Below are 40,572 nucleotides of genomic sequence, written 5' to 3' on the forward strand. Positions count from 1 at the left end.
AACAACCCAATTACTGTTCAGGTATTAGGTATTTGTTCGGCATTAGCAATTACTGTACAGTTAAGGCCTGCTTTGGTAATGGCTTTAGCGGTAATCGTAGTAGTAGCTTTTTCTAACGTGATCGTTTCTTTAATTAGAAATTTAATTCCTAATCGTATTAGGATCATCGTGCAACTTGTAGTAGTTGCATCTTTGGTAATTTTAGTAGATCAGGTGCTTAAAGCATACTCTTATGATGTAAGTAAGCAGCTTTCGGTTTTCGTAGGTCTAATTATTACCAACTGTATTGTGATGGGACGTTTAGAAGCTTTTGCATTAGGGAATGGTGTTTATAAATCATTTCTTGATGGGATAGGAAATGGTGCCGGTTATGGTTTTATACTTATCGTGGTTGCTTTCTTTAGAGAGCTATTAGGCTCAGGTAAATTATTTGGATACGAAGTTTTAGGACATAAAGCACCAACATTAGCAGATTCTACCGGTCTTTATGCTTTAGGATATGAAAATAACGGTTTAATGTTATTATCCCCAATGGCCCTTATTATCGTAGGGATCATTATTTGGGTACAACGTTCAAGAAACCGTAAACTAATCGAAGAATAATTATCAACAGCGAATTATCTTATTATGGAATATTTAAATTTATTTGTTAGAAGTATTTTCATAGAAAATATGATTTTTGCCTACTTCTTAGGAATGTGTTCCTACTTAGCAGTGTCAAAAACAGTGAATACCGCTGTTGGTCTTGGTGCGGCAGTAATTTTTGTACTTACCGTAACGGTACCAATCAACTTTCTATTAGATCAATATTTATTAAGCCCTGGTGCTTTAGCCTGGTTGAGTCCTGAATATGCCGATGTAGACCTTAGTTTCTTAAGTTTTATCATGTTTATCGCAGTAATCGCGTCTATGGTACAGCTTGTAGAAATGATTGTTGAAAAATTTGCTCCGGCTCTTTACGGTGCGTTAGGTATTTTCCTTCCGCTTATTGCGGTAAACTGTGCCATCTTAGGTGGATCTTTATTTATGCAACAAAAGAACTTTGGCGGTATAGGTGAAGCAGTAACCTATGGTTTAGGTAGTGGTATTGGATGGTTCTTAGCGATCATAGCTATTGCGGCAATTAGAGAAAAAATTACCTATTCTAATGTTCCTGCTCCATTAAAAGGTCTTGGGATTACATTTATCATCACGGGATTAATGGCGATAGGATTTATGAGTTTTATGGGTATTAAATTATAAAAGAAAAACAACAACAATGACAGTTATAATTGCAAGTATAGTTGTATTCTTAATTTTGATCCTTCTTTTGGTTTCTATTCTTTTAGGAGCTAAAGCGAAGTTAATCCCTTCGGGACCGGTTAAAATTAATGTAAACGGAGAAAAAGACCTTGAAGTTAGTTCTGGTGGAACACTACTTGGTACTTTAGGTTCAGAAAAACTTTTCCTTCCTTCTGCTTGTGGTGGAGGTGGTACCTGCATCCAGTGTAAATGTATCGTTAAAGAAGGAGGAGGAACACTTTTACCGACTGAAGAACCACACTTTACCCGTAAGGAAATTGCTGATGGATGGAGACTTGGTTGCCAGGTGAAGGTAAAACAGGATATGAAAATTCAGATTCCTGAAGAAGTTTTTGGAATTAAGAAATGGGAAGCAACTGTAGTTAGAAACTATAATGTTGCTTCTTTTATTAAGGAATTTGTAGTTGAAATTCCTGAAGATATGGATTACAAAGCTGGTGGTTATATCCAAATTGAAATTCCTAAGTGTGAAGTTCCTTATAAGGATATCGATATTACAGCTCACCCAGAAGAGCACGAAACACCAGATAAATTTAAGGCTGAGTGGGATAAGTTTAACTTGTGGCCACTTGTGATGAAGAATAATGAAACGGTAGAACGTGCGTATTCTATGGCTTCTTATCCAGCAGAAGGTCGTGAGATCATGCTTAATGTTCGTATTGCTACTCCGCCATGGGATAGAGGTAAGAATGGTTGGATGGATGTGAATCCTGGTATTGCTTCTTCTTACATCTTCTCTAGAAAGAAGGGTGATAAAGTAACCATATCAGGACCTTATGGAGAATTCTTTATTAATGAAAGTGATGCGGAAATGCTTTATGTTGGTGGTGGTGCAGGTATGGCGCCAATGCGTTCACATTTATACCATCTTTTCCGTACAGTAAAAACAGGAAGAAAAGTAACGTATTGGTATGGTGGTCGTTCTAAACGAGAGCTTTTCTATACAGAGCATTTTAGAGCTTTAGAAAGAGATTTCCCTAACTTCAAATTCTATCTAGCACTTTCTGAACCTTTAGAAGAAGACAACTGGAAAGTAAAAGACGGAATTGATGGAGAAGGAGATGGTTTCGTAGGCTTTATTCACCAGGTGGTAATTGATAATTACTTAAGTCATCATGACGAACCTGAAGATATAGAATTCTATTTCTGTGGGCCACCGTTGATGAACAAAGCGGTAGAGAAAATGACTGAAGATTTTGGAGTACCTCGTGAGAATGTAAGATTCGATGATTTTGGAGGATAATTCAAAATATAGCGTATAGTTTAAAAAGCCGACTTGAAAAAGTCGGCTTTTTTATATTCTTTTTTTCAAGCTTTACTGTTCTATTTGTAATTTTGCAGCATGGCAAACGAATTATCAAAACAAGAGCTTCATAACCTTGCAATGAACGTAGTTGGGAAAGATTTGGAGAAGAATGGATATGAGTTTTTAGGAGTAAATAGTAGCATTAAGGCAAATCCACAATTTGTAGCCTTAAAAAATAAGAGACTTCATTTTGTAGTGGTACGTGCGATTAATTATCCCATGGATCCACGAGTGATGGATAGAATTTATATGGAAACCATGAAGCAGCATGCTTCTAAGTTTAATGCAAGAACCTTTTATGCCGGTGTGGGAATTGCAAATGCTAAGGATTACGAATTACCGGTGACTCACGAAGAAAATTATATTATTAATTATGATGGCTGGCAGGAAATTTAATCTATCAATAGCTGTAGTAGTGGTTTTTTTCGCTTTTATTTTAGGAGCGTGTGAAGGGAATGAGTTTGAAGAACAAAATTATTCAGGTAGTGCATTAGGAACTTCCTACCACATTAAGATCTTTACTGGAAAAGAAGATTTACAGATTGAAAAAGGTTTGGATAGCATTTTTCAGGTGATCAATCAATCCATGAGTACCTATTGGGAAGAATCTGATATTTCCTTAATTAATCACGGTGTAGATTCTATAAAAGTGGACGAAAACTTTAAAAAGGTTTTCAAAGGTTCAGAGAAAATTTATAAGGAAACCGATGGCTACTTTGATCCAACTGTTGGTAATCTTGTAAATGCCTACGGCTTTGGCCCAGATAAAAGCCCTGAGGCATTAAATGCTGCAACTATAGATTCTTTACTCCAATATGTGGGATTGGATAAACTGAAACTTACTGCCGAAGGAAGGATCAAGAAAGAAAATCCACAAATTTATCTGGATTTTAATGCTATCGCTAAAGGTTACACCATCGATGTTATTGCAGGATATTTTGAAAATAAAGGGATATATAATTATCTAATTGAGCTGGGTGGAGAATTGGTGAGTAAAGGAGAGCATATCACTAAGCAGAAGCCATTTATTGTGGCTATAGACGACCCTTTGCAAGAAGAAGGGGAAAGAACTTACCAGGCAACTTTAAAATTGAAAAACAGGGCTATGGCGACTTCTGGTAATTATCGTAAATTCAGGATAGATTCGATTACAGGAGAACGTTTTGTACACACTATAAATCCGCTTACCGGAAAACCGGAGAGAAGCAATTTGCTTAGTGCTTCGGTCTTGGCAGATAATTGTATGCTAGCGGACGGTTATGCCACCGCTTTTATGGCGTTAGGACTGGAAAAAGCAAAAGAATTATCTTCTAAATTGGATAATATCGACGTGTATTTTATTTATTCTGAAAATGATTCAACTAAAGTATATGTTTCTGAAGGTTTTCAGGAAACCCTAATTACAGATTGATTCTACTAAAAATGTTTACTCGATAGGATTAAATATTTCAATCCTGCTTAAATGTATAGTTAGGAATAACTGAAACTAAAAAGGGATTTTGTAATAGATAGGAACCTTCGTTAAGAAGATAGTTTAATTTGGGTTTTATAACTTTTGAAAATAATCCTTTTTCTAACTAAATACATTTTTAAACTTCAGGTTTGTGGCAAACGGGAATGATTTCTCCTTTGGCAAGGCGGAATTTGTCAACTTCATCAGGAGATAATTCTTCAGTGAAATTTACTTCTTCAACTTCAAAACCAATCTTTCTTAATTTATCAAAATAGTCTCTTCCGTAGACACGTACATGGTCATATTGGCCAAAAATACGAGCTCTTTCTTTTGGATCAGTGATGCTATCATCTTCAAAAGTAGTAGCGCGATCTAGTTCCTGCGGAATTTGTAGAATGGCCGTGCCGCCGGGTTTAAGCACGCGCAGAATTTCCTGCATGGCTTTAGTGTCATCTGGAATATGTTCTAACACATGATTGCACAAAATGAAATCATATTGATTAGTTTTAAATGGTAGGTTGCAGATGTCTGCCTTTACATCGGCTAAAGGAGAATTAAGATCTGTTGTGGTATAATCAAGATTGCTTAAATTCCTAAATCGTTTATAAAAGGCCTGCTCTGGGGCAAAGTGCAGAACCTTCATATTAGCTTTAAAAAAGTTTGTTTTTTGCCTTAAATAAAGCCATAAAAGCCGGTGACGCTCTAAAGAGAGTGTTGACGGCGATAATACATTGTCCCGCTGATTCTCGTACCCATAGGGCAAAAATCTTTTAAAACTTTTGCCATCTATAGGATCTGTATAGACATTACCTTTTAGTGTTAAAACCAAAAATGGCTTAACAAAATAACTAAGACGTATTAATAACGGTCTTGGTACTGTATTGAGAATCTTTTTAAAAAGCCTTTTCATTTAAATATATCTTTCCGGAGCCAAAGATATTCAAATAAAATGCTTTCAGCAGGATTTTATATCGAATGTCTATACTTCGATATCTCCCCAGTTCTCACCAGATTTAATACGGTAAAGTTGCATTTCTGAAACTCCAAATTGTTTTGCAAGAACGCGTATTCTTGTTTTTCTATTTGGATCAAGCAATTTCTTTTTAAGGATAACCGCCTGTGCATAGGTTAATTTAGAATAAGAGGTCACTTTTCTAAGTTTCCGTTTTTTCTTATTTTCTTTAACGCTGGGACTGTTGTATTGATGCGCAACCCATTCGTCTTTGGTCGCCCATGCAATATTTTCTACGCGGTTATCGTCTTTTTGAAAATTCTTATGAATTACATATTTATCACCTTCTTTTTTATCCAGAAAAAGTTCTGCTACAATGCGGTGTATGTAATATGTCTTGGACTTTCCAGACTTTAGTCTCACGGCAAAATTAAGGTAGCCTCCAACACGGCCGCCACGCATTAATTCGCCTTCTTCTTTGTTTTTTAGGAAGCTTACCAGTCTACCGTAATTGGATACTTTGTAGACAAAACGGTCTTCCCATTCTTCTTTGTGTAGGGTTTTCCAAACCTCTCCTCTGAAATTTTTAATCATAGGTTTTTGCTCTAAATTCATCTTCTTCGTTACTTTCTATGCCTAAAGCTTCATAGATATAACTGAAGGTTGACAACAGCTCCGGTTTGCCGTCAATTAAGGCTACGTCATGTTCAAAATGAGCACTTGCTTTGTTATCTGCAGTTAAAATAGTCCAGCCATCGGGAAGCTGTTTTATGCGACGTGTTCCCAAATTCGTCATGGGTTCTATCGCAACAACCATTCCTTCTACAAATTTCTTTCCTCGACCTTTTCTGCCATAATTAGGCATTTCAGGGTCTTCGTGCATTTTAGCGCCAAGGCCGTGGCCAACAAGCTCACGAACAACTCCGTAACCATGGTCTTCAGTAAATTTCTGAATAGCATAGCCAACATCACCGACACGATTGCCGGCTTTGAACTCTCTTATTCCTACGTAAAGTGACTCTTTGGTAACCTCCAGGAGTTTTTGAATTTCTGGGGCAATTTCTCCTACGGGGAAGGTATACGCATGGTCTCCGTAAAAACCATTTTTTAAAGCGCCACAATCAATAGAAATAATATCACCTTCTACAAGGGGTTTGTCGTTAGGAATCCCATGCACAACCTGTGCATTAGGACTCATACATAGGGAATTTGGAAAATCGTACATTCCAAGAAATCCTGGATGAGCGCCATGGTCTTTAATAAACTCTTCAGCTAGTTTGTCTAACTGAAGCGTAGTCACACCAGGTTTAACTTCTTTAGCCAGCATTCCAAGGGTTTTAGACACGATTTGCGCACTTTCCCTAATTAATTCAATTTGTTCCCTTGTTTTAGGTATAATCATTAGTGTTACTCTTTAATACTTTTATAGTCTGCCGAAAAATCGGCTTTTCTTTTTTTTAAACTGTCTAGGATTTTTGCTGCCTGTTTTGTCGGAAATAATTTGATAAATTTCTCCCCAACCTAACATACCGCCTATATTACGGTCGTCAATAAAAATATCGGCCATAATCTTACGACTTAGGCTTTCGTCAAAATTTTCTTCAGGGTAGCTTTTATTTACAGCATAGAAATTTATGCCATTTTTTTCACAAAATGTTACGGCCTCTTCTAAACGAGAGCCTTTTCGGTAAGTCCATAGAATAAGGTTATGACCATCATTTTGTAGCTTTTTTAAAGTTTCAAAAGCAAACAAAAGTGGTTTACCTATTTTTGGGTACTTATTTTCTACAATAGTACCATCAAAATCTATCGCTATTGTTAGTGTAGGGGACATAACGTTCAGCAAAAATAAATGAATAGCAATTAACTATCCGTTTTCAAACACTTATTTATTTACTCGGCATACGAGTTTTTATAATCCTTACCGCTTACGATTTTAGCGATATCTTCTTCCAGGCTTTCTTGTGCAAATTCTACAAATCTGTTTACTTCCTGCCCGTTTTTGTAAAAGATTATTGTTGGTACACGGTTCAAATTTACTTTTTCCTCATATTTTTCAGGAGTAGATTTGCTGTAATCTACGGCAACTGCCGTAAGCTTATCTAAATTATAACCGGTTGCATCTAATATTTTGAAAAAGCGAGGTGTTTCTCTTTTACTATCGCCACACCAGGTTCCCATAAAGATTGTTATATCATAATCATTAATATGATCTTTAATGGTTTCCATAGCCTCAGCCTTTGGTTCATATTTTTCATATCTGGGCTCAAACCAGGCTGCATAAGGCTGTTGCAATAAATCGGCTTTTTCAAATTTTCCAAGTAGCATGCTCTGTTGTGTACTTACTTCTTGGTTATTTTCATTTTGTTTTGGTGTATTTATGGTGCCGCACCCTAAAAGTACGGCAACCATAAAAGGGATTAATTTTGTCATTTTATTAGCTGTTGCTTCTTATTTATTCAATAAGGGAATCTTGTGTCATTAATTCTGGCTTCTCGATTCCCATTAATTTTAAAATTGTTGGCGCAATATCTCCTAATTTACCACTTTTTATTTCTTTTACGTCTTTATCTAAAAGAATTAAAGGAACAGGGTTGGTGGTATGTGCGGTATTTGGTGAACCATCTTCATTAATCATAGTTTCACTATTACCGTGATCTGCAATGACTATTACAGAATAATCGTTATCCATTGCTGCCGTACAAACATCTTTTGCACACTCATCTACGGTTTCGCAAGCTTTAACGGCTGCTTCAAAAACACCGGTATGTCCAACCATATCTGGGTTTGCAAAATTTAAACAGATAAAATCTGCCGATTTTTTATTCAATTCAGGAATAATTTTATCCCTAATTTCGTAGGCACTCATCTCTGGTTGTAAGTCGTAAGTAGCTACTTTTGGAGAGTTGCACATAATTCTTTTTTCTCCCTTAAAAGGTTCTTCACGACCACCAGAAAAGAAAAAGGTTACGTGTGGATATTTTTCGGTTTCCGCAATTCTTATTTGCTTTTTACCAACAAACTCTAACACTTCGCCTAAAGTACTTTTTATGTTTTCTTTTTTAAAGATCACATTTACGTTTTTAAAGCTATCGTCGTATTTGGTTAAGGTTACATAATATAAAGGCATTTTCTTCATATCATATTCTGGGAAATCGTCCTGGCTTAACGCTTGCGTTAATTGTCTACCACGATCTGTCCTGAAATTAAAGAATATGACCACATCTTTTTCCTGTAACTTAGCAACAGGCGTGCCATCTTCGTGAGTAATTACGATTGGTTTGATAAATTCATCGGTAACATCATCGTCGTAACTTTCCTGTACGGCCTTTACAGGATCCTGGGTTTCTTTTCCTTCACCCTTCACAATCAGGTCGTAAGCCTTTTCTACGCGTTCCCATCGGTTATCACGATCCATCGCATAATAACGACCAATTATAGAGGCTAATTTACCGTTTGTTTCTTTTAAATGTTCTTGTATTTCTTCCACAAAACCTTTACCAGAACGTGGATCCACGTCACGGCCATCTGTAAAAGCGTGTAAATATTTGTTTTCTATACCATAGTCTTCGGCAGCGCTTAAAAGACCTTTTAAATGTTTAATATGCGAGTGTACACCACCGTCACTTAAAAGCCCCATAAAATGAATGGGCTTTTCATTTTTCTTTGCATATTCAAAAGCCTCGCGCAAGGCAGGCTCTTCTATTAATGTTTTATTTTCTACAGCCTGATTAATTTTTACCAGATCTTGATATACTACACGACCTGCACCCAGGTTCATATGGCCAACTTCACTGTTTCCCATTTGTCCATCTGGCAAACCAACGTTCATCCCATCGGTTCTTAACTGGGCATGTGGATACTTTTCAGAAATTTCATCTATAAATGGTGTTTTGGCTTTTGCTACGGCAGAAACTTCTTCATTTTGAGTAATTCCCCAACCGTCCAATATCATTAATAATACCTTCTTGTTCATTTTAGTAGTGTAAATTTTGGATAAAGATAAAAACAAATTAAAAGTTTGCTAAATGCTGCAAGCTTAATGTTTTATTAAAGTTATTCACTTTTTGGGGAATATCTTTAATATTTTGAAATAATTCTTCACGAAAACGATGTATTGTTTAAAAAAATAATTTTGAAGATATTTTTAACAAACTTCGAATTTAAATTTTAACATTTTTTGGTTCGGTTTATGCAATATTGGTGGACAATGTACGTTTCCTAATAAATACGTTATTAGGCTGAAAATAGGTGTTTAATGCCTTAGATTTCAGATAAATGTCTTAAAAATTGTGCAAACGTGTTATTTTTTGTATGTTGGCAAAAATTTTAGATAAAATTAACAAAAGAAACCCCAGAATGACGAAGCGATTAATGACTGTAGCGGTAGTTTTAATGTTTTCAACTGCCTTTTCGGGATCAACTACCATCACAGAAATTCCTATTAAAAAAGATCAAAAATTATTAGCAGAATTAGACAATTTTGAAGTAAAAAGGACCGAGCTTACTTTTGAAGATAAGGTTGGTATGCTGTACGATACTTTTAATGAGAACAGTGAAAGTATGCCCAAGCTTGGAACTTTTGAGAATGCCATGAGAGGTTATTATAAGTTAGAAGATGAAGGTAAAGTAAAGAATAAGTTGCTTACCATTATCGATTTTGACCTTTCTTCTAAAAAGAAAAGATTTTGGGTTTTAGATATGGAAAATCAGGAAGTAGTATTTAATACATATACTTCTCACGGTAAAAATTCTGGATGGGAATTTGCTAAAACCTTCTCTAATGCAGTAAATAGCCATAAAAGTAGTTTAGGTTTTTATGTAACCGGTGAGACTTATTATGGTAAAAACGGATTATCTCTTTTTATCGATGGAATGGAGAAAAACTTTAATAGTAACGCAAGAAAGCGTTATGTGGTGATTCACGGTTCAGATTATGTAAGCGAAAAATTTATAAATAGTAGAGGTCGAGCAGGCCGTAGTTATGGTTGTCCTGCCATACCAAGGCTTATTTCTAAAAAGATTATCAATACGATAAAGGGAAATTCTGTTGTTTATATCAATAAGAGTTCCAAGGACTATCTTTCTAAGAGTACTTTCTTAAATCAGAACTTATAATAAGTTAGAGAGTAGTAGTCGAAAAAACAAAGGCCGAAATTGTACAATTTCGGCCTTTGTTTTTTGTTTATAGGATATTAAGCACGAACGTCTGAGTACTCTGTATACCTTTCAAACATGACTTCGGCAAAAGGGCATAATGGTTCAATTTTAAGATTGTTCTGTCTCGCAAAATGAACTGCTGCGGCTACTAATTTTGTAGCTTTTCCCTGGCCTTCGTACTGGCGTTTTACTTCAGTATGATCGATAACGATCACTCCGTCTGAATTTTTAGTATAGGTAAGTTCGGCAATAACACCTTTTTCGCCTTCTATATAGAACATGCCCATACGATCGTTTTCTCTATGTTTAATTGGGCCTTCCATAGTTTTTTATTTTAAAATAGCGTCAACAATGCCATAATCCAAAGATTCCTGTGCATCCATCCAGTAATCACGATTAAAATCCTTCATGACCTTTTCTACGGTTTGGCCACAATTTTCAGCAAGAATTTTAGCGCTAAGTTCTTTGGTTTTTAAAATTTCTGTGGCCTGAATTTCGATATTAGAAGCCTGACCTCGCGCTCCACCAGATGGTTGGTGAATCATTACCTTAGCATGTGGCTGAATAAAACGTCTTCCTTTTTTTCCTGCGGAAAGAAGTATAGAACCCATAGAAGCGGCAAGGCCGGTACAAATAGTTGAAACCGGCGCATCTATCGCCTGTATCGTGTCGTAAATGGCAAAACCATCGGTTACATATCCACCCGGACTATTAATGTAAAGTTGAATTTCTTCCTTTCCTTCCAAATCAAGATAAATTAAACGATCCATAACATGTTTGGCCGATTTTCCATCTACTGATCCCCACATAAATATTTTACGTTCTTCTAAGAATTTCGCGTCTATTTTATCCTGAATTTTTCCTGGCTTATCTTTCATTATGCTTTCTTTTCAAAAAAATTATTATCCTATAAAAATAGGATTAATTTTGAAGAAAAATAAAATTTGGAGCTTTCATTTAACAGGATTTTAAAGGGGGAAATAGATCTTATCATTCCGCTTGTCCAGCAACTCACCATAACGCCCATCCCGGCTGAGGTTTTAAAAGAACGATTTACTCAGATGTTTTCACAGCACTATACTTGTTATGGTATTTTTGATGATCATAAAATTATAGGGGTTTTTGGTTTATGGGAAATGACCAGGCATTATGCCGGTAAAATGTACGAAGCAGATCATATAGTGATTGCTGAAGAATATCGAGGAAAGGGAGTAGGGAAGCGGTTGTTTGCTTTTATCGATGAACTTGCCAGAAAAAACAATGCTGCTGCGGTTGAATTAAATACGTATGTTGAAAATTTTAAGTCTCATAAATTCTATATGAGCGAAGGGTATGTGATTAGAGGGTATCATTTTCAGAAAAAATATTAAAAAATATTTGGAGAAAAACCCCAATCTAATTTATATTTGCCATCGCTTTAGGCGGGAGTAGCTCAGTTGGTAGAGCGTCAGCCTTCCAAGCTGAATGTCGCCGGTTCGAACCCGGTCTCCCGCTCTTAAAAACCTGTTAGATTTACTAACAGGTTTTTTTATGCTGTAAAATTAATTTACATACAACTTTTTAGAAGGACCCATCATGCTTTTAAAGCATAAAGCCTCGCATTGCGAGGCTTTTTTAATTTTCTGAAATAGGATGTATTACGGTCATTACTTTAGGGAAATTTCCTATTAAAATTCCCGGCAAGGGGTAACCACGTGTTAAGGATATCAGAAGTGAACGCAAAAATATGATGAAAGAAGTAACAGCGATCACCCCAGCCGAAAATTAACCTATTAACTAACAACCAAAATTAAGTGTATAGGCACTAACTAATTAAACAATCTTTATTAAGAAACCAACAACGTGGCTAATGTACTATTAGCGACAACATGCATCGCCGTTGGATATTCTACATTTATAATTTCGATATCAGATTCTTTTAGAAAAGGGATGATGTTGAAAACATTTTTCCTTTTACATCTCATCGTCCTTCCGTCAGATGGTAGGTATGCATGCGTTATTTTTTGACCTTCTATAAAATTGTTGAACGCGTTTTTGGTACCTCCAAAAAAGATGTCGATGGTTAACGAATTTATGATATCTTCATATTTGCTTTCAATAACAGCCATCACTTTATTAAAAGCTTCCGTTTTTAATTCCTCCAGATAGTCTTCTTTTGAATAAAAAAGAAGCTCTGTGATCGATGATGAAAGTGAGGCTCCATATACCAAAACGATATTGGTCTTTTGCTCGCAATCATCTAGCGCACGCTTTAAAAGCGTTAGAGAATTCACAGATAAATCTGTTGGAATTAAAATCTTTCTCATAGCAATTTTGTTTCTAACAAACTTAGATCATGATTATTAGAAGACTATTAATAATAGATTAGAATACCATTAGAATTTAGGAGAGGATAGGGATTTTAATTTCCATAACCGTTCCTTCGGTTTTAGAAGAGTGAGCTATAATGCTGCCATTGTGCATTTTAATTACATTTCGGGTAAGCGGGAGTCCAATTCCGTAGCCATAAAAATTTTCGGTATTGCTGCCCCTAAAAAATGGATCGAAGATATAAGGCAGGTCATTTTCAGGAATACCAATGCCCTTATCTCTTACAACAATAATCACATTTTCTTCTGAAGCTGATAACGCAAAATTTACTTTCCTATTTTTAGAATATTTACAGGCATTCATAACCACATTAGAGATGGCAAGATGTAGTAATTGGGCATTCCCGTTTATAGAAAGCTTATCCGGGTTTTCTGGTAATAAGTCAAAATCCAGATGGATTAAAGCTTCAGGGTATATTTTTTCTACGGTTTCTTTTACATCGATTACCAGTTCGTCTATCCTTAAGCTGGTAAAGGTTTGTGCTTTACCATCATAACCGGTTTGCGCTAAAAATAACAGGGCTTTGGTTTTTTTATCTAATTTGCCGGCTTCTTCCAGAATATTTTTTAGGGATAAAATGTACTCTTCTTTAGAGCGTTCTTTGGCTAATGTAACATCGGCCTCACCGATAATCGAAGTAAGCGGGGTATTTAATTCATGCGATGCATTACTTATAAAGTTCTTCTGGGTTTCAAAAGAAGTCTCCAGCCTGTTAAGCATATTGTTAAAGGTAGCGGTAAGACTGCGGAGCTCTTCGTTATCTTCAGGTTCTTTTAGACGAAAATGGAGGTTTTCAGTACTAATTTTTTTCATATCCCCAATAATTATTTTAAGCGGCATAAGAACCCTTCTGGAAAAAAACCAGGCAATAAAAATGATGATTAAAATCGATATGAATGAGGCAATTAAAAGAAGATTACGTAAATAAACGATATGATGTGTATTGTAATAGTTTTCTGCAGAAACAACTACCAGATAATCTTTCCCGCGATTATGATATTTGATACCGGAATAAAAGGTGTTTTTTTCTTTATAATAAGCACGCTTCAGATTTTTGATATCTTCAAGAAAGGAAACAGGAATGGCCAAATTGGATTTTGAATGAATATCAAAACGTTGTAAATCGATAATCGTTATTTTCTCGTTAGGAAGTTCTTCCAGGAAATCTTGGCGTATTTCTTTAACGGCATTAATATCCTGATCGTCTTCGAGCTCGATTTTTGCCATTGTGATCGCTCTAATTTCTAATCTTTTATAGAAATCTGTATACGAATAATCGCTAATAGAAAAAAAGATGAAACCGCTAAACACAAGAATGTAAGCTAGGAATATAGAAGTAAGAAAAAGAATAATTTTATTCTGTGTCTTCATCGTCTTCTTTTAAAACATATCCCATCCCAATTACGGTGTGGATAAGCCTTGTGTTATTTTCTTTTTCCAGTTTTTTACGAAGATAATTTACATAAACATCTACCACGTTGGTACCAATATCGTAGTTTACTCCCCATACCTTTTCCAACAATTCGGTGCGGGAAATTACTCTGTCCGGTGCTTTTAAAAAGGCGAGTAAAAGCTTGTACTCTGTAGAGGTTAGGGCTATTTTTTTTCCGTTTCTGGTCACCGTTTTGGACGAGTCGTTCATTTTAATATCAGCGAATCTGTAACTGTTATCCGGGGTGGTTGAATTAAAATTTCGGGATCTGCGCAGTAAACTTTTAACTCTGGCAATAAGTTCGATAAACTTAAAAGGTTTAGCAAGGTAATCGTCTGCACCGCTATTAAGTCCCATCGCTATATTTTCTGAACTTCCCAGTGCTGTTAAAAATAAGATGGGCACCTGGCTGTTTTCTTCTCTAACCGCTTTGCAAATTTCCATACCATTCATTTCAGGTAACATGATGTCTAGTATAAGCAGGTCAAAATGATTGGCAGTAGCCATTTGGTAGCCTTCTTTTCCATTTAATACGATACTTACTTCAAATCCCTCTTCGGTAAGTCCTTTGTTGATGAAAGCGCAAACTTTTGCATCATCTTCAACAAGTAATATTTTAGCGTTTTTTGTATCCATAGTCATTCTAGATATGCCTAAAATAAAAAGAAATTTTGCAATTAGTGATGAAATCTGGCAATAAAAAAAGCGGCTATAAAGCCGCTTTCTATAATTCTAAAGGAATGCTTTTAATTAGCCGTTCATGCTAATAAGAAACTCCTCATTATTATTCGTTTGTTTAATTTTTTGCTGAATAAATTCCATCGCTTCTACAGGGTTCATATCGGCAAGGTATTTACGCATAATCCACATACGCTGTATTGTGGTTTCATCTAAAAGAAGATCGTCACGACGCGTACTTGAAGAAATAAGATCGATAGCCGGGAACACTCTTCGGTTAGAAATTCTACGATCTAACTGAAGTTCCATGTTACCTGTTCCTTTAAATTCTTCAAAGATCACCTCGTCCATCTTAGAGCCTGTATCGGTAAGGGCTGTAGCAATGATTGATAGTGAGCCACCCCCTTCAATATTACGAGCGGCACCAAAGAAACGTTTTGGTTTATGTAAAGCATTGGCATCTACACCACCACTTAAAACCTTACCACTGGCAGGTTGTACGGTGTTGTATGCTCTGGCAAGACGGGTAATAGAATCCAGTAAGATAACTACATCATGGCCACACTCTACAAGACGTTTTGCTTTCTCTAATACGATGTTAGCAACCTTAACATGTTCGTGCGCTTCTTTATCGAATGTAGAGGCAACAACTTCGCCCTGTACATTTCGCTGCATATCTGTAACTTCCTCAGGACGCTCGTCGATTAGAAGGATAATTTGATATACTTCAGGATGGTTTGCAGCAATGGCATTGGCAATGTCTTTTAATAACATTGTTTTACCGGTTTTAGGCTGCGAAACGATCATACCACGCTGTCCTTTTCCTATAGGAGAAAATAGATCCATCACTCTGGTAGAGATAGAACTTTCTTTATCTGCGATATTAAATTTTTCTTTTGGGAAAAGTGGTGTAAGGTGCTCAAAAGAAACACGATCTCTTACTACCTGTGGATCAAGTCCGTTAATTTTATTGATCTTAATTAATGGGAAATATTTTTCGCCCTCTTTTGGAGGTCTTATTTGTCCTAATACAGTATCTCCTGTTTTTAAACCAAAAAGTCGAATTTGGGATTGTGATACATAAATATCATCAGGAGAAGTAAGGTAATTATAATCTGAAGATCTTAGGAAACCATAATTGTCCTGCATGATGTCTAATACACCTTCACTTTCGATAATCGCATCAAACTCATAATCTGGCTCACGGTATCTGTTACGATTGTCACGGTTGCCATTATTTTTATGGTTATTATTGTTGTTGTTATCGTTGCGGTTATCCTTTTTATTATTTCTAGAATCTTTACGATTATTATTACTTCTATTGTTGTTTCTAGAAGTATTATCCTCGTTTTTAGGTGATTCTTTCTCTTTTTTAGGAGTTTTATTTTCTGGTTTAGAAGTGTTATCCTGGCTGTTTTTTGCCGGGCTTTCCTCTTTCACTTCTACTTTTGCTTCTGGAGCGGTTTCTTCAGCCTTCTTAGGTCTGCCGGGTTTTTTATCACTACCGATTTTCTTTCTTGGTCTTTTTGGCTTATCCTCGGTTTTTTTCTCTTCGGCCTTTTCTTCTTGTAGAGCTTCTTTCGTCTTTGTAGGGTTAGCAGCCTGGTAGTCTAAAATTTGATATACAAGATCTAGTTTTTTAAGACTTCTAAACTTTGGGACGTTTAGGGATTTAGCAATCTCCTGAAGCTCAGGCAGCTTTTTAGCTTTTAATTCAGAAATTTCAAACATGAATGGTCAAGAATAAATTTGTTTGGATTGATTGTAATAAACTTCTTTTGGAAGAATAGAAAAATATTTTTTTGGAGTCATAAGTAACCTGTAAAGAACCGGTTACGAAACGTGTATGCAATTATACAACTTTATTTAGAAAAATTGCTATTTTTTCTAAAAAGTTTATTTTATTTTTGTCGCCAGATTTTAGATAATATGCTTCAACGTATACAAACAGTTTATTTACTTATTGCGGCAATAGTAAGTCTTGGGCTTATATTTGTTTTCGCTTTGTGGCAAACTGAAGAAGGTAGTGCAGTTTACGCTCAGGATCAATTAACGATATTTATCATGTTTATTGCTTCTGGATTATTATCTTTGATCAGTATTTTTATGTTTAAGAATAGAAAGCTTCAATTTGTATTGGGGCGTATCAATATCATATTAAACTTTTTTTTACTAGGAGTGTTTGTTTATTGGTCACTAAGCTTACCCGGAGAGATGAATATTTCAGAGAAGGGTATTGGGATGTTTCTTCCGATCATTTCTATCGTTTTTCTAGTTCTGGCGAATAAAGCCATTAAAAAGGACGAAGATCTTGTAAAATCTGTAGACCGATTACGATAAGCCTATCATCTTAGTAGTATTAGTGCGTTAAGAAACCCGAAGTGAAGACTTCGGGTTTTTTTATTCTAGGAGGGTTTAATACCCCGTCCCGATAGCAATCGGGACGCCTTAGAATTATAATTTTGTCTCTATGGAATGCTTCGTGGGCTTGCCCCCGAGGTAGTTTACGAAGGAGTTTTAAAGTTAGAAAGTGAAAAAGTTGAAAGCTTTTAAGCTGAATTTTACTGCCAACTGAGACTGCTCACTGCTACTGCCAACTGTGACTGCCAACTGAAATCTATTTCCCCGCCAGTTCTATAACTTCAAGATCTTTAATATCTTCGCCATCAATCACAAATCGTAACATTGTTCGTTGTTTATGCCAGCCGTGTTTTCCGGCAGCACCGGGATTCATGTGAAGCACCCCCAAATCTTTATCCATCATCACTTTTAAAATATGCGAATGTCCACAGATAAATAATTTGGGCGGATTTTGCCGAATCTCTTCCCTTACCGCGGGATTATATTTTTTTGGGTACCCCCCAATATGGGTCATCCAAACATCTACGCCCTCGCACATCCAGCGTTGGTTTAAAGGGAATTCTTTTCTTATTTCAGCATTATCAATATTTCCAAAAACGGCAATTAGTGGTTTTCCGGTGTTTTTTAATTTATCGGTTACCTCTATGGCGCCAATATCACCGGCATGCCAAATTTCATCGGCCTGTTTAGCATAATGGATAATCCGGTCATCAATATAAGAATGGGTGTCGCTTAATAATAGAATCTTTTTCAAAGTAGATTTTTTTCAGGGGTTAAAGCTTTTGCTTAAATACAATTTAGCAGAATAAATGCCTTATCTTTGTACGCTGCAAAATTAGAAAATTCAGTTAAGCTTTGAGGTATTTTATAGATTTAGCCTATTTGGGGACTGTTTATCATGGTTGGCAAATTCAGCCAGACGCCGTGAGTGTACAGCAGGTACTTCAGGAGGCGCTTTCAAAAATCCTTCAGCAAGATATAGAAGTAGTGGGAGCGGGGCGCACTGATGCCGGTGTGCACGCTAAACAGTTGTATGCACATTTTGATGCTGAGGTGAAATTCGATGAAAAAACACTTCAATTTAAACTGAATTCACTTTTACCAAAGGATATTTCGATTCAGCAAATATTCAAGGTTAAACCTAAAGCACATGCACGTTTTGATGCCTCTAGCCGAAGTTATGAGTATCATATTGTAAATTTTAAAGATCCTTTTAAAATTGATCTGGCGTACTATCTTTTAAAGCAGCCCGATATCGAAAAAATGAACCGTGCGGCGGCTATGTTGAAAGATTACACTAATTTTAAGTGCTTTTCGAAAAGCCGAACCGATGTAAAGACGTATAATTGTAGCATTACAGAAGCTTTTTGGGAACAATCTAAGGATGAGCTTATATTTCATATTTCGGCAGATCGTTTTTTAAGAAATATGGTGCGGGCGGTTGTTGGAACGTTGCTGGATATTGGTCTTGGTAAAAATTCGGTTGAATTTTTGAAAGAAATCCTTAAAAGCGAAGACAGAAGTATGGCAGGAACTTCGGTTCCGGCACATGGTTTATATTTAACCAAAATAGAATACCCTAAAACAGCACTTTTTGATGGCCTCTAAAACGGGAAATGCATTTGATTTTGATCTTTTTAAGCGTTTGCTTAAATATACCAATCCCTATAAACTAACTTTTTATTTTGTAGCTATTACGGCTATTTTATTGTCGTTTTTTGCGGTAGCAAGACCTTATTTGTTGCAGGTCACCATCGACGATTCTATCACACCAAAGGATAATGGGAATTTAATTTTCTACGTTTCCTTAATGATAGGTTTTCTTATTCTTGAAGTGACCTCGCAGTTTTTCTTTATCTATTTCGCTAATTTATTAGGTCAGGATGTAGTACGCGATTTACGGGTGAATTTGTTTAAACATATGCTTCAGTTTAAGATGAAGTATTACGACAAATCTGCCGTAGGCCGACTGGTGACCCGTGCGGTAAGTGATATCGAAACGATTTCCAGTATTTTTAGCCAGGGGCTTTTTATGATTATTAGTGACTTGCTTAAAATGCTGGTTGTGCTTGGCTTTATGTTTTATAAAAGCTGGCAGTTAACGCTTTTGGTAATTACCGTTTTGCCGTTTATTATTTATGCGACAAGGGTTTTTCAGAAAAAAATGAAAATTGCTTTTGAAGAGGTGCGTACTCAGGTGGCCGATTTAAACACTTTTGTGCAGGAGCGAATTACCGGAATGAAAATCGTTCAGCTTTTTAACCGGGAAAAATCAGAATACGAAAATTTTAAGAATATCAACGACAGACATCGAAAAGCATGGGTGAAAACCGTTTGGTATAACTCTATTTTCTTTCCTATTGCTGAGATGTCTACTTCGATCACCGTTGGTCTTATCGTATGGTTTGGAGGGTTGCAAGCGGTTAATGATAATCCTAATATTACTCTTGGTGTGATTATCGCTTTTATCGAATTATCGCAGATGTTATTTAGACCTTTACGTCAAATTGCCGATAAATTTAATACCCTGCAAATGGGAATGGTTGCGGCAAATCGTGTGTTCGGGATTTTAGATACCGATTCTAGAATTAGTGATGAAGGTGAAAAAGAACTTCAATCGATTAAAGGAGATATCGAATTTAAAAATGTTCGATTCAGCTATGTGGAAGGCGAAGAAGTGTTACGCGGCGTAAACTTTACGGCTAAAGCTGGTGAAACCATAGCGATTGTTGGAGCAACCGGAGCAGGAAAATCGACCATTATTAATTTACTGAATAGGTTTTATGAAATTGACAGCGGAACGATCTCTGTTGATGGAATCGATATTAAGGATGTGACTTTAAAATCGCTGCGTTCTGAAATCGCGGTTGTGCTCCAAAATGTATTTTTGTTTGCCGATACGATTATGCACAATATAAAATTAGATAATCCTGATATTACAGAAGACGATGTAATCACAGCTGCAAAACAAATAGGGATTCACGATTTTATAAGTTCGCTGCCAAATGGATATCATTATAATGTAAAAGAACGGGGAGTAATGCTAAGTTCTGGGCAGCGCCAGTTGATCTCCTTTTTAAGAGCTTACGTTAGCAATCCTAGTATTTTGGTGTTGGATGAAGCAACATCATCTGTAGATACCTATAGCGAGCAGCTTATTCAGGAAGCCACAGATAAAATTACCAAAGGCCGAACATCTATTGTTATTGCACACCGTTTGGCAACCATCAAGAAAGCGGATAAAATCATGGTGATGGATAGTGGTGAAATTGTAGAGATGGGAACCCATGATGAATTACTGCTGAAAGAAAATGGGCATTATCGTAATTTATATGAAGTTCAGTTTATGGCCGAAGAATCGATTTAAGAAAAATGAATTTTTAAAAGTTTTAGATTTATTTATCGAATCTTTATTATAAGATTAAGCTTTTCTTAAACAGAATGTTGAAATGCTTCACCGCCACCTAAAGCAAAGATGATGACCCCTGTAATTATAGTTAGGAAAAGGAAAACCAGAAAAGTGATTCCTATAAATAGAAGGATGTTTAGCAGAAGTTGTGGTAATGAAAGGTTAAGCAATCCTTTATAGCAGTATGCCGTGTAAAGTGCAAAAAGCAAGTTTAAGAAATTTCCTATAAAATAGTAGTTGCCTCCAAAAATAGCAGCAAATGTTAGCAAAATCGCACTTATTATAGTGTAGTGACTGGAAATATACCCCATCACCACTAAATGTTCTGTGTAATTATATTTTTTGCGATTAAAAAACGAAAGCCTTGCAATAAAAGCATAAACCGGAATCAGCAAAATCGAGACAAGCGAATAATAGTCATAAATCGAATTAAAAATAAGTTCTTGTCCTGTGTATTCATAAAGTCCGGGTATTTCTAAACTTTCAGGGTAAAACTTTCTAAGAAAAAATATTTGAAATCCGGCAAGGGTAAGTCCAATCGTAAAATAACTTATTACATTTAAGTATCTTTTTCGTACTCCGTTTATGTATCCATCAATCACTTCTGTAGGATTGGTAAAGAGTGTTTTGAACGTTTTAAGAAAGGTATTATCGATATTTAAAAAAACGGCACTAAATTCTTCGAAAACCAGCTTTAGGTTTAATCGGGATTCGATTTTTTTTGCTCCACAGGAATAACAATATTCATGTGCTGTAGAAAGTGCTGCATGGCAGTTTTTACAAAAATAATCTTCGGAATGTAGAATTTCGTTTTTCATCGAAAATTAAAAAATCAATTTTAGATCTTTTACAAGCAAGAAAATTTAGACATGAGACAATAGAAATTAGACTTTTAAAAATTCAATTTGTTCAAAATAACTTCGCTTTGTTTTCTGATTTCTAATCTTCTGATTATAATTTTTCTCAAATCTCAAATCTCAAATCTCAAATCTCAAATCTCAAAACCTCAAACCTATCTTAAATCTTCTTTAATACGTTCTCTTAGTTCCTCATTACTTTCAAACATAGTAAATTCTCCATCCCGTATGTAAGAAATTTGTCCGGTCTCTTCACTCACCACCAGTGCCAAAGCATCGGTTTTTTCAGTAATTCCAACGGCAGCACGATGTCTTAATCCAAATCGAAGCGGAATCGATCTATCATTAGAAACCGGTAAAATTACCCGTGTTGCGGTTACTTTATTTTCTTCAATAACCATCGCGCCATCATGTAAAGGGCTATTTTTAAAGAAAATCGATTCGATGATAGGCTGGTTAAGCTCAATATTCATCTCGTCCCCGCTATTTTTTACGAAATCTAATTTTGTACTCCTTTGGATTACGATTAATGCGCCTGTCTTGTTGCGTCCCATAGATTCACAGGCATCTACGATCACATCTATATTAGTAGCACCATCATCAGAATCGTTACGGGTAAATTTTAAATTTCTGAAAAATCGGCCATTATAGGTAATATTTGCCGAGCCGATCATTAACAAAAATTTCCTTATTTCTTGCTGAAAAACAACAATTAAAGCAAACATTCCTACCCCTACAAACTGGTCTAAAACGCTACTTAAAAGCTCCATTTGGAGTAACTGCGTAAGTCGCCAAACCAGATAGATAATCACGATCCCAATAAAAATATTTACGGCTACCGTACCCCTTACCAGTTTATAAACATTATATAGTAGGAGTGCGATAAGAACAATATCGAGAATATCCAGGAAGCGAATACTTAAAATATCCAAATTTGCAAGGTTTTATGTAAAAATAGAAAATAAAAGATTATTTGTTGAAATGCGCTACTAATTTTATAGTCTCCATGGCTTCTTTAACATCATGAACCCTTAAAATAGAAGCTCCTTTGGTAAGTGCCAAAGTATTAAGAACCGTAGTGCCATTAAGCGCTTTAGTTGGCTTGATGTTTAAGGTTTTATGGATCATTGTTTTTCTTGAAATACCAATCAAGACAGGAAGTTTAAAACTAGAGAAAAGATTAGCTTTTTTAAGTAATTCAAAATTTTGATCGATTGTTTTGGCAAAACCAAAGCCGGGATCTAAAATTAGATCGTTAATGCCTAACGCTCTTGCTTCTTTAATTTTTTCTGAAAAATAATAGGTGATATCGCTTACCAGATCTTCATATTCGGTTAGTTGTTTCATGGTTTTTGGGGTGCCGCGCATGTGCATCATAATATACGGAACCTGATATTGGGCAATTACAGGCATCATTTTTTCGTCTAGATTTCCGGCAGAAATATCATTAATCATTGCGACTCCGGCTTCAATAGCTTCTGCCGCAACTTTACTTCTAAAAGTATCCACAGAAATTAAAATTTCGGGAAATTCCGCTACCAAAAGTTCTATGGCAGGTATTACCCGGTTTAATTCTTCGTCCTCGGCCACATCATTGGCATCTGGCCGACTGCTATAGCCGCCGATATCGATAAATGTAGCGCCCTGTTTCAGCATTAATTCGGCTTTTTTGAGAATATCGCTTTCTGTTTGCGTTCTACTGTGTTCAAAAAAAGAATCGGGCGTGATATTTAATATTCCCATCACTTTGGGAGAAGAAAGATCGATAAGCTTGCCTTTGCAATTGATCATCATGCCATTAGAAGTTTTAAAATTTAAGGCAGTTCAAAATAATTTTGACCAGCTGGAATATTTGCCCGAAATTTACGCAAATTACCACGGTTTTATGCAAGATACCTCCAAACAATACGATGCGGTAATCGAAATCTGCCGCAGTTTGTTTAACCAGAAAATGAAAGATTATGGCTGTGCATGGCGAATTTTGAGATTGCCTTCGCTAACCGATCAGATTTTTATCAAAGCGCAGCGAATACGTAAACTTCAGGAAAACGCAGTAAGAAAAGTAGATGAAGATGAAAAATCTGAATTTATAGGCATCATCAATTATTCGATCATGGCACTTATTCAGTTGGAAAAAGGAATTGCAGATCAGCCAGATTTGGGAGCAGATGAAGCAACAAAACTTTATGACGAAAAGATTACGGCTACCAAAGAATTAATGATGAATAAAAATCACGATTATGGCGAAGCCTGGCGTGATATGCGTATAAGTTCGTTAACCGATTTAATTCTTCAGAAGTTATTGCGTGTAAAGCAAATTGAAGATAATAGCGGGAAAACTTTAGTAAGTGAAGGCATCGATGCCAACTATCAGGATATGATTAATTATGCGGTATTTGCCATGATTCATTTTGCTGAAGCTGAAGAAAAATAATATTCAAAAATCACCAATATTACGATGAAGTTATTAGTGAAATTCGCCCGTATTTTTGTAGGGGTACTTTTTATTTTTTCAGGATTTATAAAACTGAATGATCCTTTAGGATTCTCTTATAAACTTCAGGAATATTTTTCGCCAGAGGTTTTAGATTTAGACTTTCTATCCCCTTTTACACTCGTAATTGCTATCTTAATTTGTGTGTTTGAGCTGGTTTTGGGAATAATGCTGCTTATTGGGTATTTACCTAAATTTACGGTGTGGAGTTTGCTGTTAATGATCATATTCTTCACATTCCTTACCTTTTATTCGGCTTATTTTAATAAAGTAACCGATTGTGGTTGTTTTGGTGACGCGATCCCACTTACACCCTGGCAAAGTTTTACGAAGGATCTCATATTGCTGGTTTTTATTCTACTATTGTTTTTTAATAAAAAGATGATTACTCCGGTTTTTGTTCCTGCGAGCCATCGTTGGATCATTTTCCTAAGTTATATGCTTTGTTTTCTATACGCCTATTATGTTTTAATGCATTTGCCGGTTATCGATTTTAGACCTTATAAAGTAGGAAATAATATCCCAGAGCTTCGTGATATTCCTGAAGATGCTGCGACAGATGTTTTTGAGTATCACTGGAAATTTAAGGTGAACGGTGAAGAAGAAGTAGTGGTGACCGATGGAAGTTACCCACAGCATGAAGGGGAGTTTATTGAAGTAAATACTAAGATGATCAAAGAAGGTTATGTGCCACCCATCCATGATTTTCAGATTTTAGATCATGGAGAAGATATTACGACCAAAATTCTTGAGTCCGAAAAAGTTTTGCTTATTGTTGCTTACGATTTAAATCTTACCGAGAAACAAGGCTATGAAGCCATTAAATCTTTAGAAAGAGAAGCCAATAGTAAAGGGTATAAGATTATTGGATTAACAGCTTCAGGAGAGGATTTAAAATCTCAGATAAAAGAGGAATTCGATCTTGATTTTCCTTTTTATCAAACCGATGCCACCGCACTTAAAACAGTGATACGTGCCAATCCAGGAATTTTAGTTTTGGAAAAAGGGACGATAACACAAAAAAAGCACTGGTCAGACACTTCAGCTATAAAATTATAAGCAAATTCTAAAAAGTCTTAGAAGATTAATAAAAAGCTACAAAAGCCTTTACGACAAAGGGCTTATGTGTGATCGAATCGGTATATTTGTAGAGATCAGCTTAAAATTTAAACAATTTAGAACATTAAATTATGAGAAAAAATATTGTAGCCGGAAACTGGAAAATGAACAACGACCTGGCACAAACCCAGGAACTAATTGCAGATCTTAAGAAACAAATGTCTGGTGAGCCAAAAGCAACGGTGATGGTAGCGCCAACATATACCAATTTATATCCTGCATTCGAGGCTTTAAAAAATACTCCAATAATCGTTGCAGCGCAGAATATGCATCAAAATGCTAAGGGAGCTTTTACCGGAGAAATTTCCGCAGCAATGCTTAAAAGTGTTGGTGTAGAAACGGTAATTTTAGGACACAGTGAGAGACGTGCCTATTTTAAAGAATCTAATGAGCTTCTTGCTGAAAAAGTAAATACCGCTTTAGAAAATGATATGACTGTAATTTTTTGCTTTGGTGAAGAATTAGAAGATCGTAAAGCCGATAAGCATTTTGATTTGGTTGAAAGTCAGCTTAAAGAAAGTTTATACCATCTTTCTAAAGAGAGCTGGAAAAATATTATCCTTGCCTACGAGCCGGTTTGGGCTATTGGTACAGGAGAAACTGCATCACCAGAGCAAGCTCAGGAAATGCACGCATTTATTAGAAAGAGTGTTGCAGGTGCTTACGGAAGCGAAATTGCAGAAGATGTTTCTATCCTTTACGGCGGTAGTTGTAAGCCTGGAAATGCTAAAGAGATCTTTGCAAACAAAGATGTAGATGGCGGTTTAATTGGTGGAGCAAGTCTTAAGGCAGAAGACTTTTTAGCAATCGTGAACTCGTTTTAATAATGGCATCGAATTATCTAGAATTTCAGTTTAAAATAAATCCGCCAGTTCCTGCTTCAGAAATATTAGTTGCTGAATTGGGAGCGTTGGGATTTGAAAGTTTTGTGGAAAATGAAGATGGCATAACAGCATATATCCTTAAAGATGAATTTCAGGACGATATGCTGGCTGAGGTTCAGATATTAGATTCTGATGAATTTGAAATCTCCTATTCTTCTTCTGAAATACAACAGGTAAATTGGAATGAAGAATGGGAGAAAAATTTTCAGCCCATTGTGGTTGATGATATTTGTAGTGTACGCGCACCTTTTCATCCAAAACCAGAAACCGAGTTTGATATTGTTATTGAACCAAAAATGAGTTTTGGTACCGGGCATCATGCCACCACGCATATGATGATTCAGTTTATTCTGAAAAACGACTGGAAAGGAAGGTCTGTTTTGGATATGGGCTGCGGAACCGGAGTTTTGGCCATTTTAAGTGCTCAGAAAGGAGCAGCTCCCGTTGAAGCTATAGATATTGATAACTGGTGTTATTTAAACACCCTGGAAAATATCGAACGTAATAATGTTCCCGATATTACCGTTAAAGAAGGTGGAGCAGAGCTGCTGGGTGAAAAAAAATATGATGCTATAATAGCGAATATTAACCGTAATATATTGCTGAATGATATGCAAAAGTATGTTTCGGTCCTACAACCTGGTGGTGATTTGTATTTAAGTGGATTCTATAAAGAAGACATCCCGATTATTCAGGAAGCTTGTGAAAAGCTTGGATTAAAATTTCAGGAAAACCTTGAAAAAGATCAGTGGGTGGCGGTAAAGTTTTCTTTATGAGAGTTTTAACTTGATTTTTTGTATTTTTGCAAAGTATCTGAATCAAAATTAATACCCTATGAGTACCCAAGAAGAAGTATTAGAGAAGGTAGAGACCAAGGTAGACAAAGAAAACGAGATTGTTTTATATAACGACGATTATAACACTTTTGATCATGTAATTGAAACGTTGATCTATGCCTGTGATCACACCCCAGAACAGGCCGAACAATGTTCTATTTTGGTACACTATAAAGGAAAATGTACCGTTAAAACAGGTGCTTTTGATGATCTTAAACCAAGATGTTCTAAGCTTTTGGATGCCGGTTTGAGTGCAGAAATTGTATAAGTTGAAATTGGTAAATTACCGCATGAATTATTTTTAATAAAGAAATCTGTTATTCCTTAAGCATTAATGTTTTATCATTTTGTGCTGTTTTTTCTTCAAAAAAAGTTTCAAAAAGTTTTTCCGAATCTAAAATAAAGAATATATTTGCACCCGCTTAAGACATTTGGCTTAAGCGAAACAAATTAAGGCCTCGTGGCGCAACTGAATAGCGCATCTGATTACGGCTCAGAAGGTTGCAGGTTTGAATCCTGCCGAGGTCACTTGATGGGACAAATTCAAAAATGATGAATTTGTCCCTTTTTTATTTCCTTTTAAGTCTTTGTTTATCAGTGTGATATACTTGATTGCTTCATTAACTCGGGTGGTTCGATATTCAAATCCGTCAAAAGTCAGATTTTCAGGAAAGACCGAACCAATGATCTTTCTTTTCTGTATAGTATTCCCAGATTGATAGAGAATATTAAGCTTGGATAGATTGCTGATAGCCTTATCCCACAGGGGTTCCACGTTTTGCGTGTCTGTAATCGAACTTGTGAGTTTGGCTTCCAGCCTGTTTATTTTTTTATCGGCATCCGCTTTCATAATTCGGTAATCATCCGCTTCAATATCACCACATAAAAGCAGTTCCCTGGCTTTACTCAGTTTATTATTTTCATCCTGTAAACGGATTTTGAGTTGTTGTATATTTCCGATCCTGTCTCTGGTTTTTGATTTATATACGGAAGTAATGACTTCTTTAAATAGGTTGAGCCTAGGGATGGAATACACATATTTCTCGATTTCAGAAACCATCCTATCGTTCATATACTCCGCTTTTTGTCTGAATTTACAGCCACCGGAGCAATGGTAGTAATAGTAATATTTGGAACGCCCTTTGGATTTACTACTAGTTAACATACGCCCGCAGTCTGGACAAACGACAAAACCGCGTAAGGGATAGCGGTCATCTACTTTTATTTTAGTCCGCATTATTTTTTTACGACCGTCGAGCACATCCTGAACATCATAGAACAAAGCTTCAGATATCAAGGGTTCGTGTTGCCCCATCACCAGTTGACTTTCTTCATCTTTGTATTTAGGAATAAATATTTTACCGCAATACATAGGATTACGGATAGCTGTCCAGAAATTATTTTTACTGCATTTAAGCCCTTTTTCTCTAGCTGTTTTCCATATTTGTTCGGTGCTAAAAGTGTTTTTTGCCAATTCTTTGAATACCCATTTCATTATGTCACTCTGGACTTTCCTTGGCGCAATATATTTTCTACCACTCTCATCAATTTTGTTTTTATAACCGATTGGAGCAAGGCCCATCCAGCGTCCTTCTTTTTTAGCCCTTCGCATCCCATGAAAGGTATTTAGAGCTCTTCTGTCATTTTCCACTTCAGGAGCAGCCAGATAAAAGGCGAGCATCATTTTATTTTCAGGGATTGATAAATCAAGTGGTTGTTCTACTGCCTGCGGTTCTACCCCCAATCTTCTCAAAGTGCCGATCATCTGATAAGCATCTCCTGCATTCCGGCTGAACCTGTCCCATTTGGTAAACAATATCAAATCGGACTGCCCTCTAGATTTACGAAGGATATTTAGCAGTTTTGTCCAGGAAGGACGTTTAAAGGTTTTCGCCGAATGATCCTCATAAATCACTTTTCGTACCTGAATATGGTTGATTTCACAATACTTTCGCAAACGCTCTTCCTGATCCCGCTGTGAGTAGCCTTTGTCGGCCTGTTCATCCGTGCTTACCCGTATATATAAATCTGCAATTTTCATCGTTCCAAAGTATTAAGGTTGTTCCATCTAACAGCCTGATTCCGTTTATAAATATACGAAATTCAGGCAGGTTTTGCCAGATACTGATCTACAACAATATCCGCTATTTCATACATAAAGTCCAGGATAACTTTCACCTGTTCCGCTGTTACTTCTATACCGTCTTCTTTCAATAGTGCTATTGCTTTTTCCGGCGGAATTCTCTTTACTTCATTTTCCATCTTACACCTCCGCTTTAAAACAGCAAAAGCCCCGAAGGGCTTTGTACCGAAAAATTAATTCATTCTCTACCCATCGCTTTCGGGAAAGTAAATTTTACTCCCCCTGTTTTTATTAAATGAGGGTTCATACCGTATATACCCGTAGGCACTCAGATCCTTTACACATTTATGATAGGTCATGGCAGATGATATTTTTGCAATCTTCATAATGTCATAACTAAATGCCACTATCGGATTGCTATTACCCATCTGCGCCCTATACTCCAACAGGGCAGCATATATTCCTATATGTGTAATGCTGATACGGCCATCCTGCTCAATAGCCGTAAAAAAGTCAGATAAAGGCTTTAACTGTTCCATATCCTTTAGGTTATGGTGGGTCTTTTTCTTTTCTTCTTAGCCTTTGGTATGTCCTGAGCCTCGTCGGCAATCGGCTGCTCTTGGCCTTTATGCTCCTGTTTAACAGAGCGGCTTTGTGCTTCCGATTGTTTTTCCGTCTTGGACTGGCGGTTATCCACCCGTTGCATATTGCTGTCATAGATATTGATGGTCTTAAACCGGGGATTCGCCTCGATGTACTGTTTCTGCTCCAAACCTTCCTTTTGAAAAGTTGCCGATTGCAGGTTTCCCTTTTTCAGGGAATCGACCAGATTGGATTTATAGGTTTCATTCTCCAGTTCCTTAATAGGATGTTTAGCGAGTGTTGCTTCCAGATCGTACCCATAGTTTTGATGGTACTGCTGTATTTTAAAATTTCCATTGTCATCACTCTGTTTAAAATCCATCTGTAACCAGGAATTGTACAGTTGCCCTTCCTTATTGGTCAGCTCCTTATTGACCGATCGGCCTTCCATCAGGTTGTAGGCTTCTTTCAGGGTAATGTTATTGCCTTTGTTAATATAGAAGGTCTGTTTCATAGTCTCATCGGGATTGTTTTCCTTTTGCACACTCACCTGGTACGAATTGAAGAAATACATATCCGTTTTTTTGGACTTGCTAAAATGTAGTGTGGAATCTACCTTGTTGCTACCAAAATGCGTTAGGTGCGGGATCTTAAATTCAGGCTGTCCCTTTGCTATTTTTTGCTTTAAGACTTCTTCGAGTCCTTCTCCAAAGCCAGTATATTTAATCTGGTCTTTCAGGTATTCTAAATTCTTCTGATTCATGATAATTGATTTAAAAGTTATTGATAGGTGTACTTCCTGTTGATTGTAATGTGGGAAGTACTGCTGCTTTAATAATCGTCCTGTTTTTTACACTAAGCTTAATATGCCTTCCCCCGTTTGCTTCAAACAATTGAATGGCGAAGTATTTCTTATCGGGAATGGTAAACTTGGGAACCACAATCACCAAGGTCTGTGAAGACCGGCCGTCAATTTTTGTCACCTTGTTTTGGATGTGTACCGGGGTAATTTCAATTTCCTGTGAAGCTGTACGTTTAGCCTTTTTCTGGTCCCGGATAAAAAAACGTAATTGGTCAATATCATAACTGATATTGGATGTGTTGGTAATGGTTAACCGCAGGTACATCAGGTTGTCCCGAATGAATATCCCGTTCAATCCGAAACGTATACCATATTTACGGTGCTTTACCTTACGCCCTTTGTATTTGGAATACAAGGCATGTGTAGCATAAGTAGTGACTTCAGCTTCGTTAACCGATCCTGGTGAAAGGAAAATACTGTTTTTGTTATCTCTTTCCTTCATGGAAATATTCAAGACAGATGGCTTGGGGTCATAGTTAATCACAAAAGAATTTAATTTCCCGTCTGCGGTAATTACCGTCAGGTTAGTCTCCGGAAAACTGTCCCTTGCCGCTTTGAGCTGTAGAATATTGGCAGCTCCTATGGCTTTTTGTGCCAACACATCTTTACTGCCCCTGTCCACACCTACAATGGCGCTTGGAAATATAATATTGGTCGTTTTAAAATAGGTAATCTCCACAGGATAAGGAGCGATTGATTTGGGTTGAAGGATGCTTTGAGCATTTACATTCAATCCGAAAAGGAACAGGAAAAATCCCATCACCATACATGCATTTATCTTTTTCATCTTTATGGAATTTTAAATGGTTATTACTTCTTGATTTGCTTTTGTTTTTCATCACGGAGCAATACCTGATAGCCTGCTTTCAGGGTTACTTTTATCAGTTTTACTTTTGTGCTGAACAGTGATTTAGCTGTTTCTATACCGGCACCTGCGGCCTGTGCCTGCCAGGAAGGATCAAGGGAAGTCAATCCAATGTTCTGCATAGAGCGGTCAGCCGATTGTTTAGCGACATCCCGAGTAATGGCACCGGGAATATAAATTCCGTCCAACCCATCCATATCGTACACAGAGAGTTCTACCGGGAAGAGGGAATTACCGCTTCTGATGCTGTTGATCTTGACATGCAGCCTTTCTCCGCTAAGGGAAGCGATCCCAAACACAAAGTTGTCTTTGGGAATATGCACCCCGTTAATAAATACATCATTGACCAGGCGAAGCTTTACGGTAGATCCGTTAACCACGGTCTGTGATTCGTAAATAACCGCCTGTATGGCATTTTCCGGCTGTTCAGCAATTTGGTCATCGTCCAGGGAATAAAATCCATTTGCTGTAGGAGTAACAAAGTGTCCGGTATGCATCAGGGAAATACTATCATCTTTCTGTGCAGTGGATACTTCGTACAGTTGTTCCCTTCGGGCTTCCGAAAGTTGTTTTAATTTCTCCTGAACCCGCTCAGGATGCTGTACATCCAGAATCTTTTCCAGCATGCTGCTGAGCTGTTCCAGTTCCGGGTCAGGTGCTTCCGGCTGGGTCATGGTGTGCATCATTTCTTCCAGCCTGTCCACATCACTGGAACTCACAGACGTATTTCCATAATTGGTTTTTGTTTCCTGCTCGGGGGAATCTTCAGGAAGCTGGGTGCGTTCCACCGGTTTGTTCAATTCCCTGTTCAAAGCTTCCAGCTTTTTATAAATTTTATCCGTATTCGGATCGTTGCCCTGACCACTTCCGTAGAGGGAAGTTTTTAAGCCGCCGGATGATACCTGACCCGGTTTTACTTCCTTTTGGGGTAATATATCATCCGTATCGGAAATTACACTGTTCTTATAATTCGGGTCATTTTTACGGAGTTCCCTGAATTTTGCCGAATCCTGTTCTGCCCGGTTGTAATAGCTCATTTTATCCATTTGCTTATCATCGGTCAGTTTTGCTTCCGGCAGGTGAAGGTTAAACCCGTTCTGTGGAGTTTCCTGTGCCTGTAGTTCCTGTACCTGTCCACCTCCCAATACCCAAAAGATCAGGGTGGTGAAAGGAAGTACGAGCAGCGGCAATACCAATAGGAACTTGCGTTGTCTTTTCATTTTTGATGTTATTACCTGTTTTTCCATGGTTATTGATTTTTAAAGTTTTGATATTCTTTTTCGATATAGCGAACCGAATCCATCAGTCCCGGACGGGTTGCTATAATACTGTCATAGATATTTCTGCCCGATGGACTTCGGGCAAGGCTATCCATATACAACCGGAACTTTTGGATGCGCCTGTAATCCTGTTTGGATACCGGAGGGAGCGGTGATGCTATAGCTCCGGATTCCGTAAGATGCCGGGGACGTTTGATCGAGGTTACTGTAAAGGCATTGCCCTTACTTTTTCCCGTGATGGCGTGTACCCCAAGGTAGATACAGTATCCACTGGTGAGGCTTATAAAAACGACCAGTGCTATGGTTACTGCCCGCTTGGAAATACTCTTTGTCTTATTCGACATCCATTTTGCCCATGCTTTTTGCAGCCATTTGTATAAGGCAAGTAATCCCAGGATTAACAGTCCGTTTTTAGGAGCCTCCTTTTTCTGTTTTGTATTTCGTTTCATTTGTACAAAGTTTTATAAGCCACTCAATTGACTTTGTTTGTATTAATTTTGAATAAATGTCCATTATGGGCTTAATACCGTCTGGCGGTCGTTTTCAAATCCTTGTTGGCGATGGTTGCCCAGCGTTCTATCAGAAAACCATGCGGATTATTATCACTTCGGGATACATTACGCAACGCCCCTTCGGTAATCAGGCTTCGGGTAGTGATACTGGTCGGACGGATTATGCGCTGGGTAGCGTAGCACCGGAATTTATAGGGGTATTCATTGATGTCCACCGCCACGCTATCCACATGGATGGTCTGGTTAACATTTCCGGAAATAAGCCCGGCATAATATCCGTTCTCCTTCAGGTCATCATAAATCCGTTTGGCACTGCCATCCGCCAGGTATAAAGCTTTAGTGATATTCGTTTCAATTGCTTTATCATCCGGGTCAAGGGTAAAGAACAATTGGTGGAAGGTTTTCACATGATCCCTTGCTTCCACTGGGATATTGTCCTTACGTCCGGCGGAATAGGCTTCCAGTGCCTTGCCATTGGCAAGAATGTAAATCCTGTCCTGCATTTCGGATACCAGACTAAAACTCTTATATAGGGCAAAGCAGGATAATAGCACTGAGCCTGCAATAATGAGCATGGTAAATCCCCGGATATGCCGAAAAGCCGTATCGATATTTTTCATTTTTTTAAACATGATTTCTCCTTTTTGGGGTTAAGAATTACCTTTGAGTTTGTCATTCATATAGCCGGAGCCACCGCCATCCGAATTGCCATTCTTGAAATAAGGATTGGTTGTACCATTGCTGGCCATACTCTGGGAAATACGACTTGCAGCATTACCCATTGCATCCGCCGCCATGCTGGCTCCGCCTGTAGCTGCTCCCATAACCGCTCTGGAGGAACTGCTGAAGATACTGGTGACTTTCTGTCCCAAAGCACCACCACCTCCTGCATGGACAATGTAATTGGCTACCGAAGGCACGGTAAAGTATCCCACAATGCCAATAATCATAAAGACCAGATACGCCATATCCGTCCGGCTGAAAAAAGTATCCCCGTAATCCTGTACCTGGGCAATGTCCATTTCCAGCATTTTCTCCTGGATTTTTCCGATAATGCTCCCGAAAATATTGGCTACCGGAAGCCAGAGAAAAATATTGATATAGCGGGCAATCCAAACCGTCAGGGTATGCTGGAACCCGTCAAAGACGGCAATCCCAAATACCAGCGGCCCCAATATGGCAAGTACCACCAATTGAAAGGTTCGTAGCGTATCGATACATAAGGCTGCGGCTTCAAAGAGTACCCGCAGTACTTCACTCATCCATTCCTTGACCGAATTGCGGAAATTGTAAGAGGCTTTGGACATGGCAAACTTGATGTCGTTGCCAATCCCTTCAAAAAAGCCTTCATCGGAAGGACTGGCATTATCATGGGTGTATTTATACCACCTGTCCCGGTCACCGTCACCGCTTTCACCTACATACATCTGCCATACATCCGTTTTTTTGACAGCTTCTTCCTTCTTTTCCAAAAGCACCGCAATTGCCCTGTCGGAGCCTTCCACCATCGAAGCGGTAGCGGTCACTGTTGGTTTCATGATCCCGTTGATTAGTCCCAGAACGGAAGGGAATATCATCACACAAAACCCGATGACAAACGGGCGGAAAAGCGGATAAAAGTCAATAGGTTCGGCTCTTGACAAATGTCCCCAGACCCTGGAGGCGATATACCACATAGCGGCAAATCCCGCCAATGCCTGTCCCACACCAATAAGCTGACTGCACAGTGGCATCATTTCATCATAGAGTTGTTCCAATACGCTATGCAAGCCGTTCATCTCACCGGCAATTCCCTGTGCACTCCCCATAAAAGGCAGTAACAATCCCGTGACCGCCACCCAGGCAGTTTTTCTATATGTTGCCATACTGTTGATTTTTAGTTGTTTATCCCATAGCTATTGCGAATGGTCTGGGCATCATTTCTTTCTTTTGCCCTTTGCACCGCAAGAATGGTCGTGTTATTGTTAAAGTGTCTGAGGAACATTAGTTTGTCCTGCATATCGGCATAGATCCGGTCAATAGCCTGTAAACGTTCATCATCACTCATACGGGCTTTCCCTGCTGTGATAATGACCAGTAATTCATCGAGGTTACGCAGGCTTTCATCAAAGAGATGGTCGTACACCCGTCCGAGATACGCCAGTTCCTGCGGATTGAAATTCCCGTCACTTTGAAATCGGTCATACGCATTCCGGTATTCCCTGACCAGTATTATCTGATAATTCACAATATCGCCCACACGTTTGTAATTGCGAACGGTGGGGCTTACTTCCATCAGCCCGTCCAAAAAAGCTTTGTGCAGGCTAAAGTTCCCTTCCGATATATCCTTGATGGTATTGTAACCCCCTTCCAATATCTGGTAGCCTTTTTTCATATCGCTCAATATCTGTTTGAACTGGGTCAGTTTTTCTACATTGAGCAAGAGCTGTTGTATCTCTGCGGATTGCGCTGATGCCCTGAAAGAGCAGAAGAGCCCGCAGATCACAAGTCCTATAAGTATTTTGGTCTTTTTCATGGGTTTTCGTTTTGAAGGTTCCTGAGTGTTTTGCTGTATTGTACTTCATGGTATTCCCTGATCCGAACGGCTGCCATGACCTTGGCTTCATTGCCGAAACTTTGGGAGAAGGTGTAATTGTCCTGCATCCGCAAGTAAAGCTTGTCGATACGCTTCATACGCTCATTATCTTCCATTTGCAATTCGGCATCCGTGGTTATTGCAATAAGTTCATCCAGTGCCTGTTCACAATCCTCCAAGAGCCGGGTAAAAACCCGCCCGATATAGTTGAGTTCTGCTTCGGTAAAAGCATCGCTATTGTCAAGTTGTCCGTAGGTTTGCCCGTAATCCTGAATGATGCGTATTTGAAGGGCGATGATGTCTGCTACTTTTGCATAGTGTCTGATTTCAGGGTTGACTGTACTTAAGGAATTTATGAAATCACTGTGCAGGTCAAATTCCCCTTTGGTAAACCCTCCGATGGTGGTCAAACCTTCTTTGGCAATACGGTAGCCTTTTTGAGCATATCCGATATATACCTGTAAAGCGGCAATCTGCTGAAGCAGGTATTTCTTCTGTGTCTTTTTCTGGCGGAACCACTCCGAAAAAGTCTGTGCGTGGACGGTTCCTGCTGCCATAAACAGCATGAATCCTATTAAAATTATCTTTCTCATAGTTCGTGTTATTGAGGAAGTCCATATAATTTTTTCACGGTTTGCACTTCAATGGAGGTCTTTGCCCGGGAAAGGCTCAGCAATACATTTTGCTGATTAAAGCGCATCAGGTCATCATAATTGGCATCAACCTGATCGGCAGCATTGTTGATGATTTCCAGTCGTTTGGCATCGCTCATCGTGGTAGTAAAGGATTGGACAATCAGGGTAATCTGGTCGATGTTGTTCAGGCTTTCTTCCAAGATTCCTGAGTACACCTCTGACATATATTCAATCTCATCCAAGGTAAAGTGGTCATCCTGCTGAATAAGCTGCCAGGCATCCTGGTATTCATTGACCAGCCGGACCTGTTTTTGGGTGATATCCCGGATACGCTGGTAATAAGAAATAATCGCCTTTACCTTAGCCAGCTCTTCGTAATACTCCCGGTATTGCTCTTTTTGTTTTTCCGTCCATTTGGAAATTTCATCCAGTTTGAGTTTGGAAAGCGTGTTTTCCAAGGTCTTCTGGGCGTTCTGTAACCAGATGGTCTTGTTCTGTAGGCGCTGGATTTTTAAATCCACGGCTTTGATTACTTTTTTGATTCCTGCCTTGATGATCTCTACGATCGGTATCTGCATGGCATTTGCCTGTTGTACCGGTAGTGCCGTAAAGGAAATGCAAAGGGCAAGCAGTAACATTCTTGCATATTTTTTCATGGTTCATCATTTTTTAAGTTTTAGATCTTCCGCCATTGCGGCAATGCCTTTGCGGATATCCCCTCCAAATTTTGCCGCATATTCCATCAGTTTCACCTTTTCAGTCTGTTCGGTGGTGTACGCCAGGTATTCTTCCACGCTCACTTCGGTGCGGTACACCTTGCTGAGCATTCCACCCAGACTGATAAAGACCTCTTTGTATTTTCGGGCAGGGTCATTGGCTTTATTGACCGATAATACGAGGGCTTTTTCTTTTTCCGTTAACCCTAAGAGTTCCTGTATCTGGTCGAATTTGTTTTGGTACTTGCTCTGGTCTAGCAGTATTTTGCAATCGCTGTTATTGATGATTGCCTGCTTGACCACGGGGGAAGAAATAATATCCTCCACCTCCTGGGTCACCACGATAGCCTCACCAAAGAATTTCCGTACCGTTTTAAAGAGGTATTTGATGTATTCCGCAAAGCCTTCTTTCATCAGGGCTTTCCATGCTTCTTCAATTAAGATCATCTTACGGATGCCTTTCATTTTGCGCATCTTGTTGATAAAGACTTCCATGATAATGATGGTCACTACCGGAAAGAGGATGGGATGGTCTTTGATATTGTCCAGTTCGAACACGATAAAGCGTTCCTGTAAAAGGTTCAGGTTTTCCGTAGCATTGAGCAGGTAATCGAATTCCCCGCCCTGGTAATACGGGCGGAGTACATACAGGAAATTATCCATATCAAAATCCCGGTCTTTTACCCGATCCTGTTGAAGTACCGTTATATACTCATCCCGCAGGAATTCATAAAAACTATTGAAACAAGGAAACACCGATGGATTCTTTTCAAGGTGCCGGTAGTATCCGGTAATGGCATTGGAAAGCGCTACATACTCACTACGTTTAAAGACTTCGTCATCCTTTTTCCAAAGGGCGAGCAGCAGTGTTTTGATACTTTCTTTCTTTTCCGTGTCCAGGTGGTCACCCTCCCCGATAAAGAAAGGGTTGAAACGGATCGGGTTTTCTTCACTATAGGTGAAATAGTAGCCGTTTACCATATCACACAAGCCCTTATAGCTATGTCCTACATCCACCAGTACGATATGCGTTCCCTGCTCGTAATAGCTGCGTACCATGTGATTGGTAAAAAAGGATTTTCCACTCCCGGAGGGGCCCAATATAAACTTGTTCCGGTTGGTGCAAATCCCCATGTTCATAGGTTCATCGCTAATGTCCACATGCACGGGGTTGCCCGTCATACGATCTCCCAGACGAATCCCTACAGGACTTAAGGAAGTACGGTAACCCGTTTCCATATTCAGGAAGCATGTAGCCTGTTCGGCAAAGGTGTCGAAGGTATCATTCATGGGAAAGTCAGCGGCATTACCCGGAATACCTGCCCAGAAGATTTGAGGGGCACCGATGGTTTCCTGTTTGGCTACGGCATCCATCTGCGCCAGTGCGGAGGATACTTTGTTTTTCAGGTCTTTGAGTTCTTCCTTATCTTCCGTCCATACCAGTACATTAAAATGGGCTTTTACCGGGAGGCGTTGCTGACTGATGGCTTCATTTAAAAAATCATTGGTAGCATCTCTTGCAATCATGTTTTCCCGGCTGTAAGCAGACAAGGATTGCAATCGTAGCCTTTTGGATTCCAGCTTAGTGATCGTCTTCTGGGCATCCTCGATAAACAGGTACTGATTGTAAATGTGATTACAGGGCAGTAGTTGACCCAGCGTAGAGGCAAAGCCGATACTGAATTTGGTTTTGTCTGTACTATACTTGTCGTAATTGATGCGACTGCCACAAAGTGCCGGCAGGTCGGCAGCATCCCCCAGGGTGTAAAGCTGGCAATGCTTGGAACCTACCTGTAAACCTTCCTGGAAATTCATGTCTCCTATGAGATACTGGTCATTGCGCTCGGACAGGTAGCAGTACTTTTCAATGATACCCATTGTCCGTTTGCCACTCCAAAGTTCCTTTTCCCGTAACCGGGTCAGTTTCACAAAGCCGCTATCTTCCATGATACGCTTGAACTGACCGGTACAGTCCAGAAAATCCTGTAACAAGGAGGGTTTCAGCGTTTCTTCCGGAACGATGCTTCTGCGCAGCAGGCTGGAATAGGCAGACGTTGCGGTTTTGCGGTTATCCGGTTTTTTGGTCAGCAGGATATAACAGCTATGATCCAGAAAGGGGCGTTCATTAAAAAACCGCTCACTTGCCCGGCTTAAAAAACTGGTATCTGCTTTGGTAAAATCAGGTTGATGCCCGGTTTGCAGAAACCAATCCTGCTTATGCAGTACACTGAATTTGGGTAATACCTTAATGGCTTTTACCCAGGCCTGATGAAAAGCTTCATATTCCTGATCGGAAAGGGTAAAGATCTCCGGCAGGTCTGCTTTAAACACTACGGTGACATCGCCTTGTTTGCTCAGGATGCAGTCGTGTTCCACATCCATAATCGGTAATAGATCCTCCAACATTTTTTCCATTCTTATAGTATTTACCGGGTTATTACTTAATTTTTTTATCGTTTTAAAAAAGCCCTGCGGCTTCTGGAACGGATTGCTTTGGGAACCTGTTTTCGTGCCAGGGTTTTCATAAGTCCGTGTTCCCCGTATTGATAGCTCATCCGGTAGATCTTCATCACCAGCAGGGTGCCTGAGCCGAGAATAACACCGATACATACCAGTGTGGGCAGGCCGATGATATACATGATGGCAAATACGATGAGTAATCCCACCACACCTCCCCCTAAATACCAGATGTATTGGGCTTTTAATCCCTTAAATTCAATACTGCGGTTAATTCCTTTATTGACCTGATATACACTATTTGCCATACGTTTCTTTTTGAATGTTACAATCGCATCCTGCTACGGGGACGCTCCGATGCCGAAGCAGCTACCACGGTTTCTTTCACGGCATGCCCGTTGGTTTGATGTTCCCCAAGTTTGATAACCGGGGTTTGTTCTTCATCCGGTTCATTGGATTGGTGTTGCTTTAACTGGTTTTCCTGAATCTTAATGGCGATCTGCCGTTCCAGATTGGCGAGTTCTGTTTTCAGTTCCCGCAGTTCGTGCTCCTTGGTAAAAGGTTTGGTGGTGAGTTTTTCAATCTTGGGGAGTTCGGTTTTCAGATCGGAAAGGTTCCGCTTATACCGCTCTTTAAGATGCTCCACCCGGTCAATGGCATTTAAAAAATGCCGTGCTGCCAGCTTCGGATTATCCGTATTGGGCAACCCGTTATTGTAGGTATATTTAATCCCCTCATTTTCCCTTTGTGCATATAAGCTATTGGAATATCGGTATTCAAAGCGTCCGTTTTCTTCGTAGGCTTCCTGTTGCCTGCGGATGTATAACTGAAAACCGTATAGGTTGCCAAATTTTTCTTCGTGCTCCCCGGCTTTTGGCTTCCAGTTTTGAAACAGCTTTATAATATGCTTACCTATAGCTTCACTGTCCCGACTCGCTGTTCCATTCAATTGAATGGGGTTGGCTTTCGTACCTTCTTTGGTCATCTGGAGACGGTCGTTATACACGGCTGCATCGGCAGAGAGCTTTCCGAGTGTTTTTTCAGTGGAAGCATGATCGTTTTGCAGTTTTTCTAACTGGTATTTATGACGGGTGAGTTCCCTAAAGTGGGAATGTTTCAGGCTTTCCATTACCGCCACTTTCTTTTCCAGCTTGCTTTTCTCCAAAAGGGAGGTATCCCCGGAAAGGATAGCAATGTATTCGGAGAAGTTCATACCGCTTTTTTCATCCACAGCCCCTTCATCAAGGGTACGTACATTGAGTTCACTGTTTTTCATTTGGGAAATGAAGGTCTGTTTGTTTTTAAGCAGGTTGAATTTGTAGTTGTCCAGTGATTGCTCCACGGCATAGACAAAATTCTGTACCTGATTGCCGTAATGTTCTTTGGCAATAC

At 38.5% G+C, this 40,572-nt stretch carries 45 protein-coding genes, 2 tRNA genes and 1 pseudogene (1 of these 48 running past the window's edge); 17 read left to right on the plus strand and 31 right to left on the minus strand.

Annotated elements, in window-relative coordinates; translation table 11 throughout:
* The 5 genes from L1967_RS07420 to L1967_RS07440 form a co-directional block, all read left to right on the plus strand.
* Positions 1–603, plus strand: the 3' portion of a protein-coding gene (locus tag L1967_RS07420; RefSeq protein WP_249601097.1) for an NADH:ubiquinone reductase (Na(+)-transporting) subunit D. Its footprint begins 156 nt before the window's first position; only the last 603 of its 759 coding nucleotides appear in the window; its start codon lies beyond the left edge, outside the window; its stop codon occupies positions 601–603.
* Between the two features lie 24 nt (positions 604–627).
* Entirely contained in the window at positions 628–1,242 is a 615-nt protein-coding gene (gene nqrE, locus L1967_RS07425; RefSeq protein WP_249601098.1) for an NADH:ubiquinone reductase (Na(+)-transporting) subunit E, read from the plus strand.
* A 16-nt stretch (positions 1,243–1,258) separates the two neighbouring features.
* Positions 1,259–2,545 carry an NADH:ubiquinone reductase (Na(+)-transporting) subunit F gene (gene nqrF, locus L1967_RS07430; protein WP_249601099.1) on the plus strand — a complete coding sequence of 429 codons (1,287 nt, stop codon included), beginning with the start codon at positions 1,259–1,261 and terminating at the stop codon, positions 2,543–2,545.
* Between the two features lie 99 nt (positions 2,546–2,644).
* On the plus strand, positions 2,645–3,004 hold the full coding sequence (locus L1967_RS07435; protein WP_249601100.1) for a Na(+)-translocating NADH-quinone reductase subunit F: 360 nt from the start codon (positions 2,645–2,647) through the stop codon (positions 3,002–3,004).
* Positions 2,982–4,019, plus strand: a complete 1,038-nt coding sequence (locus L1967_RS07440; RefSeq protein ID WP_249601101.1) for an FAD:protein FMN transferase — start codon at positions 2,982–2,984, stop codon at positions 4,017–4,019. The genes L1967_RS07435 and L1967_RS07440 overlap by 23 nt, the downstream gene beginning before the upstream one ends.
* A 178-nt stretch (positions 4,020–4,197) precedes the next feature.
* Here the strand turns inward: L1967_RS07440 and L1967_RS07445 are convergent, their stop codons facing one another.
* The 6 genes from L1967_RS07445 to gpmI all read right to left on the minus strand — a co-directional run bounded on the left by L1967_RS07445 (position 4,198) and on the right by gpmI (position 8,989).
* Positions 4,198–4,971 (minus strand): methyltransferase domain-containing protein, encoded by a 774-nt coding sequence (locus L1967_RS07445; protein WP_249601102.1) that lies wholly within the window; start codon positions 4,969–4,971, stop codon positions 4,198–4,200.
* A gap of 69 nt (positions 4,972–5,040) precedes the next feature.
* Positions 5,041–5,607 (minus strand): HNH endonuclease, encoded by a 567-nt coding sequence (locus L1967_RS07450; protein WP_249601103.1) that lies wholly within the window; start codon positions 5,605–5,607, stop codon positions 5,041–5,043.
* The gene (gene map / locus L1967_RS07455; RefSeq protein ID WP_249601104.1) at positions 5,600–6,415 is read right to left on the minus strand and encodes a type I methionyl aminopeptidase; all 816 of its coding nucleotides are present in this window, start codon (positions 6,413–6,415) and stop codon (positions 5,600–5,602) included. The genes L1967_RS07450 and map overlap by 8 nt, the downstream gene beginning before the upstream one ends.
* 21 nt (positions 6,416–6,436) lie before the next feature.
* Positions 6,437–6,847, minus strand: coding sequence for a BT0820 family HAD-type phosphatase (locus L1967_RS07460; protein WP_249601105.1), 411 nt, complete (start codon positions 6,845–6,847; stop codon positions 6,437–6,439).
* Positions 6,848–6,906: 59 nt separating this feature from the next.
* Positions 6,907–7,446: a thioredoxin family protein gene (locus L1967_RS07465; protein ID WP_249601106.1), complete on the minus strand. Its 540-nt coding sequence runs from the start codon at positions 7,444–7,446 to the stop codon at positions 6,907–6,909.
* A 22-nt stretch (positions 7,447–7,468) separates the two neighbouring features.
* Complete coding sequence (gpmI, locus tag L1967_RS07470) at positions 7,469–8,989, minus strand: 2,3-bisphosphoglycerate-independent phosphoglycerate mutase (RefSeq protein WP_249601107.1); 1,521 nt, start codon at positions 8,987–8,989, stop codon at positions 7,469–7,471.
* Between the two features lie 383 nt (positions 8,990–9,372).
* On the opposite strand from gpmI, the gene L1967_RS07475 reads away from it, so the two are divergent.
* Positions 9,373–10,131, plus strand: a complete 759-nt coding sequence (locus L1967_RS07475) for a murein L,D-transpeptidase catalytic domain family protein (RefSeq protein ID WP_249601108.1) — start codon at positions 9,373–9,375, stop codon at positions 10,129–10,131.
* Positions 10,132–10,208: 77 nt separating this feature from the next.
* On the opposite strand, the gene L1967_RS07480 is transcribed toward L1967_RS07475, so the two are convergent.
* On the minus strand, positions 10,209–10,496 hold the full coding sequence (locus tag L1967_RS07480) for a GNAT family N-acetyltransferase (protein ID WP_249601109.1): 288 nt from the start codon (positions 10,494–10,496) through the stop codon (positions 10,209–10,211).
* A gap of 6 nt (positions 10,497–10,502) precedes the next feature.
* Positions 10,503–11,051 (minus strand): ClpP family protease, encoded by a 549-nt coding sequence (locus L1967_RS07485; protein WP_249601110.1) that lies wholly within the window; start codon positions 11,049–11,051, stop codon positions 10,503–10,505.
* 66 nt (positions 11,052–11,117) lie between these two features.
* On the opposite strand from L1967_RS07485, the gene L1967_RS07490 reads away from it, so the two are divergent.
* On the plus strand, positions 11,118–11,543 hold the full coding sequence (locus L1967_RS07490) for a GNAT family N-acetyltransferase (RefSeq protein WP_249601111.1): 426 nt from the start codon (positions 11,118–11,120) through the stop codon (positions 11,541–11,543).
* Positions 11,544–11,594: 51 nt separating this feature from the next.
* Positions 11,595–11,667, plus strand: a tRNA-Gly gene (locus tag L1967_RS07495).
* A 332-nt stretch (positions 11,668–11,999) separates the two neighbouring features.
* Here the strand turns inward: L1967_RS07495 and L1967_RS07500 are convergent.
* The 4 genes from L1967_RS07500 to rho form a co-directional block, all read right to left on the minus strand.
* A complete protein-coding gene (locus L1967_RS07500) occupies positions 12,000–12,479 on the minus strand; it encodes a hypothetical protein (RefSeq protein ID WP_249601112.1) in 480 nt (159 codons plus the stop codon).
* Between the two features lie 76 nt (positions 12,480–12,555).
* Positions 12,556–13,914, minus strand: a complete 1,359-nt coding sequence (locus L1967_RS07505) for a sensor histidine kinase (RefSeq protein WP_249601113.1) — start codon at positions 13,912–13,914, stop codon at positions 12,556–12,558.
* Positions 13,898–14,611 carry a response regulator transcription factor gene (locus L1967_RS07510; protein WP_249601114.1) on the minus strand — a complete coding sequence of 238 codons (714 nt, stop codon included), beginning with the start codon at positions 14,609–14,611 and terminating at the stop codon, positions 13,898–13,900. Before L1967_RS07510 ends, L1967_RS07505 begins: the two co-directional genes overlap by 17 nt.
* A 114-nt stretch (positions 14,612–14,725) precedes the next feature.
* A complete protein-coding gene (gene rho / locus L1967_RS07515; protein ID WP_249601115.1) occupies positions 14,726–16,384 on the minus strand; it encodes a transcription termination factor Rho in 1,659 nt (552 codons plus the stop codon).
* Positions 16,385–16,582: 198 nt separating this feature from the next.
* Between rho and L1967_RS07520 the strand changes: the two genes are divergently transcribed.
* Entirely contained in the window at positions 16,583–16,993 is a 411-nt protein-coding gene (locus L1967_RS07520) for a DUF4293 domain-containing protein (protein ID WP_249601116.1), read from the plus strand.
* 277 nt (positions 16,994–17,270) lie between these two features.
* Here the strand turns inward: L1967_RS07520 and L1967_RS07525 are convergent, their stop codons facing one another.
* The gene (locus tag L1967_RS07525; protein WP_249601117.1) at positions 17,271–17,768 is read right to left on the minus strand and encodes a metallophosphoesterase family protein; all 498 of its coding nucleotides are present in this window, start codon (positions 17,766–17,768) and stop codon (positions 17,271–17,273) included.
* A 101-nt stretch (positions 17,769–17,869) separates the two neighbouring features.
* On the opposite strand from L1967_RS07525, the gene truA reads away from it, so the two are divergent.
* Together truA and L1967_RS07535 are read left to right on the plus strand one after the other, a co-directional pair.
* Positions 17,870–18,622 carry a tRNA pseudouridine(38-40) synthase TruA gene (truA, locus tag L1967_RS07530; protein ID WP_249601118.1) on the plus strand — a complete coding sequence of 251 codons (753 nt, stop codon included), beginning with the start codon at positions 17,870–17,872 and terminating at the stop codon, positions 18,620–18,622.
* Entirely contained in the window at positions 18,612–20,381 is a 1,770-nt protein-coding gene (locus L1967_RS07535) for an ABC transporter ATP-binding protein (protein ID WP_249601119.1), read from the plus strand. Before truA ends, L1967_RS07535 begins: the two co-directional genes overlap by 11 nt.
* Before the next feature lie 65 nt (positions 20,382–20,446).
* Here the strand turns inward: L1967_RS07535 and L1967_RS07540 are convergent, their stop codons facing one another.
* From L1967_RS07540 to folP, 3 genes are all read right to left on the minus strand, one after another.
* Entirely contained in the window at positions 20,447–21,241 is a 795-nt protein-coding gene (locus tag L1967_RS07540) for a DUF3667 domain-containing protein (protein WP_249601120.1), read from the minus strand.
* A 194-nt stretch (positions 21,242–21,435) separates the two neighbouring features.
* Entirely contained in the window at positions 21,436–22,212 is a 777-nt protein-coding gene (cdaA, locus tag L1967_RS07545) for a diadenylate cyclase CdaA (RefSeq protein ID WP_249601121.1), read from the minus strand.
* Positions 22,213–22,249: 37 nt separating this feature from the next.
* A complete protein-coding gene (gene folP, locus L1967_RS07550) occupies positions 22,250–23,074 on the minus strand; it encodes a dihydropteroate synthase (protein ID WP_249601122.1) in 825 nt (274 codons plus the stop codon).
* Between the two features lie 91 nt (positions 23,075–23,165).
* Here folP and L1967_RS07555 point away from each other — a divergent pair, with 91 nt between their 5' ends.
* From L1967_RS07555 to L1967_RS07580, 6 genes are all read left to right on the plus strand, one after another.
* Positions 23,166–23,714 carry a DUF1599 domain-containing protein gene (locus L1967_RS07555; protein WP_249601139.1) on the plus strand — a complete coding sequence of 183 codons (549 nt, stop codon included), beginning with the start codon at positions 23,166–23,168 and terminating at the stop codon, positions 23,712–23,714.
* Positions 23,715–23,738: 24 nt separating this feature from the next.
* Positions 23,739–24,833 carry a BT_3928 family protein gene (locus L1967_RS07560; RefSeq protein WP_249601123.1) on the plus strand — a complete coding sequence of 365 codons (1,095 nt, stop codon included), beginning with the start codon at positions 23,739–23,741 and terminating at the stop codon, positions 24,831–24,833.
* Between the two features lie 131 nt (positions 24,834–24,964).
* On the plus strand, positions 24,965–25,717 hold the full coding sequence (gene tpiA, locus L1967_RS07565; protein ID WP_249601124.1) for a triose-phosphate isomerase: 753 nt from the start codon (positions 24,965–24,967) through the stop codon (positions 25,715–25,717).
* A 2-nt stretch (positions 25,718–25,719) separates the two neighbouring features.
* On the plus strand, positions 25,720–26,553 hold the full coding sequence (gene prmA / locus L1967_RS07570; protein ID WP_249601125.1) for a 50S ribosomal protein L11 methyltransferase: 834 nt from the start codon (positions 25,720–25,722) through the stop codon (positions 26,551–26,553).
* Between the two features lie 58 nt (positions 26,554–26,611).
* A complete protein-coding gene (locus L1967_RS07575; protein ID WP_249601126.1) occupies positions 26,612–26,881 on the plus strand; it encodes an ATP-dependent Clp protease adaptor ClpS in 270 nt (89 codons plus the stop codon).
* 186 nt (positions 26,882–27,067) lie between these two features.
* Positions 27,068–27,141: transfer RNA gene (locus tag L1967_RS07580), tRNA-Arg, on the plus strand.
* Here the strand turns inward: L1967_RS07580 and L1967_RS07585 are convergent.
* The 15 genes and pseudogenes from L1967_RS07585 to L1967_RS07655 form a co-directional block, all read right to left on the minus strand.
* Positions 27,107–28,654: a recombinase family protein gene (locus L1967_RS07585; protein ID WP_249601127.1), complete on the minus strand. Its 1,548-nt coding sequence runs from the start codon at positions 28,652–28,654 to the stop codon at positions 27,107–27,109. The two genes, L1967_RS07580 and L1967_RS07585, sit on opposite strands and share 35 nt — an antisense overlap.
* A gap of 62 nt (positions 28,655–28,716) precedes the next feature.
* Positions 28,717–28,875 (minus strand): hypothetical protein, encoded by a 159-nt coding sequence (locus L1967_RS07590; protein ID WP_013072897.1) that lies wholly within the window; start codon positions 28,873–28,875, stop codon positions 28,717–28,719.
* A gap of 66 nt (positions 28,876–28,941) precedes the next feature.
* Complete coding sequence (locus tag L1967_RS07595; RefSeq protein ID WP_249601128.1) at positions 28,942–29,235, minus strand: hypothetical protein; 294 nt, start codon at positions 29,233–29,235, stop codon at positions 28,942–28,944.
* 5 nt (positions 29,236–29,240) lie between these two features.
* Entirely contained in the window at positions 29,241–30,041 is an 801-nt protein-coding gene (locus L1967_RS07600) for a hypothetical protein (protein ID WP_249601129.1), read from the minus strand.
* A gap of 10 nt (positions 30,042–30,051) precedes the next feature.
* Positions 30,052–30,927 carry a conjugative transposon protein TraN gene (traN, locus tag L1967_RS07605; protein ID WP_249601130.1) on the minus strand — a complete coding sequence of 292 codons (876 nt, stop codon included), beginning with the start codon at positions 30,925–30,927 and terminating at the stop codon, positions 30,052–30,054.
* Positions 30,928–30,950: 23 nt separating this feature from the next.
* On the minus strand, positions 30,951–32,252 hold the full coding sequence (gene traM, locus L1967_RS07610) for a conjugative transposon protein TraM (protein ID WP_249601131.1): 1,302 nt from the start codon (positions 32,250–32,252) through the stop codon (positions 30,951–30,953).
* Positions 32,253–32,254: 2 nt separating this feature from the next.
* Positions 32,255–32,734 carry a hypothetical protein gene (locus L1967_RS07615; protein ID WP_035133607.1) on the minus strand — a complete coding sequence of 160 codons (480 nt, stop codon included), beginning with the start codon at positions 32,732–32,734 and terminating at the stop codon, positions 32,255–32,257.
* Between the two features lie 71 nt (positions 32,735–32,805).
* Positions 32,806–33,429, minus strand: a complete 624-nt coding sequence (gene traK, locus L1967_RS07620) for a conjugative transposon protein TraK (protein WP_035133605.1) — start codon at positions 33,427–33,429, stop codon at positions 32,806–32,808.
* Between the two features lie 18 nt (positions 33,430–33,447).
* Positions 33,448–34,662 carry a conjugative transposon protein TraJ gene (traJ, locus tag L1967_RS07625; RefSeq protein ID WP_249601132.1) on the minus strand — a complete coding sequence of 405 codons (1,215 nt, stop codon included), beginning with the start codon at positions 34,660–34,662 and terminating at the stop codon, positions 33,448–33,450.
* A gap of 11 nt (positions 34,663–34,673) precedes the next feature.
* Positions 34,674–35,312: a tellurite resistance TerB family protein gene (locus tag L1967_RS07630; protein WP_249601133.1), complete on the minus strand. Its 639-nt coding sequence runs from the start codon at positions 35,310–35,312 to the stop codon at positions 34,674–34,676.
* Positions 35,309–35,965, minus strand: coding sequence for a hypothetical protein (locus L1967_RS07635; RefSeq protein WP_249601134.1), 657 nt, complete (start codon positions 35,963–35,965; stop codon positions 35,309–35,311). The genes L1967_RS07630 and L1967_RS07635 overlap by 4 nt, the downstream gene beginning before the upstream one ends.
* Before the next feature lie 8 nt (positions 35,966–35,973).
* Positions 35,974–36,663 (minus strand): conjugal transfer protein TraI, encoded by a 690-nt coding sequence (locus L1967_RS07640; RefSeq protein ID WP_249601135.1) that lies wholly within the window; start codon positions 36,661–36,663, stop codon positions 35,974–35,976.
* A 6-nt stretch (positions 36,664–36,669) separates the two neighbouring features.
* Positions 36,670–39,138 carry a TraG family conjugative transposon ATPase gene (locus tag L1967_RS07645; protein ID WP_249601136.1) on the minus strand — a complete coding sequence of 823 codons (2,469 nt, stop codon included), beginning with the start codon at positions 39,136–39,138 and terminating at the stop codon, positions 36,670–36,672.
* Between the two features lie 35 nt (positions 39,139–39,173).
* Entirely contained in the window at positions 39,174–39,488 is a 315-nt protein-coding gene (locus L1967_RS07650; RefSeq protein WP_249601137.1) for a DUF4133 domain-containing protein, read from the minus strand.
* A 17-nt stretch (positions 39,489–39,505) separates the two neighbouring features.
* A pseudogene (locus L1967_RS07655) lies at positions 39,506–40,572 on the minus strand (DNA methylase); the annotation flags it as partial.

It is taken from the genome of Zunongwangia pacifica, assembly GCF_023499215.1.
Classification (GTDB): Bacteria; Bacteroidota; Bacteroidia; order Flavobacteriales; family Flavobacteriaceae; genus Zunongwangia; species Zunongwangia pacifica.

What these genes read in the sequence shown, in the direction of transcription:
- nqrE (WP_249601098.1), top strand. Translation starts at nt 628, where the DNA reads ATGGAATATTTAAATTTATTTGTTAGAAGTATTTTCATAGAAAATATG.
- nqrF (WP_249601099.1), top strand. Translation starts at nt 1,259, where the DNA reads ATGACAGTTATAATTGCAAGTATAGTTGTATTCTTAATTTTGATCCTT.
- L1967_RS07435 (WP_249601100.1), top strand. Translation starts at nt 2,645, where the DNA reads ATGGCAAACGAATTATCAAAACAAGAGCTTCATAACCTTGCAATGAAC.
- L1967_RS07440 (WP_249601101.1), top strand. Translation starts at nt 2,982, where the DNA reads ATGATGGCTGGCAGGAAATTTAATCTATCAATAGCTGTAGTAGTGGTT.
- L1967_RS07445 (WP_249601102.1), bottom strand. Translation starts at nt 4,971, where the DNA reads ATGAAAAGGCTTTTTAAAAAGATTCTCAATACAGTACCAAGACCGTTA.
- L1967_RS07450 (WP_249601103.1), bottom strand. Translation starts at nt 5,607, where the DNA reads ATGATTAAAAATTTCAGAGGAGAGGTTTGGAAAACCCTACACAAAGAA.
- map (WP_249601104.1), bottom strand. Translation starts at nt 6,415, where the DNA reads ATGATTATACCTAAAACAAGGGAACAAATTGAATTAATTAGGGAAAGT.
- L1967_RS07460 (WP_249601105.1), bottom strand. Translation starts at nt 6,847, where the DNA reads ATGTCCCCTACACTAACAATAGCGATAGATTTTGATGGTACTATTGTA.
- L1967_RS07465 (WP_249601106.1), bottom strand. Translation starts at nt 7,446, where the DNA reads ATGACAAAATTAATCCCTTTTATGGTTGCCGTACTTTTAGGGTGCGGC.
- gpmI (WP_249601107.1), bottom strand. Translation starts at nt 8,989, where the DNA reads ATGAACAAGAAGGTATTATTAATGATATTGGACGGTTGGGGAATTACT.
- L1967_RS07475 (WP_249601108.1), top strand. Translation starts at nt 9,373, where the DNA reads ATGACGAAGCGATTAATGACTGTAGCGGTAGTTTTAATGTTTTCAACT.
- L1967_RS07480 (WP_249601109.1), bottom strand. Translation starts at nt 10,496, where the DNA reads ATGGAAGGCCCAATTAAACATAGAGAAAACGATCGTATGGGCATGTTC.
- L1967_RS07485 (WP_249601110.1), bottom strand. Translation starts at nt 11,051, where the DNA reads ATGAAAGATAAGCCAGGAAAAATTCAGGATAAAATAGACGCGAAATTC.
- L1967_RS07500 (WP_249601112.1), bottom strand. Translation starts at nt 12,479, where the DNA reads ATGAGAAAGATTTTAATTCCAACAGATTTATCTGTGAATTCTCTAACG.
- L1967_RS07505 (WP_249601113.1), bottom strand. Translation starts at nt 13,914, where the DNA reads ATGAAGACACAGAATAAAATTATTCTTTTTCTTACTTCTATATTCCTA.
- L1967_RS07510 (WP_249601114.1), bottom strand. Translation starts at nt 14,611, where the DNA reads ATGGATACAAAAAACGCTAAAATATTACTTGTTGAAGATGATGCAAAA.
- rho (WP_249601115.1), bottom strand. Translation starts at nt 16,384, where the DNA reads ATGTTTGAAATTTCTGAATTAAAAGCTAAAAAGCTGCCTGAGCTTCAG.
- L1967_RS07520 (WP_249601116.1), top strand. Translation starts at nt 16,583, where the DNA reads ATGCTTCAACGTATACAAACAGTTTATTTACTTATTGCGGCAATAGTA.
- L1967_RS07535 (WP_249601119.1), top strand. Translation starts at nt 18,612, where the DNA reads ATGGCCTCTAAAACGGGAAATGCATTTGATTTTGATCTTTTTAAGCGT.
- L1967_RS07540 (WP_249601120.1), bottom strand. Translation starts at nt 21,241, where the DNA reads ATGAAAAACGAAATTCTACATTCCGAAGATTATTTTTGTAAAAACTGC.
- folP (WP_249601122.1), bottom strand. Translation starts at nt 23,074, where the DNA reads ATGATGATCAATTGCAAAGGCAAGCTTATCGATCTTTCTTCTCCCAAA.
- L1967_RS07555 (WP_249601139.1), top strand. Translation starts at nt 23,166, where the DNA reads ATGCAAGATACCTCCAAACAATACGATGCGGTAATCGAAATCTGCCGC.
- L1967_RS07560 (WP_249601123.1), top strand. Translation starts at nt 23,739, where the DNA reads ATGAAGTTATTAGTGAAATTCGCCCGTATTTTTGTAGGGGTACTTTTT.
- tpiA (WP_249601124.1), top strand. Translation starts at nt 24,965, where the DNA reads ATGAGAAAAAATATTGTAGCCGGAAACTGGAAAATGAACAACGACCTG.
- prmA (WP_249601125.1), top strand. Translation starts at nt 25,720, where the DNA reads ATGGCATCGAATTATCTAGAATTTCAGTTTAAAATAAATCCGCCAGTT.
- L1967_RS07575 (WP_249601126.1), top strand. Translation starts at nt 26,612, where the DNA reads ATGAGTACCCAAGAAGAAGTATTAGAGAAGGTAGAGACCAAGGTAGAC.
- L1967_RS07585 (WP_249601127.1), bottom strand. Translation starts at nt 28,654, where the DNA reads ATGAAAATTGCAGATTTATATATACGGGTAAGCACGGATGAACAGGCC.
- L1967_RS07590 (WP_013072897.1), bottom strand. Translation starts at nt 28,875, where the DNA reads ATGGAAAATGAAGTAAAGAGAATTCCGCCGGAAAAAGCAATAGCACTA.
- L1967_RS07595 (WP_249601128.1), bottom strand. Translation starts at nt 29,235, where the DNA reads ATGGAACAGTTAAAGCCTTTATCTGACTTTTTTACGGCTATTGAGCAG.
- L1967_RS07600 (WP_249601129.1), bottom strand. Translation starts at nt 30,041, where the DNA reads ATGAATCAGAAGAATTTAGAATACCTGAAAGACCAGATTAAATATACT.
- traN (WP_249601130.1), bottom strand. Translation starts at nt 30,927, where the DNA reads ATGAAAAAGATAAATGCATGTATGGTGATGGGATTTTTCCTGTTCCTT.
- traM (WP_249601131.1), bottom strand. Translation starts at nt 32,252, where the DNA reads ATGGAAAAACAGGTAATAACATCAAAAATGAAAAGACAACGCAAGTTC.
- L1967_RS07615 (WP_035133607.1), bottom strand. Translation starts at nt 32,734, where the DNA reads ATGAAACGAAATACAAAACAGAAAAAGGAGGCTCCTAAAAACGGACTG.
- traK (WP_035133605.1), bottom strand. Translation starts at nt 33,429, where the DNA reads ATGTTTAAAAAAATGAAAAATATCGATACGGCTTTTCGGCATATCCGG.
- traJ (WP_249601132.1), bottom strand. Translation starts at nt 34,662, where the DNA reads ATGGCAACATATAGAAAAACTGCCTGGGTGGCGGTCACGGGATTGTTA.
- L1967_RS07630 (WP_249601133.1), bottom strand. Translation starts at nt 35,312, where the DNA reads ATGAAAAAGACCAAAATACTTATAGGACTTGTGATCTGCGGGCTCTTC.
- L1967_RS07635 (WP_249601134.1), bottom strand. Translation starts at nt 35,965, where the DNA reads ATGAGAAAGATAATTTTAATAGGATTCATGCTGTTTATGGCAGCAGGA.
- L1967_RS07640 (WP_249601135.1), bottom strand. Translation starts at nt 36,663, where the DNA reads ATGAAAAAATATGCAAGAATGTTACTGCTTGCCCTTTGCATTTCCTTT.
- L1967_RS07645 (WP_249601136.1), bottom strand. Translation starts at nt 39,138, where the DNA reads ATGGAAAAAATGTTGGAGGATCTATTACCGATTATGGATGTGGAACAC.
- L1967_RS07650 (WP_249601137.1), bottom strand. Translation starts at nt 39,488, where the DNA reads ATGGCAAATAGTGTATATCAGGTCAATAAAGGAATTAACCGCAGTATT.